The organism is Micromonospora sp. DT178, from assembly GCF_049841695.1.
In the GTDB taxonomy this organism is placed as follows: Bacteria; Actinomycetota; Actinomycetes; order Mycobacteriales; family Micromonosporaceae; genus Micromonospora.
This window is the reverse complement of the sequence record NZ_JBNCKV010000014.1, coordinates 122,259-179,929: the sequence shown is the minus strand read 5'-3', so window position 1 is coordinate 179,929 and position 57,671 is coordinate 122,259. Positions and strand designations below refer to the sequence as shown.

General features: G+C 73.3%; 46 protein-coding genes and 1 pseudogene (2 of these 47 cut by a window edge). 26 read left to right on the top strand and 21 right to left on the bottom strand.

Annotation, left to right across the window (positions count from 1 at the left end):
- The 6 genes and pseudogenes from ACLQ22_RS23815 to ACLQ22_RS23790 form a co-directional block, all read left to right on the top strand.
- On the top strand, positions 1-768 hold the 3' portion of the coding sequence (locus tag ACLQ22_RS23815; RefSeq protein ID WP_425694260.1) for an acetyl-CoA C-acetyltransferase. 432 nt of this gene lie to the left of the window's left edge; 768 of the gene's 1,200 nt are visible here — the last part of the coding sequence; its start codon lies off the left edge, out of view; the stop codon is at positions 766-768.
- A gap of 102 nt (positions 769-870) precedes the next feature.
- Entirely contained in the window at positions 871-1,806 is a 936-nt protein-coding gene (gene meaB, locus ACLQ22_RS23810) for a methylmalonyl Co-A mutase-associated GTPase MeaB (RefSeq protein ID WP_425694283.1), read from the top strand.
- A 74-nt stretch (positions 1,807-1,880) separates the two neighbouring features.
- Entirely contained in the window at positions 1,881-2,294 is a 414-nt protein-coding gene (locus ACLQ22_RS23805) for an Asp23/Gls24 family envelope stress response protein (protein WP_425694259.1), read from the top strand.
- Between the two features lie 108 nt (positions 2,295-2,402).
- Complete coding sequence (locus ACLQ22_RS23800) at positions 2,403-4,091, top strand: acyl-CoA mutase large subunit family protein (RefSeq protein WP_425694258.1); 1,689 nt, start codon at positions 2,403-2,405, stop codon at positions 4,089-4,091.
- Between the two features lie 223 nt (positions 4,092-4,314).
- Complete coding sequence (locus ACLQ22_RS23795) at positions 4,315-5,232, top strand: tetratricopeptide repeat protein (RefSeq protein WP_366644265.1); 918 nt, start codon at positions 4,315-4,317, stop codon at positions 5,230-5,232.
- An 87-nt stretch (positions 5,233-5,319) separates the two neighbouring features.
- A pseudogene (locus ACLQ22_RS23790) lies at positions 5,320-6,471 on the top strand (arginase family protein); the annotation flags it as partial.
- Between the two features lie 1,390 nt (positions 6,472-7,861).
- Here the strand turns inward: ACLQ22_RS23790 and ACLQ22_RS23785 are convergent.
- A complete protein-coding gene (locus ACLQ22_RS23785) occupies positions 7,862-9,823 on the bottom strand; it encodes a penicillin-binding transpeptidase domain-containing protein (protein ID WP_425694257.1) in 1,962 nt (653 codons plus the stop codon).
- 286 nt (positions 9,824-10,109) lie between these two features.
- On the opposite strand from ACLQ22_RS23785, the gene ACLQ22_RS23780 reads away from it, so the two are divergent.
- Positions 10,110-15,188, top strand: coding sequence for an NAD-glutamate dehydrogenase (locus ACLQ22_RS23780; protein WP_425694256.1), 5,079 nt, complete (start codon positions 10,110-10,112; stop codon positions 15,186-15,188).
- A gap of 92 nt (positions 15,189-15,280) precedes the next feature.
- Here ACLQ22_RS23780 and ACLQ22_RS23775 read toward each other — a convergent pair whose 3' ends face one another.
- Both ACLQ22_RS23775 and ACLQ22_RS23770 read right to left on the bottom strand, forming a co-directional pair.
- Complete coding sequence (locus tag ACLQ22_RS23775; protein WP_425694255.1) at positions 15,281-15,955, bottom strand: class F sortase; 675 nt, start codon at positions 15,953-15,955, stop codon at positions 15,281-15,283.
- Position 15,956: 1 nt separating this feature from the next.
- Positions 15,957-17,021 carry a hypothetical protein gene (locus ACLQ22_RS23770; protein WP_425694254.1) on the bottom strand — a complete coding sequence of 355 codons (1,065 nt, stop codon included), beginning with the start codon at positions 17,019-17,021 and terminating at the stop codon, positions 15,957-15,959.
- Between the two features lie 568 nt (positions 17,022-17,589).
- Between ACLQ22_RS23770 and ACLQ22_RS23765 the strand changes: the two genes are divergently transcribed.
- On the top strand, positions 17,590-19,380 hold the full coding sequence (locus ACLQ22_RS23765; protein WP_425694253.1) for a glycoside hydrolase family 6 protein: 1,791 nt from the start codon (positions 17,590-17,592) through the stop codon (positions 19,378-19,380).
- 111 nt (positions 19,381-19,491) lie between these two features.
- Here the strand turns inward: ACLQ22_RS23765 and ACLQ22_RS23760 are convergent, their stop codons facing one another.
- The 5 genes from ACLQ22_RS23760 to ACLQ22_RS23740 all read right to left on the bottom strand — a co-directional run bounded on the left by ACLQ22_RS23760 (position 19,492) and on the right by ACLQ22_RS23740 (position 23,784).
- On the bottom strand, positions 19,492-19,863 hold the full coding sequence (locus ACLQ22_RS23760) for a hypothetical protein (RefSeq protein WP_425694252.1): 372 nt from the start codon (positions 19,861-19,863) through the stop codon (positions 19,492-19,494).
- An 88-nt stretch (positions 19,864-19,951) separates the two neighbouring features.
- The gene (locus ACLQ22_RS23755; RefSeq protein WP_357578793.1) at positions 19,952-20,260 is read right to left on the bottom strand and encodes a hypothetical protein; all 309 of its coding nucleotides are present in this window, start codon (positions 20,258-20,260) and stop codon (positions 19,952-19,954) included.
- Positions 20,261-20,276: 16 nt separating this feature from the next.
- Positions 20,277-21,935: a sodium:solute symporter family protein gene (locus ACLQ22_RS23750; RefSeq protein WP_425694251.1), complete on the bottom strand. Its 1,659-nt coding sequence runs from the start codon at positions 21,933-21,935 to the stop codon at positions 20,277-20,279.
- 240 nt (positions 21,936-22,175) lie between these two features.
- Complete coding sequence (locus ACLQ22_RS23745; protein ID WP_425694250.1) at positions 22,176-23,180, bottom strand: hypothetical protein; 1,005 nt, start codon at positions 23,178-23,180, stop codon at positions 22,176-22,178.
- Positions 23,181-23,190: 10 nt separating this feature from the next.
- On the bottom strand, positions 23,191-23,784 hold the full coding sequence (locus tag ACLQ22_RS23740) for a hypothetical protein (RefSeq protein WP_425694249.1): 594 nt from the start codon (positions 23,782-23,784) through the stop codon (positions 23,191-23,193).
- A 196-nt stretch (positions 23,785-23,980) separates the two neighbouring features.
- Between ACLQ22_RS23740 and ACLQ22_RS23735 the strand changes: the two genes are divergently transcribed.
- The 9 genes from ACLQ22_RS23735 to ACLQ22_RS23695 all read left to right on the top strand — a co-directional run bounded on the left by ACLQ22_RS23735 (position 23,981) and on the right by ACLQ22_RS23695 (position 34,849).
- Positions 23,981-24,400 (top strand): Fur family transcriptional regulator, encoded by a 420-nt coding sequence (locus ACLQ22_RS23735; protein ID WP_425694248.1) that lies wholly within the window; start codon positions 23,981-23,983, stop codon positions 24,398-24,400.
- A 32-nt stretch (positions 24,401-24,432) separates the two neighbouring features.
- Positions 24,433-25,935, top strand: a complete 1,503-nt coding sequence (locus ACLQ22_RS23730) for a catalase (RefSeq protein WP_425694247.1) — start codon at positions 24,433-24,435, stop codon at positions 25,933-25,935.
- Between the two features lie 231 nt (positions 25,936-26,166).
- On the top strand, positions 26,167-28,707 hold the full coding sequence (locus tag ACLQ22_RS23725) for a nitrate- and nitrite sensing domain-containing protein (protein WP_425694246.1): 2,541 nt from the start codon (positions 26,167-26,169) through the stop codon (positions 28,705-28,707).
- Positions 28,707-29,126: a roadblock/LC7 domain-containing protein gene (locus ACLQ22_RS23720; RefSeq protein ID WP_425694245.1), complete on the top strand. Its 420-nt coding sequence runs from the start codon at positions 28,707-28,709 to the stop codon at positions 29,124-29,126. Before ACLQ22_RS23725 ends, ACLQ22_RS23720 begins: the two co-directional genes overlap by 1 nt.
- Complete coding sequence (locus ACLQ22_RS23715; RefSeq protein ID WP_366644250.1) at positions 29,116-29,505, top strand: DUF742 domain-containing protein; 390 nt, start codon at positions 29,116-29,118, stop codon at positions 29,503-29,505. Before ACLQ22_RS23720 ends, ACLQ22_RS23715 begins: the two co-directional genes overlap by 11 nt.
- Complete coding sequence (locus ACLQ22_RS23710; protein WP_425694244.1) at positions 29,486-30,088, top strand: GTP-binding protein; 603 nt, start codon at positions 29,486-29,488, stop codon at positions 30,086-30,088. The genes ACLQ22_RS23715 and ACLQ22_RS23710 overlap by 20 nt, the downstream gene beginning before the upstream one ends.
- A 124-nt stretch (positions 30,089-30,212) precedes the next feature.
- The gene (locus ACLQ22_RS23705) at positions 30,213-31,250 is read left to right on the top strand and encodes a lactonase family protein (RefSeq protein WP_425694243.1); all 1,038 of its coding nucleotides are present in this window, start codon (positions 30,213-30,215) and stop codon (positions 31,248-31,250) included.
- A gap of 143 nt (positions 31,251-31,393) precedes the next feature.
- Positions 31,394-33,154 carry a substrate-binding domain-containing protein gene (locus tag ACLQ22_RS23700; RefSeq protein ID WP_425694242.1) on the top strand — a complete coding sequence of 587 codons (1,761 nt, stop codon included), beginning with the start codon at positions 31,394-31,396 and terminating at the stop codon, positions 33,152-33,154.
- Positions 33,155-33,367: 213 nt separating this feature from the next.
- Entirely contained in the window at positions 33,368-34,849 is a 1,482-nt protein-coding gene (locus ACLQ22_RS23695) for a sugar transferase (RefSeq protein WP_425694241.1), read from the top strand.
- A 43-nt stretch (positions 34,850-34,892) separates the two neighbouring features.
- Here the strand turns inward: ACLQ22_RS23695 and ACLQ22_RS23690 are convergent, their stop codons facing one another.
- Positions 34,893-36,023 (bottom strand): PP2C family protein-serine/threonine phosphatase, encoded by a 1,131-nt coding sequence (locus tag ACLQ22_RS23690; RefSeq protein WP_425694240.1) that lies wholly within the window; start codon positions 36,021-36,023, stop codon positions 34,893-34,895.
- Positions 36,024-36,119: 96 nt separating this feature from the next.
- On the opposite strand from ACLQ22_RS23690, the gene ACLQ22_RS23685 reads away from it, so the two are divergent.
- Positions 36,120-36,653 carry a MarR family winged helix-turn-helix transcriptional regulator gene (locus ACLQ22_RS23685; RefSeq protein ID WP_425694239.1) on the top strand — a complete coding sequence of 178 codons (534 nt, stop codon included), beginning with the start codon at positions 36,120-36,122 and terminating at the stop codon, positions 36,651-36,653.
- Positions 36,654-36,745: 92 nt separating this feature from the next.
- On the opposite strand, the gene ACLQ22_RS23680 is transcribed toward ACLQ22_RS23685, so the two are convergent.
- A complete protein-coding gene (locus ACLQ22_RS23680; protein WP_425694238.1) occupies positions 36,746-38,416 on the bottom strand; it encodes a PP2C family protein-serine/threonine phosphatase in 1,671 nt (556 codons plus the stop codon).
- Between the two features lie 127 nt (positions 38,417-38,543).
- Entirely contained in the window at positions 38,544-39,782 is a 1,239-nt protein-coding gene (locus tag ACLQ22_RS23675; protein ID WP_425694237.1) for an ROK family protein, read from the bottom strand.
- Between the two features lie 75 nt (positions 39,783-39,857).
- Between ACLQ22_RS23675 and xylA the strand changes: the two genes are divergently transcribed.
- The 4 genes from xylA (at position 39,858) to ACLQ22_RS23655 (ending at position 45,139) form a co-directional block, all read left to right on the top strand.
- On the top strand, positions 39,858-41,045 hold the full coding sequence (gene xylA / locus ACLQ22_RS23670) for a xylose isomerase (protein ID WP_425694236.1): 1,188 nt from the start codon (positions 39,858-39,860) through the stop codon (positions 41,043-41,045).
- An 11-nt stretch (positions 41,046-41,056) separates the two neighbouring features.
- On the top strand, positions 41,057-42,508 hold the full coding sequence (gene xylB / locus ACLQ22_RS23665) for a xylulokinase (protein WP_425694235.1): 1,452 nt from the start codon (positions 41,057-41,059) through the stop codon (positions 42,506-42,508).
- A gap of 40 nt (positions 42,509-42,548) precedes the next feature.
- Entirely contained in the window at positions 42,549-43,652 is a 1,104-nt protein-coding gene (locus ACLQ22_RS23660) for a DUF5925 domain-containing protein (protein WP_425694234.1), read from the top strand.
- 62 nt (positions 43,653-43,714) lie between these two features.
- Entirely contained in the window at positions 43,715-45,139 is a 1,425-nt protein-coding gene (locus ACLQ22_RS23655) for an MFS transporter (RefSeq protein WP_425694233.1), read from the top strand.
- A gap of 79 nt (positions 45,140-45,218) precedes the next feature.
- On the opposite strand, the gene ACLQ22_RS23650 is transcribed toward ACLQ22_RS23655, so the two are convergent.
- From ACLQ22_RS23650 to ACLQ22_RS23630, 5 genes are all read right to left on the bottom strand, one after another.
- On the bottom strand, positions 45,219-46,895 hold the full coding sequence (locus tag ACLQ22_RS23650) for a glycoside hydrolase family 13 protein (RefSeq protein ID WP_425694282.1): 1,677 nt from the start codon (positions 46,893-46,895) through the stop codon (positions 45,219-45,221).
- A gap of 61 nt (positions 46,896-46,956) precedes the next feature.
- Complete coding sequence (locus ACLQ22_RS23645; protein WP_425694232.1) at positions 46,957-48,003, bottom strand: LacI family DNA-binding transcriptional regulator; 1,047 nt, start codon at positions 48,001-48,003, stop codon at positions 46,957-46,959.
- Positions 48,004-48,064: 61 nt separating this feature from the next.
- Positions 48,065-49,033, bottom strand: coding sequence for a carbohydrate ABC transporter permease (locus ACLQ22_RS23640; RefSeq protein ID WP_425694231.1), 969 nt, complete (start codon positions 49,031-49,033; stop codon positions 48,065-48,067).
- A gap of 1 nt (position 49,034) precedes the next feature.
- Positions 49,035-50,084, bottom strand: coding sequence for a sugar ABC transporter permease (locus tag ACLQ22_RS23635; RefSeq protein WP_334564860.1), 1,050 nt, complete (start codon positions 50,082-50,084; stop codon positions 49,035-49,037).
- Between the two features lie 70 nt (positions 50,085-50,154).
- Positions 50,155-51,498, bottom strand: coding sequence for an ABC transporter substrate-binding protein (locus ACLQ22_RS23630; protein WP_363899365.1), 1,344 nt, complete (start codon positions 51,496-51,498; stop codon positions 50,155-50,157).
- A 247-nt stretch (positions 51,499-51,745) separates the two neighbouring features.
- Here ACLQ22_RS23630 and ACLQ22_RS23625 point away from each other — a divergent pair, with 247 nt between their 5' ends.
- Positions 51,746-52,522 (top strand): peptidoglycan DD-metalloendopeptidase family protein, encoded by a 777-nt coding sequence (locus ACLQ22_RS23625; RefSeq protein WP_425694230.1) that lies wholly within the window; start codon positions 51,746-51,748, stop codon positions 52,520-52,522.
- Positions 52,523-52,588: 66 nt separating this feature from the next.
- Here the strand turns inward: ACLQ22_RS23625 and ACLQ22_RS23620 are convergent, their stop codons facing one another.
- The 5 genes from ACLQ22_RS23620 to ACLQ22_RS23600 all read right to left on the bottom strand — a co-directional run bounded on the left by ACLQ22_RS23620 (position 52,589) and on the right by ACLQ22_RS23600 (position 55,072).
- Positions 52,589-53,083 carry a TspO/MBR family protein gene (locus tag ACLQ22_RS23620; protein ID WP_425694229.1) on the bottom strand — a complete coding sequence of 165 codons (495 nt, stop codon included), beginning with the start codon at positions 53,081-53,083 and terminating at the stop codon, positions 52,589-52,591.
- 158 nt (positions 53,084-53,241) lie between these two features.
- Positions 53,242-53,385, bottom strand: coding sequence for a GPGG-motif small membrane protein (locus ACLQ22_RS23615; protein ID WP_165947907.1), 144 nt, complete (start codon positions 53,383-53,385; stop codon positions 53,242-53,244).
- Positions 53,376-54,152, bottom strand: coding sequence for a metallophosphoesterase family protein (locus tag ACLQ22_RS23610; protein WP_425694228.1), 777 nt, complete (start codon positions 54,150-54,152; stop codon positions 53,376-53,378). The genes ACLQ22_RS23615 and ACLQ22_RS23610 overlap by 10 nt, the downstream gene beginning before the upstream one ends.
- A gap of 9 nt (positions 54,153-54,161) precedes the next feature.
- On the bottom strand, positions 54,162-54,437 hold the full coding sequence (locus ACLQ22_RS23605; RefSeq protein WP_121399527.1) for a hypothetical protein: 276 nt from the start codon (positions 54,435-54,437) through the stop codon (positions 54,162-54,164).
- Positions 54,434-55,072, bottom strand: a complete 639-nt coding sequence (locus tag ACLQ22_RS23600; protein ID WP_425694227.1) for a nucleotidyltransferase — start codon at positions 55,070-55,072, stop codon at positions 54,434-54,436. The genes ACLQ22_RS23605 and ACLQ22_RS23600 overlap by 4 nt, the downstream gene beginning before the upstream one ends.
- 101 nt (positions 55,073-55,173) lie before the next feature.
- Here ACLQ22_RS23600 and ACLQ22_RS23595 point away from each other — a divergent pair, with 101 nt between their 5' ends.
- The 3 genes from ACLQ22_RS23595 to ACLQ22_RS23585 all read left to right on the top strand — a co-directional run.
- The gene (locus ACLQ22_RS23595) at positions 55,174-55,914 is read left to right on the top strand and encodes a dTMP kinase (RefSeq protein WP_425694226.1); all 741 of its coding nucleotides are present in this window, start codon (positions 55,174-55,176) and stop codon (positions 55,912-55,914) included.
- A gap of 327 nt (positions 55,915-56,241) precedes the next feature.
- The gene (locus ACLQ22_RS23590; RefSeq protein WP_425694225.1) at positions 56,242-57,156 is read left to right on the top strand and encodes a MurR/RpiR family transcriptional regulator; all 915 of its coding nucleotides are present in this window, start codon (positions 56,242-56,244) and stop codon (positions 57,154-57,156) included.
- Positions 57,153-57,671, top strand: the 5' portion of a protein-coding gene (locus tag ACLQ22_RS23585; RefSeq protein ID WP_425694224.1) for an N-acetylmuramic acid 6-phosphate etherase. It continues 438 nt past the right edge of the window; only the first 519 of its 957 coding nucleotides appear in the window; the start codon lies at positions 57,153-57,155; the stop codon falls past the right edge of the window. Before ACLQ22_RS23590 ends, ACLQ22_RS23585 begins: the two co-directional genes overlap by 4 nt.

The following is a 57,671-nucleotide window of genomic DNA, read 5'->3' as shown; positions in this document are numbered from 1 at the left end:
GACGGGCTCACCGACGCCTGGGACAGCTGCGCGATGGGCGAGTCCACCGAGCGGCACAACGGACGGCACGGCATCACCCGCGAGGAGCAGGACGCGTTCGCCGCGGCCAGCCACCAGCGGGCCGCCGCCGCGCAGAAGAACGGCCACTTCGCCGACGAGATCACCCCGGTGGTCATCCCGCAGCGCAAGGGCGACCCGCTGGTGATCAGCGAGGACGAGGGGATCCGCCCGGACACCACCGTCGAGTCGCTGGCGAAGCTGCGCCCGGCGTTCGCCAAGGACGGCACGATCACCGCCGGCACCTCCTCGCCGATCTCCGACGGCGCCGCCGCGGTGGTCGTCATGAGCAAGGCCAAGGCCAAGGAGCTGGGGCTGACCTGGCTGGCCGAGATCGGCGCGCACGGCAACGTCGCGGGCCCGGACAACTCCCTGCACTCGCAGCCGTCCAACGCGATCCAGCACGCGCTCAAGAAGGGCGGGCTCGGCATCGAGGACCTGGACCTCATCGAGATCAACGAGGCGTTCGCCCAGGTCGGCATCCAGTCCACCCGTGACCTCGGGGTCAGCCCGGACAAGGTCAACGTCAACGGCGGGGCGATCGCGCTGGGCCACCCCATCGGCATGTCCGGCGCCCGGCTGGTGCTCACCCTCGCGCTGGAGCTCAAGCGCCGGGGCGGCGGCACGGGCGCGGCGGCGCTCTGCGGCGGCGGCGGCCAGGGCGACGCTCTGATCATCCACGTCCCGGCCCCCGGCGAGAGCGGTCACTGACCGTCGGCCGGCCGATCCCGTAGAGGCAGCACAGTGAGCGAGATCGTCGACGACGTCCCGGCGGCGGGCGCACCCCCGGTGCGCCGCAGCCGGGACGTGCCGATGCTGGTCGAGCGGGCCCGCGCGGGTGATCCCCGCGCGGTGGCCCGGCTGATCACCCTGGTCGAGTCGGGCGACGAGACGCTGCCGCGCATCGCGGCGGCCCTCGCGCCGTACGCCGGCCAGGCCCAGGTGGTCGGGCTGACCGGCTCGCCCGGGGTGGGCAAGTCGACCACCACCAACGAGCTGGTCCGGGCGCTGCGCGCCCGTGGTCACCGGGTGGGCGTGCTGGCCATCGACCCGTCCAGCCCGTTCACGGGCGGGGCGATCCTCGGCGACCGGGTCCGGATGCAGGACCACGCCACCGACCCGGGCGTCTACATCCGGTCGATGTCGAGCCGGGGCCACCTGGGCGGGCTGTCGGCGGCCACGCCGCAGGCGGTGCGGGTGCTGGAGGGCGCCGGCTGCGACGTGGTGCTGGTGGAGACCGTGGGCGTCGGGCAGGCCGAGGTGGAGGTCGCCTCGCTGGCCGACACCACGCTGGTGCTGCTCGCCCCGGGCATGGGTGACGCGATCCAGGCGGTCAAGGCCGGCATCCTGGAGATCGCCGACGTCTTCGTGGTCAACAAGGCCGACCGGGACGGCGTCGACGCCACCTACCGCGACATCCAGGGCATGATCGCCCTGGGCGAGCGTGGCCCGGGCCAGTGGCGGCCGCAGGTGGTGCGCGCGATCGCCTCCCGGGGCGAGGGGATCGACGACATCGCCGCCGCCATCGACAAGCACCGTGGCTGGCTGGTCGAGCACGGCGAGCTGCGCCGCCGCCAGGAGACGCGGGCCGCCGCCGAGGTCGAGGCGATCGCGCTGGGCGTGCTCCGCGCCCGGATCGGCTCCCTGCGCGACGGTACGGAGCTGCCGGCGCTCGCCGCGAAGGTGGCCGAGGGCACCCTCGACCCGTACGCGGCGGCCGACGAGCTGCTCGCCCAACTCGGCTCCTGAGGGACACCCCGAGCTAGTACGCTCGCACCGCTCCACGGTCGGCGTGGGGCGGTGCGCGGCGGAGTGGGGAGACGATGGGCGACGAGGCGACGCAGGAGCTGTCGGTGACGCCGGACGCGGTGCCGGGCGGGACGACGCTCGTCTCCGACGAGGTGGTGGAGAAGATCGCGGTGGCCGCCGCGCGGTCCGTGCCCGGGGTGGTCGAGCTGGGCGGGGACGTGGCCCGGTTCTTCAACGCGGTGCTCGACAAGGTCGGCCTCGACCAGGTCGGCGACGCCCGGCGCGGCTGCTCGGCCCACGTCACGAACGGCGCGGCGGTGGTCAACCTGGTCATCGTGATCGAGGCCGGCCGCGCGGTGCCGCAGGTGACCGCCGAGGTCCGGGCGCAGGTCGCCGGGGCGGTCGAGGCGTACGGGCTGCGGGTCGACGAGGTCAACATCAGGGTCGACGACGTGGCCCTGGGCGGTTCCGCCGAGCCCGCCGCGTGACGCGCCCGGCGGCGCAGGTTACCTGCCGGTACGAACTTACTTAGCGATCGTTCAGGTCTGGGCTCTACACTCGCAGTGCAGTCGAGGACTCGAGGAGGAGCCCCGCCGATGAACGCCGACGAGATCGCCGCCGGACGGGCACGCTGGCAGGCCCGCTACGACGCCGCGCGCAAGCGGGACGCCGACTTCACCACGCTCTCCGGGATGCCCGTCGACCCGGTCTACGGGCCGCCGGAGGGTGTCGCCTACCCGGGCTTCGAGCGCATCGGCTGGCCGGGCGAGTACCCGTACACCCGGGGCCTCTACCCGACCGGCTACCGCGGGCGGACCTGGACGATCCGGCAGTTCGCCGGCTTCGGCAACGCGCAGCAGACCAACGAGCGCTACAAGATGATCCTGGGCGCCGGCGGCGGGGGCCTCTCCGTCGCCTTCGACATGCCCACGCTGATGGGCCGGGACTCCGACGACCCGCAGGCGCTCGGCGAGGTGGGGCACTGCGGCGTCGCCATCGACACCGCCGCCGACATGGAGGCCCTCTTCGACGGCATCGACCTGGCCGGGGTCACCACGTCGATGACCATCTCCGGGCCGGCCGTGCCGGTGTTCTGCATGTACCTGGTGGCCGCCGAGCGGCAGGGCGCCGACCTGTCCAAGCTGGACGGCACGCTGCAGACGGACATCTTCAAGGAGTACATCGCGCAGAAGGAGTGGCTCTTCGACCCGGAGCCGCACCTGCGCCTGATCGGCGACCTGATGGAGTACTGCGCCCGGGAGATCCCGCGCTACAAGCCGCTCTCGGTCTCCGGCTACCACATCCGCGAGGCCGGCTCGACCGCAGCGCAGGAGCTGGCGTACACCCTCGCCGACGGGTTCGGCTACGTCGAGCTGGGGCTCTCCCGGGGGCTGGACGTCAACGTCTTCGCGCCCGGCCTGAGCTTCTTCTTCGACTCGCACGTCGACTTCTTCGAGGAGATCGCCAAGTTCCGGGCCGCCCGCCGGATCTGGGCCCGCTGGCTGCGCGACGTCTACGGCGCGACCAGCGAGAAGGCGCTCTGGCTGCGGTTCCACACGCAGACCGCCGGGGTGTCGCTGACCGCCCAGCAGCCGGTCAACAACGTGGTGCGTACCGCCGTGGAGGCACTCGCGGCGGTGCTCGGCGGCACCAACTCGCTGCACACCAACGCCCTGGACGAGACCCTGGCGCTGCCCACCGACGAGTCCGCCGAGATCGCCCTGCGTACCCAGCAGGTGCTGATGGAGGAGACCGGGGTGACAAACGTGGCGGACCCGCTGGGCGGGTCCTGGTACGTCGAGGCGCTCACCGACAAGATCGAGGCCGAGGCGGAGGAGATCTTCGCCCGGATCCGGCAGCTCGGCGGCGAGGGCCCGCACCGGATCGGCCCGATGACCTCCGGCATCCTGCGCGGCATCGAGGACGGCTGGTTCACCGGCCACATCGCCGAGTCCGCCTTCGTCTACCAGCAGGCGCTGGAGAAGGGCGACAAGCGGATCGTCGGCGTCAACTGCCACACCGGCACGGTCGCCAAGGACCTGGAGATCCTGCGCATCTCCCACGAGGTGGAGCTGGAGCAGCGCCGGGTGCTCGCCGAGCGGAAGGCCGGCCGCGACGAGGCCGCCGTCAAGGCCGCGATCGAGCGGATGGTCGCCGTCGGCCGGACCGACGGCAACATGATCCCGGCCATGCTGGACGCCGTACGCGCGGAGGCCACCCTCGGCGAGATCTGCGACGCCCTGCGCGCCGAGTGGGGCGTCTACCGCGAACCCGCCCGCTTCTGACCCCCGTTCCCCGACCCGGATCCCGCATCCGCGATCCCGCACCTCGTGTCCCGGCGGACGCCGCGACAGGCCTCGTACCGAGGACCGAGGTGCGGGATCGCGGCGTGCCGGGCGGGATGGTCGGGCAGGGGCGCGGGGAAGGGCGGGAGCAGCCGTGACAGTCGCAACTGTCGCCGTCGCGGTTGATCTGAGTTCGGCGGGTCGCGTGCGAGACTAGGTAACCATGAGCGACCCACGGATCACCTCGTCGATCTTCACCCGCGGCGCGGTCGACCTCAGCGCGCTGCGCACCCCCGCACCGGCCCCCGCCCGCCCCGCCACCCCGGCACAGTCCGCCCCCTCCGCCGAGTTTCCCGGCAGCGCCGGTGGCGGCGTCGCCGTCATCGACGTGAGCGAGGCGACATTCCAGTCCGAGGTTCTCGAGCGCTCGCTCACCACACCGGTGATCGTGGACTTCTGGGCCGAGTGGTGCGAGCCGTGCAAGCAGCTGAGCCCCGTGCTGGAGCGGCTGGCCGCCGAGGGCGGCGGCGCCTGGGTGCTCGCCAAGGTCGACGTGGACGCCAACCCGCGGATCGCCCAGATGTTCCGCGTACAGGGCATCCCGATGGTCTACGCGGTGGTCGGCGGCCAGCCGATCGACGCCTTCTCCGGAGTGGTGCCCGAGGCGCAGCTTCGGCAGTGGATCCAGGCGGTACTCAAGGCCGGTGGCGTGAGCGTCGCCGAGCCGGAGGACCCGCGCCTCGACGAGGCCGACGACGCCCTGATGAGCGGCGACCTCGACGCGGCCGAGCGGGCGTACCGCAAGATCCTCGCCGAGTCGCCCGCGGACGCCGCGGCGGAGGCGGGCCTCGCCCAGGTCGGGCTCGCCCGCCGGGTGGCCGGGGCCGACCCGGGCGCGGCGATCGCCGCCGCCCAGGCGAACCCCGACGACGTCGAGGCCCAGCTCCTGGCCGCCGACATCGAGGTGCTCAGCGGTCAGGCCGAGGCGGCGTACGCCCGCCTGGTGGGCCTGGTCCGCCGCACCGCCGGTGACGAGCGGGAGAAGGTACGCCAGCACCTGGTCAGCCTCTTCACGGTCGCCGGCCCGGAGGACCCTGCGGTCGCCTCGGCGCGCCGGGCCCTCGCCAGCGCCCTGTTCTGAGCACCACGCCCTGTTTGTGAGCACGTAGCACGCCAGCGCGGGCCGGCGTTCCGGCCGGCCCGCCCGACACCTCGAGGACGGGAGCCCATGATGCGCCGGATCGCCGTCCTCGACGCGCCCAGCAACCTCGGCCTGCGCCCACCCACGTCCACCTCGGTCCCCGGTTGCGGCAAGGCCCCGGGCGCGCTGCGCGACCAGGGGCTGCTCGCCCGGCTGCGGGCCCGCGACGCCGGCTGCCTCACCGCGCCCCGCTACGACCCCGGCGACTGGCGACCGGGTGACGGGGTCTGCCACGCCCGGGAGATCGCCGACTACTCGGTGGCGCTCGCGGAGCGGATCGGCGCCATCATCGACCGCAGCGAGTTCCCGCTGGTGCTCGGCGGCGACTGCTCCATCCTGCTCGGCTCGGCGCTGGCCATGCACCGGCTCGGCGAGGCGGTCGGCGGGCGCATCGGGCTGGTCTTCGTCGACGGCCACTCCGACTTCCGGCACCCCGGCAACGCCTCCTACGTGGGCGCGGCGGCCGGCGAGGACCTCGCGCTGGTCACCGGGCGGGGGCAGGCCGACCTGGCCGCCATCGAGGGGCGCCGGCCGTACTTCCGGGACATCGACGTGGTGGTGCTCGGCATCCGGGCGCAGGACGAGTACCGCCTGGACCTCCAGGCCGCCGGGATCACCACCCGGCCGGTGCCGGCGCTGCGCGCCGAGGGCGCCGCGCGTACGGCCCAGTGGGCGCACGAGCAACTCGCCGACTGCGCCGGCTACTGGGTGCACATCGACGTGGACGTGCTGGACCCGGCCGTGATGCCGGCCGTCGACGCCCCCGACCCGGGCGGCATCGCCTTCGCCGAGTTGGAGATCCTGCTCGCCGGCCTCGTCGACACCCCGCACTGCCTCGGCGTCGAGCTGACCGTCTTCGACCCCGACTACGACCCGGACGGCGCGTACGCGGCCGAGATCGTCAACACCGTGGTGGCCGGGTTGCGCCCGGTCTCCGCGCCGACGGCGTTGCCGCCCCGACTGCTGCCGGGCCCGTCGGCGTCGGCCGCCTCGTCCGGGCCGTCCCGGTCGGCCGCCCCCACCAGGCCCTCCGCGTCCGCTGCCCCGACCGTGCCGTCGCCGTCTGCCGCCCCCGGCGTGCCCTCGGCGTCCGCCGCCCCCGGCGTGCCCTCGGCGTCTGCCGCCCCGACCGTGCCGTCTGCCGCCCCCGGCGTACCGTCGACGTCTGCCGCTTCGGCCGCGCCCTCGGCGTCTGCCGCCCCCGGCGGGTTCTCGGCGTCTGCCGAGTCGGCTGTGCCCTCGGTCTCGGCCGTGCCCTCGGTCTCGGCTGTGCCCCCGGTCTCGGCCGTGCCCTCGGCGCGGCGGAGCAACGGCCGTCCCGAGGTCCCGGTCATGCACTCGTCGGCCTCCGCCCCGGCGCTCGTTCCCGCCCTCGTTCCAGGAAGCGACGGCGACGACCGGCACCCCGGCGGCGGCGAGGAACGTGCCGAGGGTGCTCCGCCAGCCCCGCTCCGGCCGCTCGGGCCGGTGGCCCCGGTCGCAGTCGCCTCCGACGGTCCCGCCGTGCCGGAACCCGTCGGCCCGCCCGCCTCCGCCGGCCCGGGCCTGCTACGCCGGGCGCCGCTCGCGGGCCTGAACCCGGGCGACCCGCTGCCCGCGCCCGAGGACGGCCCCTCGTCGTCCGCCGCCGGCATCGCCTGACTCCCTGTCGAGCTGCCCCATCTGTGCGCCCACCTGCCGAGTCCGTCGTGGCGGGCGGGGCTGGCGGCATGTGCCTGGGCCGGGACGAGGGAGGGACGGTCGAGGCCGGGTCGGTGCGCCGTCGAGGCCGGCGGGCCTGTCGAGGCCGGCGGGCCGGGGCGGGCGGCTAGTGGGACGTGCCGGGGCGGGGCGGGGCGAGGCAGAGGCGGTTGAGGTAGGGCCGATGCGCCTGCCGAGTCCGATGATGCGCCTGCCCACCGCCATCGTGACCCCGACCAGGACCGTCGAGTCCGATCGGAGCGGGGCGGCTGGTGGAATGTGCCCGGATTGGTCGGGGCAGAGGCGGTTGAGCTAGGGCCGGTGCGCCTGTCGGGTCCGATTCGGGCGGTCGGTGGCACCCAGGCCCACCGGTGGAACGTCATGGTTGTCACCGGCGGGGTTTGACAGCCGTGACGTTCCACCGGTGGATGGCTGGACGTGCGCCGGACCGCGTCGGCGCCTGCCCCGTCTGTAGGGGCAGCTCGACAGCGTCGGACTGGTTGGGTGGGACCGCGCGCCCGCCGGGGCCGCCGCAACGGCACAGGCGCTCGCCCTCGCCGTCGCCGTCGCCGTCGCCGTCGCCGTCGAGTATCGGACGACGGCGGTGCTGCCGGCGGACCTCGATCCGCAGCTGTCCCCCCTGGCGGTGCTGGACCTGTGCCGACCAGGACGTGGCCGGGTGAACCGCGAAGCGACGGTGCCGACGGTGCCCGATGCGGACCGCGCCGGATGCCGACCACACGGGGGGCGCGGACGGTGTCTGGTGCCGACGCCGCTGGGTGCGGACGCCGCCGGGTTGTGGACGGTGTCGGCTGCCGATCCCGCCGGGCGCGGAGGGCGCCGCGGCTGCTGACGGGGGTCGTACGTCTAGGTGCCGATGCGGGACTGGTCAGCGGGAGAGGGCGCGGAGGAAGCGTTCGGCGGCCGGGACGGCGGTGGCGGTGCTGGCTCCGCCCTTCTCGACGAAGACCGCGAACGCGACGTCGCCCTGCCAGCCGACGAACCAGGCGTGCGTGTGCGCCGGGTTGTCGTCGTACTCGGCGGTGCCCGTCTTGCCGTGCACCGGCGCGCCCGGCACGTCCCGCAGCGCGCTGCCGGAGCCGGCCGTGACCACCTCCCGCATCATCGCCCGGACCCCCTCGACCGACTCCGGCTTGAGCTGCGGGCCGGGGGTGGCGGGCTGGGCCGGGGCGGGGTCGAGCACCAGCTTCGGCTGCTCGAAGCGACCCCGGGCGACCGCCGCGGTGGCCGACGCCATGGCCAGCGGGCTGACCAGCGTGGTGCCCTGCCCGATGGCGGCGGCGGCCTGCTCGGTCGCCCCGCCGTTCGCCGAGACCTTGCCGGTGAAGGCGTCGAGGCCGACGTCCCACTGCCCCTCCAGCCCGAGGGAACGGCCGGTCGCGGCCAGCCCGTCGGGGCCGAGCTTCGGCGCCAACGCGGCGAACGCGGTGTTGCAGGACTTGGCGAAGTCCGTGCGGAAGGGCACCGGACCCAGCGCGAAGTTGTCGGAGTTCTTGAACGGCCTGCCGTCGACGGTGAACGTCTTCGGGCAGTCCACCGTCGCGTCCGGCGTGACCGCACCCCGGTCGAGCAGGCCGAGCGCGCTGACCATCTTGAAGGTGGAGCCCGGCGGGACCTGGGCGGTGAAGGCCAGGTTCTCCCCGGCCCCGCCGGGACCGTTGGCCGCGGCGAGCACCGTGCCGTCGCTGATCCGCACCGCCACCAGCGCCGCCCGGCGCTTCTCGCCGCGCAGGGCGGTGTCGGCCGCGTTCTGGGTGGCCACGTCGAGCGTGGTCTTCACCGGCTGCCCCGGCTTCGGCTCGCTGCGGAACACCTCGGTGCCGGTGGGCACCAGCGTGCCGTCCGGCCCGGGGCGCTCGGTGATCACGGTCAGCCCCGGCACGCCGCGTAGCCGCTCGTCGTGGCGGCCCTGGAGTCCGCCGTGGCCGACCAGGTCGCCGGCCTCGTAGCGGTCGGGGTGCTGGGCGAGGTCGTCGGCCTGGGCCGGGTCGACGGAGCCGAGCACCGCCCGGGCGAACTCCCGGGTGGGTGCCAGGTCGAGCTTGTCGCTGCGGAACTTGGTGCCCGGCAGGTCGTAGATGCGCGGTTTGATCTGCCGGTACGCCTCCTCCCGCAGCGTCACCACCTCGACGAACGCGCCCGGATCCGCGTCGGCGAGCCGCTTGGGCAGCCCGGAGAGGTCCACCGGAGGGGTGATCGCCGGCCGGATCGCCCGGAAGGCCGAAGCCAGCTTCCGGGTCAGGCCCGGGAGGTCGGTGACCTCGCTCGGTTGAAGCCCGACCCGCACCACCGGCCGGGGCGCCACGATCGGCCGGCCGGCGGCGTCGAGCACCGCGGCCCGGGTGGCGGTGTCGCGGCGCAGCCCCAGCCGGTCGCCCCGGGTGAGCTGCTCCTGCACCACCTGCGGCTCCCAGATCACCCGCCACTCCTCGCCGCCCCGGCTGAGCCGCACCGGACGCTCGTACGCCCAGCGGGTCTGGCCCGGGAGGGCCCAGTCGACCTTGACCACCGCGGTCGCGACGTCCTTGGTCACCTTCGCCTCGCCCCGGCGGGTCAGCGTCGGCGGCGTGGCCGCCAGCTCGCCGGAGAGCTCCTTGAGCTCGCGGGCGACGTCGGCCGCCGGCACCTTGGCGCCGGTCGGGTCGACGAAGCCGACGGCCTGGAGGTTGCCCGAGCGCCAACCGGCCAGGAACGCGTCGACGCTGCGCTCCGGCCCGTCACCGCCCGAGCACGCGGTGAGGGCGCCGGCCGCGAGCGTGGTCGCGGCGAGCAGCGCCAGCGACGGGCGGAGCCGGTTGCGGCGGGGGCGGCGGGGGTAGGACAGGCGCATGGAGCAGCTCTCCGATCTCGGAACTGCCCTGCACGCTAGTACGGCGGCGCCGTCCGCACCGTCCCCCCGCACCGGGACGTGCGGAAAGAGAGCCGTCGCCCGGGTGATGAACGACTGGTGGCGGGGTACTCCCGAACCGGCCAACCTCGTACCCGCAACGGGTGAAAGGACGAAGTCCGGAACCGGACGTCCGCACTGTGGTCCGCCGAGCAAGGGGCGGAACGGCAGGGCCTAGGCTGGGCGGCAGAGTGACCCACAATGCGGTGGGTCGAGGGGAGTGGCACCGATGGACCGGCGTCCGGCGATCAAACCGGGACCCGACCTCCGGCAGGATGACACCGGCCGGGACGACAGCTTCGATTCGGCGACCGACGGGGACGGCTTCGGCCGACTCGACACAGGAGTGACCGGGATGACCGGTTCGAGTATCGACACCCTCTACGATCTGGGTCTGCCCGCCGACGCGCTGGCCGACGACGTGGAGGACAACGAACTCGACGAGCCGGTTCCCAACGTGGAGCGCCTGGTCGCCCAGGCGGTCGCGCTCGCCGGCGACGACCACGACGCGGCGACCCTGGTCAGCCGCTTCTGGCGGTTCGCGCCGGACGAGGAGCTGATCGGCTTCACCGCCGAGGAGATGCTGGAGGCGGCCCGCGCGCACCGCGACCTCGCCCAGCAGCGGGTACCGGGCGAGTTGAAGCTGCGCATCCACGAGCCCGACGCCGATCAGCACCACTCCGTCATCGAGATCGTCACCGACGACATGCCGTTCCTGGTCGACTCGGTGACCGCCCTGCTCAATTCGCACCACCTGGACGTGCACCTGCTGGTCCACCCGCTGGTGGTGGTCCGGCGCGAGCCGCTGGGCCGGCTGGTCGAGGTCTCCGCCGACGTCGAGCCCGACGACGCCATCGCCGGCGACCTGGTCGAGAGCTGGATGCACATCGAGATCGACCCGGTGCGCGACGCCGCCGAGCGGGACAGGCTGCGTCGGGAGCTCCAGCGGGTGCTCACCGACGTGCGGGAGGCGGTGGAGGACTGGCCGAAGATGCGCCAGCGGGCCCTCGCCCTCGCCGACGAGCTGGCCGCCGCGCGGACGTCGGACAACCGGCCGCCGGTGCCGGAGAAGGACATCACGGACTCGGTGGAGCTGCTCCGCTGGCTCGCCCACGACCACTTCACGTTCCTGGGCTACCGGGAGTACCGGCTGGTCGACACCGGCGAGTCGGCTGCCGGGGACGGGGAACGGGGCAGCGGGCAGGCCCTGGAGGCGGTGCTCGGCACCGGGCTGGGCATCCTGCGCCAGGACTCCCCGGAGGCCCGGCCGCTGTCGTCGATGACGCCCGAGGCGCACGACAAGGTCACCGAGAAGCGGCTGCTGATCATCACCAAGGCGAACTCGCGGGCTACCGTGCACCGCTCCGCCTACCTCGACTACATCGGCTTCAAGATCTTCAACGAGGCCGGCGAGGTGATCGGCGAGCGGCGCTTCCTGGGGCTGTTCTCCACGGCCGCGTACCGGACCAGCGTGCAGGAGCTGCCGGTGGTCCGCCGCAAGGTGGCCGAGGTGCTGGACCGCTCCGGCCTGAGCCAGCGCAGCCACTCCGGCAAGGACCTGCTCCAGATCCTGGAGACCTACCCGCGCGACGAGCTGTTCCAGATCAAGACCGAGGACCTCTACCACGCGGTCATCGGGGTGCTGCGGATGGCCGGTCGCCGGCAGCTGCGGGTGTTCCTGCGCCGGGACGCGTACGGGCGGTTCATCTCCTGCCTGATCTACCTGCCCCGGGACCGGTTCACCACCCAGAACCGCCTGCGGATGCAGGACATCCTGCTGCGCGAGCTGAACGGCCTCGGGGTCGACTACACGACCCGGGTCACCGAGTCGATGCTCGCCCGGGTGCACTTCACCGTCCGGACCGACCCGACGAAGGTCCCGGGCGACATCGACGCCGACCTGCTCGCCGAGGAGCTGGCCGACGCCACCCGGCTCTGGGACGACGACTACCGGCTGGTGCTGGAGCGCAAGCTCGGCGACGAGCAGGCCAAGCACCTGTTCACCCGGTACGCCGACGCCTTCCCCGAGGGTTACAAGGACGGCCACACGCCGTACGAGGCGATGAAGGACCTGGCGAAGCTGGAGCTGCTGGAGGAGCCCGGCCAGCTGGAGATGCACCTGTTCCGCAAGCAGCTCGCGCCGCGGGCCGGCGGGCGGGGGCCGGACGTCGACGAGGCGATGGACGTCCGCTTCAAGGTCTACCGCTACGGCGAGCCGATGATGCTCTCCGCCGTGCTGCCGGTGCTGCACTCGCTCGGCGTCAAGGTGGTCGACGAGCACCCGCACGAGGTGGACCGGATCGACGGTCGGGTCTACCTCTACGACTTCGGGCTGCGGCTGCCCGAGGGCCACCAGGAGCTGGCCGAGGTGCGCCCGCACGTGGAGAACGCCTTCGCGGCGGCGTGGCGGGGCGAGGCCGAGGTGGACGGCTTCAACGAGCTGGTGCTGCGCGCCGGTCTCACCTGGCGGCAGGTGGTGGTGCTGCGCGCGTACGCGAAGTACCTGCGCCAGGCCGGCACGGTCTTCTCCCAGGAGTACATGGAGCAGACCTTCATCGCGTACCCGAGGATCGCCGCCCTGCTGGTGGAGCTGTTCGAGGTGCGGTTCGCGCCCGGCGCGGACGGCCACGAGCAGCGGCAGCAGCGCAGCGCCGAGCTGGTGGGCGACATCCGGGCCGCGCTGGACGACGTCGCCAGCCTCGACCAGGACCGGATCCTGCGCGCCTACCTGACGATGATCCAGGCCACCCTGCGCACCAGCTTCTACCAGAAGCGCTCCGACGGGCGGCCGAAGTCGTACGTGGCGCTCAAGCTGGACCCGCAGGCGATCCCCGACCTGCCGGCGCCGCGGCCGAAGTTCGAGATCTTCGTGTACTCGCCGCGCTTCGAGGGCGTGCACCTGCGGTTCGGGCCGGTGGCCCGGGGCGGGCTGCGCTGGTCCGACCGCCGCGAGGACTTCCGCACCGAGGTGCTCGGCCTGGTCAAGGCGCAGATGGTGAAGAACGCCGTCATCGTGCCGGTCGGCGCCAAGGGCGGCTTCGTGCTCAAGCAGAAGCCGGGGGACCGGGACGAGGCGGTCGTCTGCTACAAGGAGTTCATCTCGGCGCTGCTGGACGTCACGGACAACATCGTCAGCGGCGAGATCGTGCCGCCGGAGGACGTGGTCCGGCACGACGGCGACGACCCGTACATGGTGGTCGCGGCGGACAAGGGCACGGCGACGTTCTCGGACATCGCCAACGAGATCTCCACGGCGCACCAGTTCTGGCTCGGCGACGCGTTCGCCTCCGGCGGCTCCGCCGGGTACGACCACAAGAAGATGGGCATCACCGCCCGGGGCGCCTGGGAGTCGGTGAAGCGGCACTTCCGCGAGATGGGCCACGACACCCAGACCCAGGACTTCACCGTGGTCGGTGTCGGCGACATGTCCGGCGACGTGTTCGGCAACGGGATGCTGTTGTCGGAGCACATCCGGCTGGTGGCCGCGTTCGACCACCGGCACATCTTCCTCGACCCGGACCCGGACGCCGCCACCTCGTACGCCGAGCGGAGGCGGCTGTTCGACCTGCCCCGTTCGTCGTGGGAGGACTACGACCGGGCGCTGATCTCCGCCGGCGGCGGCGTGTACCCGCGTACCGCCAAGTCGGTGCCGATCTCGCCGCAGGTCCGCGAGGTGCTGGGCCTTGACGGCGACGTGACGCAGCTCTCGCCGCAGGAGCTGATGAAGGCCATCCTGACCGCGCCCGTCGACCTGTTCTGGAACGGCGGCATCGGCACGTACGTGAAGGCCTCCAGCCAGACCAACGCGGAGGTGGGCGACAAGTCCAACGACGCGATCCGGGTGGACGGCAGGAACGTGCGCTGCCGGGTGGTCGGTGAGGGCGGCAACCTGGGCTGGACCCAGCTCGGGCGGATCGAGTACGCCCAGACCGGCGGGCGGATCTACACGGACTTCATCGACAACGCGGCCGGGGTGGACTGCTCCGACCACGAGGTGAACATCAAGATCCTGCTGAACACGGCGGTCGGCGACGGCGCGTTGACCCTGCCCGAGCGGGACGAGCTGCTCGCGGGGATGACCGACGAGGTCGCCGAGCTGGTGCTGCGGGACAACTACGACCAGGCCCGGGCGATCAACAACGCGCAGGCGCAGGCCGCCTCGCTGCTGCCGGTGCACCGGCGGATGATCACCGATCTGGAGCGCTCGGGGGCGCTGGACCGGTCCCTGGAGGCGCTGCCGCCGGACGACGAGATGGCGGTGCGCACCGAGTCCGGGCTGACCGCGCCGGAGTTCGCCGTGCTGCTCGCGTACGTCAAGATCGTCCTTGAGACGGAGATCCTGGCGGAGGGGCTCGCGGACGAGGAGTGGACGACCGAGGTCCTGGTCAACTACTTCCCGACGCCGATGCGCGAGCGGTTCGCCGACCGGATGGGCCAGCACCGGCTGCGCCGGGACATCGTGACGACGGTGCTGGTCAACGAGGCGATCAACCGGGGCGGCATCTCGTTCGTCTTCCGGGTGGTCGAGGAGACGGCCGCCTCGGCGGCGGACGTGATCCGGGCGTACGTGGTGGTCCGCGAGGTGTTCGGGCTGCGCGCGCTGTGGGACGCGGTGGAGGCCCTGGACAACCGGATCGACCCCGAGTTGCAGACCAGCGTCTACCTGGACACCCGGCGCCTGCTCGACCGGGCGGTGCGGTGGCTGGTGACCAACCGCCGTTCGCCGATCGACGTGCCGGCGGAGATCGCCCGGCTGCGCGACGGGGTGGCCCGGCTCCTGCCCGACCTGGAGGAGCGCTTCTACGGCAGCGAGCGGGAGTCCCTCGCGGCGCACATCGACTCGCTGACCGAGCGGGGGCTGCCGCGCGACCTGGCCGAGCAGGCGACCCGGCTGATGTACAGCTTCGGCCTGCTCGACGTGGTGGAGACCGCGGCGAGCAGCGGGCGGGACGTGGGCGAGGTGGCCTCGGTCTACTTCGTGCTCTCCGACCGGTTCCGGGTCGACTCGCTGCTGTCGAAGATCTCCCTGCTGCCGCGTGAGGACCGCTGGCAGACACTGGCCCGGATGGCGCTGCGCTACGACCTGTACGCCGCGCTGGCCGCGCTGACCGCGGAGGTTCTCGACTCCACCTCCGGCAACCTGTCGCCGCAGGAGCGGGTGCTCCAGTGGGAGCAGTCGAACGCCACCTCGATCCACCGCGCCGAGCGGGCGATGGGGGAGTTCGACGAGTCCCGGGCGGACCTCGCCGCACTGTCGGTGCTGCTGCGCCAGATCCGCACCCTGGTGCGGACCTCCGCCGCCGCCTGACGCGCACGGCACGCGGTCCGGCCGGTCGGTGTTCCGACCGGCCGGACCGCGTCGTGTCTTGCGGGTTGGGAGGGTGCCGCGCGGTTGCCGGCTCAGGCCGGCATGGAGGCGAAGACGACCACGTTGTCGGGGTAGCTGCCGGCGGCCTGGTCGAAGGTCCCGCCGCAGGTGACCACGCGCAGGCCGGGCCGGTCGCTGGGACCGTAGACCTGCTCGGTCGGGAACTCCGTCTTCGGGTACGCCTTGACCGACTCGACCGTGAAGGTGGCCTGCTGCCCGTCCTCCCGGGTGACGGTGATGGTGTCGCCCGGTTGCAGCGCACCGAGGGAGAAGAAGACCGCCGGCCCGATCGCCGCCGAGTCGACGTGCCCGACGATGACCGCGTTGCCGATCTCACCCGGGCTCGGCCCCGGCTCGTACCAGCCGGCCAGCTGCGCCCGCTCCAGCGGGGGCACCTGGACGGTGCCGTCCGGGTTGGTGCCGAGCGGCATGATCGCGGCGTCGACCCCGATCCGGGGGATGGCGATCGTGGTGGGGGCGGAGCGGGCGAGGCCCGTGCCGGCGGCGACGTCCGGGTCCGGCGCGTCGGCGACCGCCGGCCCGGTGCTGGCGGACGCGGCCAGGGGCTGCGGGGGGCGGGGAGCGGATCCGGTCTTGGCCGAGGCGCCGATCAGGCCGGCGCCGACCATGGCGACCACGACGACGACGGCCGCGCCGGCGGCGCGCCACGGTCTCCCGTGACGGCCGCCGGCCGGTGTCGCCGTCATGTCAGACGAAGGACTCATCGGTCCGACGCCGGCGCATCAGCACGAGGCCGCCCAGGGCGGCCGCGCCGATCAGGCTCGCCCCACCGGCGGCCAGGCCCCGGTCGGTGCCGGCGCCGACGCCACCGTCACCACCGTCGACCCCACCGCGCGGCAGCACGACCAGCTCGCCCTCGCCGCACGAGCCCTTGAGCTCGTAGCGGCCCGGCTGGGCGTCCTCGGAGACCTTGGCCTCGCCGTAGTAGACGAAGTCCCGCTTGTGCTCCCAGCGGTCCTTGTCCTTGTCCTTGCCGTTGCCGTTGCCCTCGGACTCCTCGTCCGACCAGCCGTTGTCGTGGCCCTTCCGGTCGTACTCGTCCGAGCCGTTGCTGTCCGAGCCGTACCCGGCGTGGTCCTTGCGGTCCGCGCGGTCGTACTCGTCGGAGCCGTTGCTGCCCGAGCCGTACTTGTCGTCGTGGCCCTCACGGCCCTCACGGCCCTCACGGTCGCCCTTGTCGCCGCGGTTGCCCTCGGCGTCCTGGCCGTGCTCGTAGCCCTTCCAGTCGCGGTCGCCCTCGGCGCCGGCTTCGGCGTCGGCGGCGCCGCCACCCTGGCCGTCGGCGGTCGGCTGGCCACCGTTGGCCGGCGGCTGCGGCTTGCTGGTGTCGCTGGCCGACGGCTGCGGCTTGGGGCTCTGGTCCTTGCCGTTGTCGTCCTTGCCGTGGTCGCGGCCCTTGTCCTCGTGGTCCTTGCCCTTGTCGTGGTCGCGGCCCTTGTCCTCGTGGTCCCGGCCCTTGTCGTGGTCGCGGGAGTCCTCCTCCCCGCCACGCCAGTCGGTACGGCCCTCGGCCGGCTTGAGCGCGACCTTGCCGGTGACCTTCGACCACACGAAGGCGTGCTCCTGCCGGTCCGGGCAGACCTCGAGCAGCTTGACCGTGTCGCCCGCCTTGACGACGTGGGGCTTGGCGTAGACCTTGCCCTCGTCGTCGTGGTGGCCGTCCGCGAACGCGATCCCCGGCGTGAACATGAGCAAGGAGGCGCCACCGAGGGCCGCGCCAGCAACGACCTTCCCGAGCATCTTGTTTGCCATGACCTGCGTCACTCCATCCCTGTTGTCCTGAGCCCGGCGACAACCGAGCTACGGACGACGTTAGACCGTTTCACGAGCTATGAAGGGAAAGATTCGTGTTTTGGTATTTCGGCAGGCTAAGCGCGCTAGGGGCGCTACGCCGCTTTGGCGGCATGTCGGGCTCGCTCGGGTGGTTCCCGCCCTTGTGGCGCCCGGAGGGCCGGTCGCGCGGCCCGTGCCCGCCCGGCCGTCCCGTCCCGTCGCCTCCGCCCCGCCGGCACCGGCGTCCCCTTCGGGCCCTCCTGTCACATCGAGGCATTGCCATGGAAGCGCTCCCATGCAAGAATCGCTGCACGCGGTTCGGGGAGCCACACCGCGAAAGGCAGGAGTCGAGGGCACCGGTCCGCCGGACGACGTCCCGCCTCCCGACCGGCCCAATCGTCGCCGGTCGGACCACCACCAAACGCCCGACCGGGTCGGGCACACCCCCGAAGAACCCGTGGTACCGGCGGACGTCCGCGCAGGACGCCCATCGGGCCGTAACGCCGGGCCGTTCGCGGATCCGGTCTCGCCCAAGGAGATCAGTGGCATGAATGTGTGGAGAAGGCTGTCCGGCCCCCGCCGGGCCCTCGCGCTCGGTGGCGCGGGCGCTCTGGTCGCGGGCGGACTGGTGACCCTGCCGGTCACCGTGGCGCACGCCGCCACCCAGTGCGACGTGTCGTACACGACCAGCGACTGGCAGGGCGGGTTCACCGCCACCGTCAACATCAAGAACATCGGCGACGCCCTCAACGGCTGGACGCTGGGCTTCACCTTCCCCGACGGCAACCAGCGGGTGCAGCAGGGCTGGTCGGCCCGCTGGTCGCAGAGCGGCCAGAACGTCACCGCGCAGAACGAGTCCTACAACGGCGCGGTGGCCAGCGGCGCCACGGTGAGCCTCGGCTTCAACGGGGCCTGGAGCGGCAGCAACCCCAAGCCCACCTCGTTCACGCTCAACGGCGTGACCTGCAACGGGGGCGGCACCAACCCCACCACCCCGCCGCCCAGTACCCCGCCGCCGACGACGCCGCCCCCCACGACGCCGCCGCCGACCACCCCGCCGCCCACCACCCCGCCGCCCGGGCAGAAGGTGGACAACCCCTACCTGAACGCCCAGGGGTACGTGAACCCGGAGTGGAAGGCCAAGGCCGAGTCGGTCGCGGGCGGCAACCGGGTGTCGAACAACCCGACCGCCGTGTGGATCGACCGGATCGCCGCCATCAACGGCACCCCGGACAGCAGCTCCAACGGCGCGATGGGCGTCCGCGACCACCTGAACAAGGCCCTCGAGCAGGGCGCGGACTACATCCAGTTCGTCATCTACAACCTGCCCGGCCGGGACTGTGCCGCGCTGGCCTCCAACGGTGAGCTGCGCGCGGACGAGCTGCCCCGGTACAAGGCCGAGTACATCGACCCGATCGCCGCGATCCAGGCCGACCCGAAGTACGCCGGCCTGCGGATCGTGAACATCATCGAGATCGACTCGCTGCCGAACCTGGTGACCAACACCTCCGGCAACCCCGGCGGCACCGCGATGTGCGACACGGTGAAGGCCAACGGCGCCTACGTCAACGGTGTCGGGTACGCCCTGTCGAAGCTGGGCGCGATCGGCAACGTCTACAACTACATCGACGCCGCCCACCACGGCTGGATCGGCTGGGACAGCAACTTCAGCCCGACCGCACAGATCCTGAAGGACGCCTCCGTGGCCTCCGGCAGCAACGTGAACAACGTCCACGGCTTCATCGTCAACACCGCCAACTACTCGGCGCTGCGCGAGCCCTACGTCAAGATCACGGACAACGTGAACGGGACCAGCGTGCGGCAGTCGAAGTGGATCGACTGGAACTTCTACGTGGACGAGCTCTCGTTCGCCCAGGCGTTCCGCAACGAGCTCGTCGCCAAGGGCTTCGACTCGAAGATCGGCATGCTGATCGACACGTCCCGCAACGGCTGGGGCGGCTCCGCCCGGCCCACCGGCCCGGGCGCGACGACCAGCGTGGACACGTACGTCAACGGCGGCCGGGTGGACCGGCGGATCCACGCCGGTAACTGGTGCAACCAGGCCGGGGCCGGCCTGGGCGAGCGCCCGAAGGCCGCGCCGGAGCCGGGCATCGACGCGTACGTCTGGGTGAAGCCCCCGGGCGAGTCGGACGGCTCCAGCAAGGAGATCCCGAACAACGAGGGCAAGGGCTTCGACCGGATGTGCGACCCGACCTACACCGGCAACGCCCGCAACGGCAACAGCATGAGCGGCGCCCTGCCGGACGCCCCGATCTCGGGCGCCTGGTTCCCGGCGCAGTTCGCGCAGCTCATGCAGAACGCGTACCCGGCGCTCTGAGAGCGGTGCCCACCCGCCGCTGGCAGTAGGTGAGGCGCTCCAGCGGCAGGTTCCCCGGGCCCCCGGTCCGACCGTCCGACGGTCGGGCCGGGGGCCCCTCGCGTACGCCGGTCAGGGCACCGTCTTCTCGATCGCCGCGCGGCCCAGCTCGGCCAGGTCCCGGCGGGCCCGCTCGACGTTCTCCGGCGTCAGGTCCTGCCCCCGGGCCGCGACCAGGTCCTCCGGCTCCCAGGGCTGCTCCGCCCCGGTACGGATGTTGTCCGGGGCCGCGCCCGTGCCGGTGCCGGTCGCGCCGGTGCCGGCGGCGTACGGGTCGCCGATCAGCTCGTCGCCACCCGCCTCGTCCCCGGGCCCGGTGAACGACGGAGTGTCGCGGTCGGCGCCGCCGCCGGTCATCAGCTGCGGGATGCCGGTGTCGTCCTCGACCGCCGCGGCCACCTCCGGGCTCTCCTCCAGCGGTCGGTCACGGTCACGGTCCGTCATGTCGCTGCCCTCCTGTCGCCAGGTGGTCTCCTGATCCTGCTCGCGTACCCGGCGTGGCGGTGCCCATGCCGGGGGTCGGCGGGGCGGCTCAGCGCTCCTCGTCGGAGGTCTCCGGCGGTTCGACCGGATTGCGCCACTGCCAGAGCAGCATCAGCACGCCGAAGGCGAGCATGCCGAGGCCCGCCCAGAGGTTGATCCGGACCCCCTGCGCCTTCTGGACGGCGGAATCGCCGTCGAAGACGCCGATCAGGGTGACGATCGCCCCGTACGCGGTGAAGAGGCCACCGATCACCCGGCGGATGTCGAACAGCCGGGCGGCGGCCGAGCGGCGGCGGGCCTCCTCGGTGGCCTCGACCGACCGGTCGTGCCCGTGCGGGTTGAGGTTTTCCATGCTCATGGCCGAGCACCCCTTCCTAGAAGAACGGCACGTAGAGGAGGAGGGACAGCGCCACCGCGATCAGGCCGAGGAGCACCGGGGAGCGCCACCAGACGGCGTCCCCGGTCAGCAGGTCGCCCTTCATGTCGACGGCGCCCATGCCGTAGACCAGCCCGCGCAGGTCCTCGTCCTGTTTCTTCGCGGTGAACGGGGTCACCACGGCGGCGACGACGGCCGCCGTGGCGAAGGCGATGCCGGCGCCCCAGAAGCTCTCCTCCAGGTCGGAGTTGAAGTGCACCACCCCGGCCTTGTAGAGCAGGTAGGTCGCCAGCGCCGCCAGGGTGCCCATCAGCAGGGAGAGGAAGCCGGCCGCCGCGCTCATCCGCCGCCAGAACATGCCGATGATGAAGGTGGCGAACAGCGGCGCGTTGAACAGCGAGAACAGTGCCTGGATGTAGTTCATGATGTTGCTGAACCCGGCGGCGATGAACGCCGTGCCGATGCCGACCAGCACGCCGCCGACCGTCGCCCACCGGCCGATGCGGATGTAGTAGTCGTCCGGGCGGTCCCGGCGCACGTACTGCTGCCAGATGTCGTAGGTGAACACGGTGTTGAAGCCGCTCACGTTCGCCGCCATGCCGGCCATGAACGAGGCGACCAGGCCGGTCACCGCGATCCCCAGCACGCCGTTGGGGAGCAGGTCGCGCATCAGCAGCGGGATCGCGTTGTTGTAGACCAGGTCGCCGCTCTCCGCGCCGAGCCCCTGCACCGTCACGAGGGCGACCAGGCCGGGGATCACCGTGACCACCGGGATGAGCAGCTTCGGGTACGCGGCGATGATCGGCGTACGCCGGGCGGCGCTCATGTTCTTGGCCGACAGCGCGCGCTGCACCTCGGCGAAGTTGGTCGTCCAGTAGCCGAAGGAGAGCACGAAGCCGAGGCCGAAGACGATGCCGATCCAGTGCGCGCCGAGCGGGTTGTCGGTGCCGCCGGTGTCCTGCCAGGTGTGCAACCCCGCCTCGCCCAGCTTGGACTCGCGCACCGCGTCCATCAGGCCGGAGACGCCGCCCACCTTGACCAGTCCCAGGATCGTGATCGGCAGCAGGCCCGCGATGATCACGAAGAACTGGAGCACCTCGTTGTAGATCGCCCCGGAGAGCCCGCCCACGGTGATGTACGCCAGCACGATCAGCGCGCCGATCACGATGGCGACCCAGAGCGGCCAGCCGAGCAGCGCCTGCATGATCAGCGCCAGGGCGTAGAGGTTCACCCCGGCGATGAGCACCTGGGCGACCGCGAAGCTGAGCGCGTTCAGCAGGTGGGTGGGGCGGTTGAAGCGCAGCCGCAGGTACTCGGGCACGCTGCGGACCCTGGAGCCGTAGTAGAACGGCATCATCACGATGCCGAGGAAGACCATCGCCGGCACGGCGCCGATCCAGTAGTAGTGCAGCGTCATCGCGCCGTACTGGGCGCCGTTGGCGGCCATGCCGATGATCTCCAACGCTCCGAGGTTGGCCGAGACGAAGGCCAGGCCGGTCACCCAGGCGGGCAGGGAGCGGCCGGAGAGGAAGAAGTCGACGCTGGTCTTGATGGCCCGCCGGGCGGCGAAGCCGACACCGAGCACCGTGACGAAGTAGAGCGCCAGGATGCCGTAGTCCAGGACGTTCATGTTCAGCCGCAGGCCATCGCCGTCCATCCCGGTAACCCTTCGTCGACCGCGCGTGCCGGATGAGTGCGCGCGCGCCCAATTACCCCGAACGCGCAGTTTCACGCCTGCGGCGGCGAAAACCCGCCCGCACCCCGTTGCCGACCCGGGAGGGCACGAAAAGGACGCCCCTGCCCGGAGGCGTCCCGTCAGGGCGCCGTCCCCGCGAGTGGAACCCGGACGCCGAGACGCCCCCGGCCGATCGGCCGGGGGCGCCTGCGGGGAACCGGGTCAGCGTCCGAGCACCCGGTCCAGGAAGTCGCGGTAGTGGCGGACGGCCATCCGGAGCTGTTCGGTGTCGGCGGAGCCGGCGTCCTGCCAGCCGCCCAGCTTGTTCTTCTGCGCGGACAGCGCCGAGGAGAGCGCCTGGATGGCCTCGTCGACCAGCGACTGGGCCTCACCGGCCGCCGCGCGGGGATCGTCCACGAACCGCAGCTGGACGTTGCGCCAGCGGTCCCGGAAGCCCTGCGCCGTCGTCGGGTCGAAGAGGCTGGCCGGTTCGGCGGCCACCGTCGCGCCCGCCGGCCGGTCGGTCCCGGCGGACCCCAGTTCCCCGGTGGCCGCGCGTCCGGCCGGCGCGTGCTCGGCGTCCGGGTCGACCATGGCGGGCGTGGCGCTGCCGTATCCGGCCGCACCGGCCGCGCCGCCCTCCGGGTCGCCGGCCCACCCGGTCACGTCGGCCCGGCGCTCGGGACGGCCGTCGGCGGCGTCCGGCGGCAGCACCGCGGCGCCGTCGCGGCGGGCCTGCCGGTCGTCGGAGCGGTCGTCGCCGAGCCCGACCGAACGGTGGAACTCAGCGGTCGGGTCCGCCCGGCGGCCCTCCCGGGGGCCGTCCACGGCGCCGTCGCCCGGCCGCGCGGTCGACTCCGTACGCGGGTCGGGCTCGTCCTCGGGAAGGGGACTGGCCAGGGCGGACGCGGCGACCGCGCCGCCGACGCTGGTGGCCCCGAAGGCGGTCGGCACCGGCCCCGGCTCGTGGAACCCGGCCCGGTCGCGGTCCGCGTCCCGGTCGTCCGGCCGGCCCCTGCCGGAGTCCCGGCCGCGCGACGGCTCGTCGTCGCGGTCGGTCCGGTCGCGGTCGGCGACCGCCGGATCGTCGAAGGTGCCCCGGTCGTCGAGGACGTCCTCGGGTACGTCGGCCCGGCCGGCCCGGTCGCCCGGAGGCGGCACCGGCACCGGCTCGGAGCGGACGGCCTCGGGGTGCTCGTTGCCCACCCGCTGCTCTTCCTGGCGCATGGTCATCCTCCTAGCGGCTCGTGACGTCGTGCTGGCTGTCCGGGTCGTGCTGCGCGGACGGTCGGGCGCCGACCGGCTCCTCGCCGAGCAGGTCTGCGAAGAGGGCGCGGTAGTGGACGACGGCCTGGCGGAGTTCCTCGGTGCTCGCCTCGCCCCGGGAGTTGCGCAGGTGGATCTCGTGGGCGTCGCGGTAGTGGCCCAGCGTGCGGGCGTGCTCGACGGAGAGGTGGGCGATCTGGTCGGAGAACTCACCGGTGGGGTAGCCACGTTCCGCGATGAGCCGGGTGACCAGTTCGTCCGCCTCACCCACGGTCTCGGCGGGGAAGTCGACGAAGCGGACCTGGAGCTCCTCCCACGCGGCGGAGTACCGGGCCCGGGACTCGGGGGCGAGAGGGGTCAGCGTGAGCTCCGCGTGGCGGCGCTCCCGCTCCCGCAGTTCCCGTTCGGCGGCGCTCCGGTTGTCCTGCTCGGCGACGGCACGGTCGTACTCGGGACCGAACCGCGACCGCAGCGCGCGGCGGCGGGCGTACGACCGGGCGGCCACGGCTACGGCCGCGATCACCAGCACGACGAGAACGATGACGACTATCTGCGTGGGCGACATGGCTCCTCCTTCATCAGGTGGTATTCCCTCCGCTCACTGATCGCCAATCCCGTTCCGGCGCACTTTCCTGACGAACCCGACCCCGCGACCCGACGGATCCGACCCCTGCTGATTCCCCGCCACAGCATGACGAGTCACACAGCGTGATCGGCCGCCAAAACTTGACTCATTCCAGAAAACGCGCTTGGGTGGGGTGATGCCGGTCGGATCCGACGTCGAACGCCTGCGGGCGGCGGGGCTGCGCGTCACGCGGCCCCGGCTCGCGGTGCTCGCCACGGTGCGCGACCGGCCGCACCTGGACGCCGACACGATCACCCGACTCGCCCGGGCCCGCCTCGGGCGGATCTCGGGCCAGGCGGTCTACGACGTCCTGCACGCGCTCACCGGCGCGGGCCTGCTGCGCCGGTTCGCCCCGGCCGGCGGACCGGCCCGGTACGAGCTGGGCGGGGACGACCACGACCACCTGGTCTGCCGGGACTGCGGCGCGATCGTCGACACCCGGCGCGGCAGGGCCCCCGGGCCCTGCCTCGACCCCGGGGCCGCCGCCTTCGCGGTGGAGTTCGCCGAGGTCACCTACTGGGGCCGGTGCCCCGGGTGCCGGCCCCAGCACGACTGACGCCAGCCGCCACACCGATCAGGAGGAGAGCCATGAGCGACCCGCAGGCCAACAGGCCGATCCTCACGACCCGCCAGGGTCACCCCGTGCACAACAACCAGCAGCAGCGGACGGTCGGTTCGCGCGGCCCGGCGACGCTGGAGAACTACCACTTCCTGGAGAAGATCAGCCACTTCGACCGGGAGCGCATCCCGGAGCGGGTGGTGCACGCCCGCGGCTTCGTCGCGCACGGCGAGTTCGAGGCGTACGGGACGATCGGAACCGGTGATCAGGCCGTGCCGGCGTCAACCTACACGAGGGCCAAGCTGTTCCAGACCAGGGGCAAGAAGACCCCGGTCACGATCCGCTTCTCCACCGTCATCGGCGGCCGGGACTCCTCCGAGGCGGCGCGCGACCCGCGCGGCTTCGCCGTGAAGTTCCGCACCGAGGACGGCAACTGGGACATGGTGGGCAACAACCTCCAGGTCTTCTTCATCCGCGACGCGATCAAGTTCCCGGACGTGATCCACTCGCTGAAGCCGGACCCGGTCACCTTCCGTCAGGAGCCGAACCGCATCTTCGACTTCATGTCGAACACGCCCGAGTCGATGCACATGCTGACCTGGCTCTTCTCCCCGTACGGCATCCCGAAGAACTACCGGACGATGCGCGGCTCCGGGGTGAACACCTACCGCCTCGTCAACGCTGAGGGCGAGGGCGTGCTGGTCAAGTTCCACTGGATGTCCCAGCAGGGGGAGCACAACCTCACCCAGGCCGAGGCGGACGCCATCCAGGCCACCGACCTGGGCCACGCCTCGAAGGACCTCTACGAGGCGATCGAGCGCGGCGACCACCCGAAGTGGGAGCTCAACGTCCAGATCATGAGCGACGACGAGCACCCGGAGCTGGACTTCGACCCGCTCGACGACACCAAGATCTGGCCGGAGGAGGACTTCCCCTACCTGCCGGTCGGCATGATGACGCTCAACCGCAACATCACCGACCACCACAACGAGAACGAGCAGATCGCCTTCGGCACCGGCGTGCTGGTCGACGGCATCGACTTCTCCGACGACAAGATGCTGGTCGGCCGGACGTTCTCCTACTCGGACACCCAGCGTTACCGGGTCGGCCCGAACTACCTCCAGCTGCCGGTCAACCGGCCGCGCGAGGACGTGCGGGTCAGCACCAACCAGACCGGCGGCCAGATGTCGTACGGGGTGGACAACCGCGGTGCCAACCCGCACATCAACTTCGAGCCGTCCTCGGTGGCCGGTCTCCGGGAGGCCGACGAGTCCTACCGGGAGTACCGCCCGTTCGTCTCGGGCCAGGTCATGAAGGCCCCGATCGAGCGGCAGAACAACTACTCCCAGGCCGGCCGGCGCTACCGCGAGATGGCCGACTGGGAGCGCGACGACCTGATCCTCAACCTGACCACCCTGCTGGCCCAGTGCGACAAGCACATCCAGGAGAAGATGGTCTGGCACTTCAGCCAGTGCGACTCCGACTACGGCCGCCGGGTCGCCGAGGGCCTCGGCATCTCCGTCGACGCCTGATCCGCACCGCCCACGAACGCCCCGCCGGCCCGCCGGCGGGGCGTTCGTCGACGATGGACGTTCGTCCGGTGGGCCGGGCGCGACGGACGGTAGTGCATCGGGCGAGGATTACGTATCCTGCCCAAGGCGTCAGCCGGACCTGCCCGGCACCGCGGGCCGGAACAGTCCGACCGCGACGCTGCCCGGCCGGCGCCGGCGCCCCCGCAGCCACACCTTCCGGGCGAGGTCTGATTGAACACCCGCGACTGGCCGATCCGCTCGAAGCTGACCGCATTGGTCGTCGTGCCGGTGACCGCGCTGCTGGCGCTCTGGATCTTCGCCACCACGCTCACCTTCGGGCCCGCCCTCGATCTGCTCGCCGCCCGGACGCTCCTCTACGACCTCGGCCGTCCCGGCGAGACGGTGGTGGCCGAGCTGCAACGGGAGCGCCGGCTCTCGGTGGTCCACCTGGCAAGCGAGGACGCCGCTCCCGGGCTCGCCGAGCAGCGGCAGCGGACCGACCGGGCGATCGCGGAGCTGCGCCGGCGGGTCGCCGGGGAGGAGCTGCGCGACGCCGCCGACGACATCCTCGACGCCCGGCTCGACCAGCTGGTCACCGCGCTGGAGGCGCTGCCCGCCGGGCGGGGGTTCATCGACCGGCGGACGGTGGACCGGGCCGGCGCGGTCGGGCTCTACAGCGGGATGATCAACTCGGCCTTCCAGGCGTTCTCCGCGATGGCCAACCTGCCCGACCGGGACCTCAACCGGCAGGCGCTCGCCGTCACCGGCCTGGGCCGTTCCAGGGAGCTGCTCGGGCAGACCGACGCCCTGCTCGCCGGGGCGTTCACCGCCGGCCGGTTCGCCGACGGCGAGCACCTCCAGCTGGTGCAGACCGTCGCCAACCAGCGGTTCCTCGCCGAGACGGCGATCGCCGACCTGCCGGACGCCGAGCGCGCCGCGTTCCAGCGGATGACCGAGGGGCCGGCCTTCGGCCGGTTGCGGGCGATGCAGGACACGCTGGTGGGTCCCGGCTCCGCCACCCGGCCGGCCGTGGACCCGGCGGCCTGGCAGGAGAGCTATCAGGCGGTGCACGAGGCGCTGCGGGAGTTCGAGCTGGCGCAGGCCGACGGGCTCGCCGAGCGGTCGGTGCCGTCGGCCGTGCGCATCCTGGTCCGGCTCGCCGCCGCCGGAGTGCTGGGCCTGGCCGCCGTCGTGGTCTCGGTCCTCGTGGCGCTGCGGGTCGGCCGCAACCTCGCCCACCGGCTCAGCGGCGTACGCACGGCCGCCCTGGAGACCGCCGAGCGCCGGCTGCCGGACGTGGTGGCCCGGCTGCGCCGGGGCGAGCAGGTCGACGTCGCCCGGGAGGCGCCCCCGCTGGAGTACGGCGGCGACGAGATCGGCCAGGTGGCGGGGGCGTTCACCGAGGTGCAGCGCACCGCCGTGCAGTCGGCCGTCGACGAGGTCACCCTGCGCCGGGGGCTCAACGAGGTGTTCCTCAACATCGCCCGGCGCAGCCAGGGGCTGGTGCACCGGCAGCTCGCGCTGCTCGACCGGATGGAGCGGCACACCGAGGACCCGGACGAGCTGGCGGAGCTGTTCCGCGTCGACCACCTCGCGACCCGGCTGCGGCGGCACGCCGAGGACCTGGTCATCCTGGCCGGCGCGGCCCCCGGGCGGGGCTGGCGCAACCCGGTCGCGACGGTCGACCTGGTCCGGGGCGCGATCTCCGAGGTCGAGTCGTACGACCGGGTCGACATCACCGCCGTGGCACCCGCCGGCGTGCTGGGGCGGGCCGTCGGCGACGTGATCCACCTGCTCGCCGAGCTGATCGAGAACGCCACCGCGTTCTCGCCGCCGAAGACCCGGGTGGAGGTCTCCGGGCAGCACGTGGCGAACGGCTACGCGGTGGAGATCACCGACCGGGGCCTGGGCATGTCCGCCGCCGCGCTGGAGGACACGAACCGGCGGCTGGCCCGCTCGCCCGACTTCGAGCCGTCCGAGACCGCCCGCCTCGGACACTTCGTGGTGGCCCGCCTCGCCGCCCGGCACGGGGTCCGGGTACGCCTGCGCCCGTCCGACGGCGGCGGGCTGACGGCCGTGGTGCTCATCCCCGCCGACCTGGTCACCGACGAGCCCGCCCTGCCCGCGACCGGCGGCCCGCCGGTGGCGCCCCGGTCCGCCGCGACGCCGGAGGAGCGGCGGCTCGCCCGGGCGAGCCGGCTGGGCACGCTGCCCCGCCCGGCCCGCTCCGCCGGGCCCACCACGGCATCCTCCACCGGGGCCGCGGCCTCCTCCCGCGCCGCGCACGCCGGCACGGGCCCCGCGCGGCCGGCCCCGGCCGCGGGCCGCCGGGACGGCGCGACCACGGGCGGTCCGGCACCGGACGGCGCGGCCCCGGGCGGTCCCGTCCCGGTCGAGGCGGCCGGGCAGATCGACGGGCTGCCCCGTCGGGTGCGCCGGCGGCCCCCGGCGGTCCGGCCCCGGCACCCGGACACCGGCGGGGAGCAGCCGTCCGTCGGGGACGGCACGGGGCGATCCGCGCTGGACGGCCCGACACTGCGGCAACCGGTGATCGAGAGTCCCGCCCCGCGCAGCCCGGAGGAGGCGCGGCGGATCATGTCCGCCCTCCAGGCCGGCACCGCCCGTGGCCGCGCGGCGGCCACCGGGACGACACCGCGAGCTGCCGCCCCCGCCGCCGGGCGGCCGGACCCGCCGCGCGAAGACCAGAGCACGACGCCGGCCGAGCGGCCGGTGGACACCGAACCCATGACCGCGACTGAGAGGGACGCCTGATGCATCCGACGAGGCAGAGCGCCGATCTCGACTGGTTGCTCGACGATCTGGTGGAACGGGTGCCGGCCGCCCGACAGGCGGTGGTGCTCTCGGCGGACGGGCTGCTGATCGGCTCCTCCGCCGGGATGGACCGTGCCGACGCCGAGCACCTGTCCGCGCTGGCGTCCGGCTTCTCCAGCCTGGCCCGGGGCGCGAGCCGGCAGGTGGCCGGCGGGGCGGTCCGGCAGACCGTGGTGGAGATGGAGTCCGCGTACCTCTTCGTCACCGCGGCCGGGCAGGGCGCCTGCCTGGCCGTGGTCGCCGAGGCGGACGCGGACATCGGCCTCGTGGCGTACGAGATGGCGATGCTCGTCACGCGGGTCGGCGAGAACCTCAGCGCCCCGGCCCGGACGACGGCGGGGGCCGCCGATGCGGGCTGAGTCGCCCGGGCCGCAGCACGAGTGGCTGGACGACGACGCCGGCCCGGTCGTGCGGCCCTACACCCTCACCGGCGGCCGGGTCCGGTCGGGCGCGGTCGGCTTCGACCTGGTCGCGTACGTGCTGGCCGAGGCGGCCGCCGACCCGACCGTCCACCCGGAGCTGCACCCCGAGCACCGGCGCCTGGTGGAGCTGGCCGCCCGACCGGTCCCCGTCGCGGAGCTCGCGGCCGACCTCGACCTCGCGGTGGGCGTGGTCCGCGTGCTCCTCGGCGACCTGCTGGCGCGGGGGCTGGTCGCGGTGCACCAGCCGACGGCCGCCGCGTACCTGCCCGACGACGACATCCTCAAGGCGGTGGTCAGTGGACTCCGTGCGCTATGACCGAACCGGATCCGGCTCCCGGATCCCGCTCGCGCTGAAGATCCTGATCGCCGGGGGGTTCGGCGCCGGCAAGACGACGCTGGTGAGCGCGCTCAGCGAGGTCCGGCCGCTGCAGACCGAGGAGGTGCTGACCGGTGCCGGCATCGGCACCGACGACCTCTCCGGCGTCGAGGCGAAGTCGACCACCACGGTGGCGATGGACTTCGGCCGGATCACGATCAACGACGACCTCCAGGTCTACCTCTTCGGCACCCCGGGCCAGGACCGGTTCTGGTTCCTCTGGGACGAGCTGGCGTTCGGCGCGCTCGGGGCGGTGGTGCTCGCCGACACCCGCCGGCTGGCCGACTGCTTTCCGTCGATCGACTACTTCGAGCAGCGGGGCGTCCCGTTCGTGGTGGGGGTGAACTGCTTCGACGACGCCCGCCGGTTCAGCCTGGAGTCCGTACGCCAGGCGCTGGACCTCGACCCCGACGTGCCGCTGGTGCTCTGCGACGCGCGGGACCGGCAGTCCGGCAAGGAGGTGCTGATCGCGCTGGTCGAGCACGTGGCCCGGCAGCGCGGCGAGCCTGTGCCGGCGGCCTGAGCCGGCGTCCCGGCGGGCGTCCCACGGCGGGCCGCCGCGATTGGGCGGGGTTTTCGGGGCTAAGCGGGCGGCCGGGTGGGAAGGCTGGTGGGATCGACGGAGGAACCGGCGGAAGGCGGATACGGTGACAGGTCAGGACGAGATCGTCCACATCGGCGGCTACACGGCGCACAGCGGGGGCCGGGCCGCCGGCATCGTCGCGGCGCGGCGGGACCCCGTCTCCGGTGAGCTGACCCCGCTCGGCACCGTCGCGGTCACCCCCTCGCCCTCCTTCCTCGCCCGGCACCCGCGGCTGCCCGTGCTCTACGCGGTGAACGAGCTGCCCGACGGGCAGGTCAGCGCCTTCCGCGTCGGCGCCGGCGGTGACCTCACCCCGCTCGGCACCCGACCCACCGGGGGCGCGGAGCCCTGCCACCTGGCGGTCGTCCCGGACGGCGGCCACCTCGTGGTGGCCAACTACGGCGGCGGCAGCGTGGCGGTGTTCCCCCTCGACCCCGACGGGGTGCCCGGCGAGCGCAGCGACCTGGTGGAGCACGAGGGGCACGGGCCGGACCGGGAGCGCCAGGAGCGTGCGCACGCCCACATGGTGAACCCCGACCCGGGCCGGGGCCCGCTGCTCGCGGTCGACCTGGGCACCGACTCGATCTACCGCTACGACCTCGACGCCGCCTCCGGCCGGCTGGTGCCCCGGGCGCCCCGGGTGCGCACGGCCGCCGGCGTCGGTCCCCGGCACCTGGCCCGGCATCCGGACGGGCGGCGCTGCTGGGTGGCGGGGGAGCTGGACGGTTCGGTCACCGCCTACGAGCTGACCGGCGACGGTGCGCTGCACCAAAGGGGCCGCGTCGAGGCCAGCGACCGGCCCGGGCCCGTCCAGCCGTCGGAGATCGCGGTCGGGCGGGACGGACGCTTCCTCTACGTCGCCAACCGGGGGGTGGGCACCGTCGCGGTCTTCGCCGTCGCCGGCGAGCTGCCGGAGCTGGTCGCCGAGGTGGACACGGGCGGGGAGTGGCCGCGGCACTTCGCCCTGGCCGGGGAGCACCTCTACGTCGCCGACGAGCGGGCCGACATGATCCGGGTCCTCCGGGTGGACCCGGGCACCGGCGTCCCGGCTCCGGTCGGGGAGCCGGTGGCTGTGACGAGCCCCACCTGTGTGGTGCCCTGACCAGCCATCATGTCCACGAGATCGACGCGACGGGGCGGTGTCGTCACTCATCGTAGCAATTTGGCGATCAACTATTTCTCCTGCGTAACTTTCGTCCGAACGGCCCGTGGCAGTCGTCCCGGCGGGTCCGCAAGATGGTCACCGTGTCAGCAGGCCGCCATCGCATGCGTACGAATCTTCACGCAGCCACCGCCGCCGCTGCCGTGGGCGTCCTCGCCGTCACGGCCGGCGGCTGGTTCGGCTACCAGCAGCTGGCGCAACCGAACTGCTCGGGGCGGATCGAGCTGTCCGTCGCGGTCGCGGCCGAGCTGGCCCCGGCGGTCGACGCCGCCGCTGCGCGGTGGGTGAAGGACGGCGCCGCGGTCGGCGGCACCTGCATCGCGGTCAACGTCGCGGCGTCCGATCCGGTCGACGTGGCCGCGACGGTCGCCGCCAAGCACGGCGTCACCCTGGCCGGCGTGGGGCAGGCCAGCGGCACGTCGGTCAGCCCGGACGTCTGGGTGCCCGACTCCTCCACCTGGCTGCTGCGGCTCAAGACCGGTGGCGCCACCGCCTTCGAGCCGGGCAACGGGGCGTCCATCGCGCGCAGCCCGGTGGTCGTGGCGATGCCGGAGCCGATCGCCACGCGGCTGGGCTGGCCGCAGAAGAAGTTCAGCTGGACCCAGCTCCTGCAGCAGGTGCAGAGCGACAAGCCGTTGCGCACCGGGATCGTCGAACCGACCCGCGACGCCGCCGGCCTGTCCGGTCTGCTCTCGCTGACGGCTGCCGCCAGCGCCTCCGGCGGCCCCGACGCGGAGAAGGAGAAGGTCGCCGCGCTGCGGGCGCTGGCCACCGACCGCTCGGCGCTGCGGCCGGACCTGCTCGCCCGGTTCCCCACCGCCTCGGATCCCACGACGATCGCGAGCAGCCTGGGTGCGGCGGCGCTCTCGGAAGAGGACGTGATCCAGTACAACAGCAAGAAGCCGCCGGTACGGCTGGCCGCGCTCTACCTGGAGCCGGCGCCCGCGCCGCTGGACTACCCGTACGCGGTGCTGCCCGGCATCGAACCGGCCAAGGCGGCGGCGGCGAGGGTGCTCTACGAGGTGCTCGTCACCGACGACTTCCGTGACCAGTTGGCGAGCCGGTCGCTGCGCGCGCCGGACGGCAACTGGGGCGCGGGCTTCGACGCGCCGCAGGGGGCGCCCAGCCCGGCCGGCGGCGCGCCGGCCCCGCCGGCCAACGGCGGCGGATCGGCTCCGGGTGGGCTCGACCCGCAGGCCATGGAGCGCGCGGTCTCCAGTTGGTCGATCGCCACCCAGTCCGGCCGGATGCTCGCCGTCATCGACGTCTCCGGGTCGATGAAGGAGAAGGTGGCCAACGCCGGCAACGCGACCCGGCAGCAGGTGACCGTCGAGGCGGCCCGGCGGGGGCTGAACCTCTTCGACGACTCCTGGTCGATCGGTCTCTGGACGTTCTCCACCCAACTGGTGGGCCCCCGCGACCACCGGGAACTGCTCGCCATCGGGCCGCTGTCCCGTCAGCGCGGCAAGCTGGAGCAGTCCCTGGGCTCGATCCGGTCGTCGGACGGCGACACCGGCCTCTACGACACCGTGCTGGCGGCGTACCAGAAGGTGCAGGACAACTGGGAGCCCGGCCGGGTCAACTCGATCGTGCTGTTCACCGACGGCAAGAACGAGGACTCCGACGGCATCTCGCAGCAGAAGCTGCTGGGCGAGCTGAACAAGATCAAGGACCCGGAGCGGCCGGTGCAGGTCGTGATCATCGGTATCGGCAGCGACGTGAGCAAGGCCGAGCTGAAGTCGATCACCGACGTCACCGGCGGAGGCGCCTTCGTCACCGAGGACCCGACCAAGATCGGCGACATTTTCCTCAAGGCGATCGCGCTGCGCAAGGCCCCGGCCTGAGCCGCAACGCAGCGCGGGGCGGACCCGCCGCACGGGATCCGGTGCCGTGGGCCCTTTCCCCGCAAGGGGTTCCTCGGGGAAAGTAGTGACGGTAATGCGTCCGAAGCAATCGGCGAGCGTGGTCGCCGGGGCACGATGTCCTGGTGCCCCTACGGCCGACCCGCGACCCGGGCCCGTCGTACGGGCCGTCGGCGACCGAAGTGGGGAGGGCCGGTGACCTCAGCGACGCTGTTGACCCCCGCCAGCACGTCGTCGAGACCGGACGAGCCACGGCCGGGGCCGGCCCGCACCCGTGAGCGCGCCTACGTCCGCTCGCTGGTGGTGCTGGACACGACCGTCCTGACCGTCGCCGTGCTCGTCGGATACGTGGCCCGGTTCGGCGACGACGCCCCCGGCGGCTCGAAGATCCCGTACGTCCTGGTCGCCCCCGGGCTGGTCCTCGCCTGGCTGGTCTCGCTGCGGGTGCTGCGCTGCTACGACGACCGCGTCCTCGGCTACGGCGCCGACGAGTACCGGCGGGTCGGCACCGCCAGCCTGCGCCTCGCCGGCGGCATCGCGATCGCCGGCTACATCGCCGACGTGGGCGTATCCCGGGGGTTCCTCGGCATCTCGTTCGCCGTCGGCATGCTCGGCCTGGAGCTGGCCCGGTTCGCCGCTCGCAAGCGGCTGCACCGGGCGCGCTCCGAGGGCGCCGGCTGGTCGCGCAAGGTGCTGGTGGTCGGCGACACCGCGCACGTGCTGGAGCTGGTGCACACCCTGCGGCGCGAGCCGTACGCGGGCTACCAGGTGGTCGGCGCCTGCATCCCGGACGCGCTGCTCGCCCCGGTCGCGCAGCGGCTGGGCGACGTGCCGGTGGTCGGGTCGTTCCGGGGCATCCCCGAGGCGGCCACCGCCATCGGCGCGGACACCGTCGCGGTGACCGCCTCCGGCGAGCTGACCGCCACCCGGCTGCGGCGGCTGGGCTGGCAGCTGGAGGGCACCGGCATCGACCTGGTGGTGGCCCCGGCGCTGACCGACGTCGCCGGCCCGCGCATCCACACCCGGCCGGTCGCCGGCCTGCCGCTGATCCACGTCGAGGCGCCCGAGTTCCGGGGGGCCCGCAAGCTGGTCAAGGGCTTCGTTGACCGGGCCGTCTCGTCGGTGGCCCTGACGCTGCTGCTGCCGCTGCTGGCCGCCATCGCGCTGGCCATCAAGATCGACAGCCGGGGGCCGGTGCTGTTCCGGCAGACCCGGGTGGGGCAGGGCGGGCGGGAGTTCGGCGTCTACAAGTTCCGCACCATGGTGGTCAACGCCGACGCCCTGCTGGCCGCGCTGGCCGCCCGCAACGAGACCGACGGCCTGATGTTCAAGATGCGCGACGACCCGCGGGTGACCCGCATCGGGCGGCTGCTGCGCAAGTGGTCGCTGGACGAGCTGCCGCAGCTGGTCAACGTCCTGCTCGGGCACATGAGCCTGGTCGGCCCCCGCCCGCCGCTGCCCTCGGAGGTGGCCCGCTACGACGGCGACGTGGCCCGCCGGCTGCTGGTCAAGCCGGGCATGACCGGGCTCTGGCAGGTCAGCGGCCGCTCCGACCTGAGCTGGGAGGACGGCATCCGCCTCGACCTCTACTACGTGGAGAACTGGTCGCTCGCGGCCGACCTGACGATCCTCTGGAAGACCTTCGGCGCGGTGGTCAACAGCCGCGGGGCGTACTGAGCGCCGCGCGTCGCCTTCAGCCCCGTCGTCGCCGGCCGGACGCTCAGTCCTTCGGGCCCGTCCAGTCCAGGCACACCACCACCGCGTCGTCGGTCAGGTCGCCGGCGACGAACGCGCGCAGGTCGCCGATCAGCGAGCGGACGGCGTCCAGCGGCTCCATCGGTCCGGTCCGGCGCAGGAACCGGTCGAGCGCGGTCTCGCCGTAGCGGATGTCCTGCCCGGTGGCGTCGATGACGCCGTCGCTGACCACGAAGAGCCGGTCGTTGCGGCACAGCTCGAAGCGCTGCTCCCGGTAGTCGGTGGCCTCGAACATGCCGAGCGGGAACTGCGCCTCCAGCGGCAGCTCCCGGACCTGCCCGTCGCGCAGCAGCACGAGGCGGGGCGACCCGGCGTCGACCACGGTGAGCAGCCCCGAGCGCAGGTCCAGCTCCATCAGCAGCGCCGCGAGGTGCTGGTCTCCCCGGTGCAGGTCGTAGACCGCCTGGTCGGCGAGGGCCGCCTGGTCGGCGAGGCCGAGCCCGGACCGGCGGGCGTTGCGCAGCGCGTGGGTGGCGAGCGAGGTGAGCATCGCGGCGGCCACCCCCTCGCCCGTGCCGTTGATGGTCGCCAACCAGACCCGGCTGCCGTCGTCGGACCAGTCGAAGCTGTCGCCGCGCACCGCGTACGCCGGTTCCAGCTGCCCGGCCAGGCTGAACGACGGGCGGGTCCGGCTGCGGCCCGGGAGCATCTCCCACTGCATCTCGGCGGCGAGGGTGAGCCGCCTGCTACGCCGCGCGGACCGGTACACATCGGTGCCCGGGGTGACCGCGGCGATCTCGTGGGCGAACGCGGTGGCGATCTCCGTCAGCTCGTCGAGCGCGGCCGGCCGGGTCGGCGCGGGGGTCACCACCAGCACGCCGCGGCGTTCCCCGCGCATGGACACCGGGAGGTAGCCGGTGTCGTCGGCGACGATCGGGGCCTGGTGGTCGAAGCAGCGCCAGGCGGGGTGCCCCGGCGCGGTGACGGGCTCGTCCCCGACGAGCGGCAGCAGCGCCGCCAGCCGGTAGTCGACCTGGAGCAGTTCCACCCGGTCGATCCCGTAGGCCGCGGCCAGGACGCCGGCGATCCGGTCCAGCAGCAGGTCGGCGGGCGCCTCGTTGAGGACCTGCCGTGCCCGGTTGACCGGTTCGCTCATCATCACTCCCTCGTCACGAGCCCAGACCTGGGGATACGGAGTAGTCTCGGGCCCACCATGGCGGATGTGCACGGTCCCTCCGGACCCGAGACGAGTATGGCCGTCGAGCTCGACGCGGTGGCCGACGCCCTGCTGACGGTCTGGGAGGCCGCGCGGGAGCGGACGACCAGTCGTGTCTCCGGCGCGCAGTTGCGCGCGATCATGCTGGTCGAGCAGCACGAGGGGATCAACCTCCGCGGCCTGGCCACCGGGCTCGACATGCTGCTCTCCTCCGCCAGCCGGCTCTGCGACCGCCTGGTGGCGGCGGGCATGCTGGAACGGGAGCCCGGCCGGTTCGACCGGCGGGAGATCTCGCTGCACCTCACCCCGGAGTCCCGCCGGCTCCTCGCCGAGCTGCGGGACGACCGGCGCCAGCAGCTCGCGGCGATCCTCGCCGACATGACCGACGAGGGGCGGCAGGCCCTGCTGCGGGGCATGCGGGAGTTCGACGAGGCGGCGCGGCACCGGAACGCCTCCGTACAGTCCGTCGAGGCCGCCGACCCATGGCCGGCGGTGTCGCGCGAGCGCCCGGTCGGTCTACCGACGCAGGAGCGGCCGGGGGACGGCCCGCAGGTGGCCAGGTCGGCCTGACCCGGGCGGAGGGGCACGCGTTCCCGCGTCGCCCGGGTCCACCGAAGGGCCGGGCGCGGCCGGTGGTCGCCCGGCCGCGACGGTCCGGCCGGTCAGGGCGCTGCCGCCGCGACGGCCAGCATCGCGATGTCGTCCTGGCTCTGCCCGTCGAGCCACTCGTCGACGGACTCGAGGAGCCGGTCGACCAGCGCGGCCGGGGCCAGCCCGGCGGCCGAGGCCAGCGCCGCGCGCAGCCGTTCCTCGCCGAACATCTCCTGGCCGCCGGGGCCGCCGCGCGCCTCCACCACCCCGTCGGTGTACGCGAGCAGCAACTCGCCCGGGACGAGGCGGAGTTCGGCCTCGGCGAACCGGGCGGCGGCGAGCGCGCCCACGGGCATCCCGCCGACCGTGACCGGGGCGACCCCACCGTCGGCCCGGAGCAGCAGCGGGGACGGGTGGCCGCCGCCGGCGATCCGGACGGTGCACCCGCCGTCGGGCGCGGCGTCGAGGGTGCCGAGCAGCAGGGTGGTGAACTGGCTGCGGCGGGCCGCGTCCGGGGCGTCGAAGAGCGCCTGGTTGAGCAGCCGCATCAACTCCAGCGGCCGTTGCTCGACCAGGCGCAGGGTCCGCAGGGACTGGCGGACCCGCCCGGTGAGGACGGCCGCGCCGACGCCCTTGCCGGCCACGTCCCCGAGGGCGAAGATCGCGCCCCCGGGGATGGGGAAGACATCGTAGAAGTCACCGCCGATGCGCAGCCGGTCCCCGGCCGCCCGGTACCCGCCGGCGAGCGTGGCGCCCGGCACGGCCGGCAGGTCGGGCGGGAGCAGGCTGTTCTGCAGGACGCGGGCGAGGTGGACCTGTTCGCCGTAGAGTTCGGCGGCGCCGAGGGCCGCGCCCGCGCGGGCGGCGAACTCCCGGGCCAGTTCGACGTCGCGCCGGGCGAAGCCGGCCCGCCCGGCGCGGCGGACCAGCACCAGGGCGCCGGTGGTGCGTCCGGCGCCCCGCATGGGACTGACCAGCACGGTGCCCGGCCGGCCGAAGCCGGGCGGAAGCACGGTGGACAGGGCGGCCGTCTCCGCGTCCGGCCACGGGGCCGGGCCGACCGGGTGCCCGGCCAGCGCCTCGGCCAGGCCGGGCAGCGAGCCGGTCAGCGACCAGGTCGCCAGCCCGGTCACCGGGGCGGGATCGATCCCGTCGTACCGGGTCCAGTGCGGCTGGCCCTGCGCGGGCAGGGGCGGCAGGTGGACCACCATGGCCAGGTCGGCCAGGTAGGGCACGGGCAGGGTCGTGGTGGTCCGCAGCGTCTGCTCGCGCTGGAGGGACAGCCCGAGGCGGCTGCCGGCCTGGGCGAGGAACGTCGTCCGGGACCGCTCGGCGCTCAGCGCCTCGGCGCGCGCGTGTTCCTCGGTGACGTCCCGCACGTACCAGGCGTGCCGCCCGTCGGCCAGGTCGCGTCGTACGCCGCGCAGCCGGCGACCGCCGTGTTCGGCGTCGAAGCTGTCCGCCCCGGCGCCCACCGACCGGGCCATGGCCGGTATCGGGCAGGTGTGCAGGTCCGTGCCGGGCACGACCTCGGGGAGGAGCGCGGTCGCCATCGCGTTGACCAGGGTCACCAGCCCCGCCCGGTCGGCGGTCACGACCGCCTCGGTCAGCCCGTCGAGCACCTCCCGGGTGAGCCGGGAGTCGGCCGGGCGCGCGGGGCCGGGGGAGAGGCCGGAGCGGGAGCGGGCGGGCTGCCCGCCGTCGGCCGGGCCCGTGTCACCGCCCCCGGGGGCGGTGGTCACCGCCGCTCGCCGGGCGCCCCGGTCTGTCGACCTGTGCGCATGCTGGTCGTGCACTCCTCGGATGGGGGTCGTTGCCTCGGGGCAAGCGTACCGAGGCGCGGTCGCGCCGCCATCGGAGGAATCCGGCTCAGGCCGGTCGGGCCAGCCAGCCGGCAGGGCGCGCCAGGATCCGGCGTGCCACCGACCCGGCCCCGCCGACGGCCGCGGCGGCGGCGCCGAGGGCCGCCGGGCGGATGGTGACCGGTGACCACGCGGCGGTGAGCACCCGCCGGGAGATCTCGGTGAGCACCGGCGGGCGCAGCCACGGCGCCAGCGGGGCGTACCCGCCACCGAGCACCACGGTGTCCAGGTCCAGCAGGTTCACCACGCCGGCGACGGCGACCCCCAGGGCGGTTCCCGCCTCGGCCAGGGCCCGCAGCGCGCCGGGGTCGCCGGCCCCGGCCAGCTCGGCCAGCCGGGTCGTCGCGGTGTCCGCCGGAAGGTCCGCGCCGGCGAGGCCGGCGGCGGCGAGGATCGCCTCCTGACCGGTGTACGTCTCCAGGCAGCCGCGCCCGCCGCACCGGCAGGGCGGGCCGTCGGGCCGGATCGGGAGGTGACCGATCTCCCCGCTCCAGCCGCGCGCGCCCCGGTACAGGGCCCCGTCGAGCACGATCCCGGCGCCGATGCCCACCTCGCCGGAGATGTGCAGGAAGCTGGCCCGGCCGGTCGGCCCGGCGTGCAACTCACCCAGCGCGGCGAGGTTGGCCTCGTTGTCGACCACCAGCGGCGGTACGCCGTCGACGTGCGCGGTCAGCGGCGTACCCCCGCCGAGCAGCGCGGGGACGGGCACGTCGCGCCAGCCGAGGTTCGGCGCGAGCCGGACCAGGCCGGCGTCGTCGACCAGGCCGGGCACCGCGAGGGCCGCGCCGACCAGGGTGAGCCCCTCGCGGGTGGCGTCGGCGCGGGCGTGGGCGGCCAGGTCGGCCAGCCGGGCCAGCGCCTCGGCGGGGGAGACGGGCCGCAGGTCGGCGCGGTGCACGGTGTGGTGGCGGACCCGGCCGGCGAGGTCGACCACGCAGGCGGCCAGGTAGTCGACGTTGACCTCCAGGCCGAGCCCGGCCGGGCCGTCCGTGGCGAGCACCAGGCCCCGCGAGGGCCGTCCCGCGCCGGTCCGGGGCGTCGGCTCCGACTCGGCGACCAACCGGCCGGCGAGCAGGTCCTCCACCACGGCCGAGACGGTGGCCCGGGTGAGGCCGGTGCCGGCGGCCAGCTCGGCCCGGGAGGGCGGGCGGTCGGCGGCGGCGATCCGGCCGAGCACCACGGCGAGGTTCCACTCGCGCAGGCTGCCCTGCCGCACCGGTCCGGGCGGGGCGTCGGGTCGGGTCACCCCTTGACACTGCCACAGGCCGACCAAATAATTCAACCACTGAACAAATAGCGGACGACACCTCGGAGGTCTGCCATGGCACCCCGTCCCACCCCCGCCGACAAGTTCTCCTTCGGCCTCTGGACGGTGGGCTGGCAGGCCCGCGACCCGTTCGGCGACGCCACCCGCCCCGAGCTGGACCCGGTCGAGGCGGTGCACCGGCTCGCCGAGCTGGGGGCGTACGGGATCACGTTCCACGACGACGACCTGGTGCCCTTCGGCGCGGACGCCGCCGCCCGCGACCGGCACGTGGCCCGCTTCCGCAAGGCGCTCGACGAGACCGGCCTGGTGGTCCCGATGGTGACCACCAACCTCTTCACCCACCCGGTCTTCAAGGACGGCGGCTTCACCAGCAACGACCGCGACGTCCGGCGGTACGCGCTGCGCAAGGTGCTGCGCAACGTCGACCTCGCCGCGGAGCTCGGTGCCCGCACCTTCGTGATGTGGGGCGGCCGGGAGGGCGCCGAGTACGACCTCGCCAAGGACGTCCGGGCCGCGCTGGACCGCTACCGGGAGGCCGTCGACCTGCTCTGCCAGTACGTCGTCGACTCCGGCTACGACCTGCGCTTCGCCATCGAGCCCAAGCCGAACGAGCCGCGCGGCGACATCCTGCTGCCCACCGTCGGGCACGCCCTGGCCTTCATCTCCACCCTGGCCCGCCCCGAGCTGGTCGGGCTCAACCCGGAGGTGGGGCACGAGCAGATGGCCGGCCTGAACTTCGCCCACGGCATCGCCCAGGCGCTCTGGCAGGGCAAGCTGTTCCACATCGACCTCAACGGCCAGCGCGGCGTCAAGTACGACCAGGACCTCGTCTTCGGCCACGGCGACCTGCTGAACGCGTTCGCCCTGGTCGACCTGCTGGAGCACGGCGGTCCCGGCGGGGTGCCCGCCTACGACGGCCCCCGGCACTTCGACTACAAGCCCTCGCGCACCGAGGACATGACCGGCGTCTGGGCGTCGGCGGAGGCGAACATGCGCACCTACCTCCTGCTCAGGGAGCGGGCGGCGGCGTTCCGGGCGGACCCGGAGGTCGCCGAGGCGCTGGCCGCGAGCCGGGTCGCCGACCTGGGCACGCCGACGCTGGCGCCGGGGGAGGGCTACGCCGACCTGCTCGCCGACCGTTCCGCGTTCGAGGAGTTCGACGTCGACACCGCCGCCGCGAAGGGCTTCGGCTTCGTCCGGCTCAACCAGCTCGCCGTCGAGCACCTGCTCGGCGCCCGCTGAGGCCGCCGGCGATGCCGATCGTCGCGGGGATCGACTCCTCGACCCAGTCCTGCAAGGTCGTCGTCCGGGACGCGGAGACCGGCGCCCTGCTCCGGCAGGGCCGGGCGCCGCACCCGGACGGCACCGAGGTCGACCCGGCGGCGTGGTGGGCCGCGCTGGGCGCGGCGGTCGACGCCGCCGGCGGGCTGGCCGACGTGGCGGCGGTCTCCGTCGCCGGCCAGCAGCACGGCATGGTCTGCCTCGACGAGGCGGGCGACGTGGTCCGGCCCGCGCTGCTGTGGAACGACACCCGCTCCGCCGGGGCCGCCGCCGAGCTGGTCGAGGAGGCCGGCGGCGGGGAGACCGGCCGTCGCTTCTGGGCGGAGGCGGTGGGCAGCGTGCCGGTCGCCAGCTTCACCGCCACGAAGCTGCGCTGGCTGGCCCGGCACGAGCCGGAGCGTGCGGCCCGGGTGGCGGCGGTCTGCCTGCCGCACGACTGGCTGACCTGGCGGCTGGCCGGCGCGCCGGGCCTGGCGGCGCTGCGCACCGACCGGGGCGACGCCAGCGGCACCGGCTACTGGTCCCCGGCCACCGGCGACTACCGCCTCGACCTGCTGGAGCGGGCGTTCGGCCGGCGGCCGCACGTGCCGACCGTGCTCGGCCCGGCGGAGCCGGCCGGCGCCGTACGCCCCGACGCCCTGCGGGGCCTGCCCGCCGGCGGGGCGGTGCTCGGCCCGGGCACCGGGGACAACGCCGCCGCCGCGCTCGGCGTCGGCGCGGGCCCGGGCGACGTGGTCGTCTCGATCGGCACCTCCGGCACCGTGTTCAGCGTCGCCGACGCCCCGGCCGCCGACCCGAGCGGCACGGTCGCCGGCTTCGCCGACGCCACCGGCCGCTTCCTGCCCCTGGTCTGCACGCTCAACGCGGCCCGGGTGCTCGACGCCGCCGCGTCGATGCTCCGGGTCGACCTGGACGAGCTGGCCGCGCTGGCGCTCTCCGCCCCCGCCGGCGCGGACGGGCTGGTCATGGTGCCCTACCTGGAGGGCGAGCGGACGCCCGACCGGCCGCTGGCGTCCGGGGCCGTGCACGGGCTGACCCTGCGCACCTCGACGGCGGCCCACCTGGCGCGCGCCGCCGTCGAGGGGCTGCTCTGCGCCCTCGCCGACGGCCTCGACGCGCTCACCGCCCAGGGCGCCACGGTGCGCCGGGTGATCCTGGTCGGCGGCGGCGCCCGCTCGGCGGCCGTACGCCGGATCGCGCCGCAGGTCCTCGGGGTGCCGGTGGTCGTCCCGCCGCCCGGCGAGTACGTCGCCGACGGCGCCGCGCGGCAGGCCGCCTGGGTCGCCGTGGGCGGCGCGGCGCCCCCCACGTGGTCCGTCCACGGCACCGAGGAGTACGCCGCCGCCCCCGTCCCCGCCATCCGGGAGCGGTACGCCGCCGCCCGCGAGCACTTCCTCGACCGGGTCGACGCCGTGGCGGGGTAAAGGACTGTACGGGCGCGCTCCGGCTCGCGATCATCGACGGATGCGAACCACCCCCGAAGCGGACGAGGCGCCCGGCACCGGCATTCCCTCGATGCTCCAGTACGACGACGCGGACACCCCCTGCGACGTCATCGACGCGCTCGTCCTGGCGGACTTCGTCACCGGCCGGCACCCGTGGTCGCACACCGTCCGGCTCTCCCGGGTGCGCCCCGACGCGCCGCTGACCGCCCCGGACGGGCGGCTGCTGCGCACGGCGGTCGAGAACCGGCAGAAGTCCCGCCTGCTGGCCGGCGACGGCTGGACGGCCCGGGTGGTCACCTGGAAGGGGCGCGGCGCGGAGGTGACGGTCACGGCGGTCTCCGAGGAGGTGGGTCGCTCGACCCTCGACCGGATCGTCGACGGCGCCGCCGAACCGGAGGATCCGGGCGCCGGCCGGATCGGCTTCTGGCACCAGAACCCCCGGCGGGGCAGCCAGCGCGACGTACGCGCCATCGCCGCGCCGGAGTGGGCGGCGATCCGACCGAACTACGCCGCGGCGGCCCGCAACGCGCTCGACGAGCTGATGGCGACCACCCCGGAGCGCCTGTCCGGCCGGCTGGTGCTGCTGCACGGGGCGCCCGGGACGGGAAAGACCACCGCGCTGCGCGCCCTCGCCCGCCAGTGGCACCACTGGTGCCAGGTCGACGCCGTGCTCGACCCGGACGTGCTCTTCGCGGACACGGCGTACCTGTCCGAGGTGGCGGTCGGGGACGAGGACGGCGAGCAGGGGACGGGCCGCCGGTGGCGGCTGCTCATCCTGGAGGACTGCGACGAGCTGATCCGGGGCGAGGCGAAGCAGGCCGCCGGGCAGGCCCTGTCCCGGCTGCTCAACCTGACCGACGGGCTGCTCGGGCAGGGGCGCGAGGTACTCGTCGCGATCACCACGAACGAGGACCTGTCCCGGCTGCACCCGGCGGTGGTCCGCCCGGGGCGCTGCCTGGCCCGGATCGAGGTGGGCCCGCTGTCGTACGAGGAGGCGACCGGGTGGCTGGGCACGGCGGCGGGGGTGCCGCCGCAGGGCGCCACCCTCGCCGAGCTGTACGCGCTGCGGGCGGGCACGCCGGCCGCGCCCGCCGCCCCGCCCGCGATCGGCGGCTACCTCTGAGCGCCCCGGCGCGCCCGCGCGTCGTCACCCGCTCGTGACCTGATCCTGGTTGGCTGCCGCTCATGACCTTGACCAGGGGCGGGCCGGCGCGGGCCCGGGGCGGGACGCCCGCGCACCGGTTCTACAGCGTCGTGGTCTTCGTGCTGCTCGCCTCGCTGGACAACGTGGCGATCGGTCTGGTGCCCCCGCTGTACGGCCCCATCTCCGCCGCCTTCGACGTGCCGCAGCGCCTGCTCGGCCTGGTCACCGCCGTGAGCTTCCTGGCCAGCGCGGTGGCCGCGGTGGGTTGGGCGTACGTGGGCGACCGCGCGAACCGCAAGCCGCTGCTGATGCTCGGCACCCTGATCTGGGCGCTCGGCACGGGCGGCAGCGCCGTCGCGGTGAACTATCCCGCCTTCCTGGCCGCGCAGATCGTGGCGGCGGTCGGGCTGGGCGCGGTCGGTTCCGTCGGCTTCTCGGTCGTCACCGACCTGATCTCGCCCCGCCGCCGAGGGCTGGTGATGAGCTTCTGGGGGCTGTCCCAGGGCGTCGGCACGCTGGCCGGCACGCTGGTCGGCGGGCTGCTCGGGGCGGCCGACTGGCGACGGCCGTTCCTGCTGCTGACCGTGGTCGGCCTCGCGGCGACCCTCGCCTACCTGTTCACCTACGACATCCGGCGCGGGCAGAGCGAGCCGGAGCTGGCCGACGCGCTCGCCACCGGCGCCGAGTACGACTACCGGATCAGCCGGGCAGACCTGCCGAGGATCCTGGGCCGGCGGACGAACCGCTGGCTGATCCTCCAGGGCCTCACCGCCCAGGCGGCCTTCGGGTCGCTGGTCTGGCTGCCGGTGCTCTTCGCCGAGCGGGCCGAGGACCAGGGCTACTCCGCCGCCACCGCCGTGGTCGTGGGCAGCGTCTTCGCCACGCTGTTCCAGCTCGGCGGGGTGCTCTCCATCGTGGGCGGGCTGGTGGGCGACGCGCTGCAACGGCGTACGCCCCGGGGCCGGGCGTTGGTCGCGGCGGTCGGCATCCTCGCGGCGCTGCCGTTCTACCTGGTGCTCTTCTTCGTGCCGATCCGCATCGACGTCCCGGACGGCGCGGGCGCCGGTTCGGTGGTGCGGGCGGTGCTGGCCAGCGTGTTCACCGAGCCGACGGTCGGGCTGAGCCTGCTCACCGCCGTGGTGGCGCTGGCGCTCACCTCGGCCAATTCGCCGAACTGGTTCGCCCTGATCGCCGACGTCAACCCGCCGGAGCACCGGGGCACCGTCTACAGCCTCGGCAACCTGGTCAACGGCGTCGGCCGGGCGGCCGGCAACGGGCTGGTCGGGGTGGCCTTCCACGGCCTGCGGGCGGCCTTCCCGCCGCCGCTGAACTACGCCGTCGGGCTGGCGGCCTTCCAGCTCTTCTTCATCCCGACGGGCGTCATGTACTGGCTGGCCTCGCGGACCTCGCCGGGCGACATCGCCGACGTCCGGGACCTGTTGCACGACCGCGCCGAGCGCCTGTAGGCGTGCGGGCCGGGCCGACCGGGACACGAGGAGGGTCCCCCGGGCAGCGGGTGGCGCTGCCCGGGGGACCCCTGCCGCGTCAGGCCGGGCGGACCCAGACCGTCACGTCGGTGGGCACGGCACCGTCGGCGTCCAGCGGGGCGCTGGCGTGCACCAGCTCGGACCCGGCGGGCAGCGGCACGGCGGCGTCGCCGAAGTTGGTCAGCACGGTCAGCGCGCCGTTGCGGAACGAGAGCACCTCGTCGCCGGAGGCGAGCCACTCCAGTGGGCCCTCGCCGAGCCGGTGCTCGCGGCGCAGTCGCAGGGCCGTCCGGTACAGCTCGTACGTCGAGCCGGGCGTGTCCCGCTGCCGGTCCAGGGCGTACTCCGCCCAGAGCGACGGCTGCGGCAGCCAGCTCGCGTCGGTCGGCCCGAAGCCGTACGACGGGGCGTCGGCCTCCCACGGGATCGGCACCCGACAGCCGTCCCGACCCCGCTCGGTGTGCCCGCTGCGCGCCCAGGTCGGGTCCTGCCGGGCCTCGTCGGGCATCGTGGTGTGCTCCGGCAGGCCCAGCTCCTCGCCCTGGTAGAGGTAGGCCGAGCCGGGCAGGGCGAGCATCAGCAGCGTGGCCGCCCGGGCCCGGCGCAGGCCGAGCGCGGTGTCCGGCTGCGGGTCGCCGATGCCGATGCCGTTGGGCCGCTTGCCGGTCATCGGCAGCCCCAACCGGGAGGCGTGCCGGACCACGTCGTGGTTGGACAGCACCCAGGTGGTCGGGGCGCCGACGGAGTCGGTGGCCTCCAGCGAGCGGGTGATCACCGCGTACTGGGCCGGGGCGGTCCACGCGGCCAGCAGGTACTCGAAGTTGAACGCCTGGTGCATCTCGTCGGGGCGGACGTAGCGGGCCAGCCGCTCGGCCGGCTCGACCCACGCCTCGGCGACCAGGATCCGCTCGTCCGGGTAGCCGTCCAGCACGCGCCGCCAGTCCCGGTAGATCTGGTGCACGCCCTCCTGGTCCCACATCGGCGGGCGCGGCTTGTCGATCTCCTGACCGGAGAGGATCTCCTGCGGCTCCTGCCAGTCGGCCAGGTCGGCCTGCTTGATCAGGCCGTGCGCCACGTCGACGCGGAAGCCGTCGACGCCGCGGTCCAGCCAGAACCGGAGCACCTCCAGGAACTCCTCCCGCACCTCGGGGTTGTCCCAGTTGAGGTCGGGCTGACCGGAGTCGAACAGGTGCAGGTACCACTGACCGGGGCGGCCGTCGGCCTCGGTGACGCGGGTCCAGGCCGGCCCGCCGAAGACGCTTTGCCAGTCGTTCGGGGGCTGCGCGCCGTCCGGCCCCCGGCCGTCGCGGAAGATGTAGCGGTCGCGCTCCGGGCTGCCGGGGGCGGCGGCGAGCGCCGCGGCGAACCACCGGTGTGCCGACGACGTGTGGTTGGGCACCAGGTCGACGATGACCCGCAGCCCGCGCGAGTGCGCATCGGCGATCAACCGGTCGGCGTCGGCGAGGGTGCCGAAGAGGGGGTCCACGTCGCGGTAGTCGGCCACGTCGTACCCGGCGTCGGCCTGCGGGGACGGGTAGAACGGCGACAGCCAGAGCGCGTCCACGCCCAGTTCCACGAGGTGGTCCAGGCGGGCGGTGATGCCGGGCAGGTCGCCGATCCCGTCGCCGTCGGAGTCGGCGAAGGAGCGCGGATAGACCTGGTAGATGGTGGCCCTGGTCCACCAACCGGTGGCCGGGCCGGCGGGCGTGTCCTGGTGCGTCGGGTTGCTGTTCAGGGCCTTCTCCCGTGTGTCGAGCCGGACGGTCGGATGCTGCCGGGCGTCGGCGGTTTTCCCGTTAGTGTGCCCGGGGTGGTGCGGTCGATTCACGCACGATCAGCCGAGTGGGCAGGATCACCGGTGACCCCGGCGTGTCGAGATAGGGGTTGCTCCCCGGCGGCAGGGCCCGGCCGTGCAGCGGGTCGAGCAGGATCCGCGTGGCGAGCCGGCCCTGCTCCGCCGCCGGCTGGGCGATCGTGCTCAGCCCGAGGACGCTGGCCAGGTCGTGGTCGTCGACGCCGATCACGCTGACGTCCTGCGGCACCCGCAGGCCGGCGTCGCGCAGCGCGGTCATCGCCCCCATCGCCATCTCGTCGCAGGCCGCGAAGATCGCCGTCGGCGGGTCGCCGCGCCGGAGCAGTTCCTCGGTGGCCCGCGTGCCGCCGCTGATGGTGAACTGCGACTCCACGTCGAGGCCGGGATCGGGGACCATCCCGGCGTCGCGCAGCGCCTGCCGGTAGCCGCGCCGCCGGTCGAGGTGGGTGGTGTAGGCCAGTTCGTCGTCCGGGTCGCCGGAGATGTGGGCGATCCGTCGGTGCCCCAGGTCGAGCAGGTGCCGGGTGGCGGTCCGCGCGACGCCCACGTCGTCGATGCGTACGCAGGGCCAGCCGGGCACCACCGTGCCGGAGCTGATGGTCACCCCGGGCAGCTTCAGCTTCGTCAGGGCGGTCAGGTCGGCGGGCCCCAGCGGCGTGGCGACCAGCATGATCGCGTCGACGCGCTTGTGCAGGTTGGCGGTGCGCAGCACCCGCTGCCGGACCTGCTCCCGTCCGCCGAGGTTGTAGAGCAGCAGGTCGTAGCCGGCCTGCTGAAGGATGTCCTCGACCGCCTCGACGACGGTGCCGAAGAACCACCGGGTGATGCGGGGGACCACGACGGCGACCGTGCCGGTGCGCCCGCCGGCCAGCCGCGAGGCGCTCGGCGAGACGGCGTACTCCAGTTGCTCGGCCGCCGCGAGCACCCGGCGCCGCGTCGCGGCCGAGACCGTCGGCAGCCCGCGCAACGCCCGGGACACGGTGGCGGTGGAGACCCCGGCCAGGCGTGCGACATCGTCGATCTTCGTCACGCTATCCCCCGCTCCGCCCGGCTCCGCCGCCGCCGGTGGGCCCGGCGGCGGCGGAGACGCCTCAGCCCTTGACGCTGCCGGCGAGCAGGCCGCGCACGAAGAAGCGCTGGAGGGACAGGAAGACGATCATCGGTACGACGATCGAGACGAACGCGCCGGCGGTGAGCCGCTGCCACTCGTTGCCCCGGGTGCCGGCCATCTCGGCCAGCCGGACGGTGAGCGGAGCGGTCTCGTTGCCGCCACCGGCGAAGATCAGCGCGACCAGCAGGTCGTTCCAGACCCAGAGGAACTGGAAGATGCCGAACGCGGCCAGCGCCGGGGTGATCAGCGGCAGCACGATCGAGCGGAAGATCTTCGGGTGGGTGGCCCCGTCGACCCGGGCCGACTCCATCAGCTCTCCGGGCAGCTGCGAGATGAAGTTGTGCAGCAGGAAGACGGCGAACGGCAGCGCGAAGCAGGTGTGCGCGAACCACACCTGCGCGAACTTCTGTTCGTCGACCAGGTCCCAGGCCGGCATGACGGTGACGCCGCCGATGGTGACGCCGGTGGAGAAGAACTTCAGCAGCGGCACGAGGGCCATCTGCAGCGGCACGATCTGCAGCGCGAAGATCGCGATGTACATCCAGTCCCGGCCCCGGAAGTTGATCCAGGCCAGCGCGTACGCGGCGAGGGCCGCGAAGGCGAGCGGGAAGAGCACCGACGGGATGGTGATCGCCAGCGAGTTGATGAAGTAGCTGGCGAGCTGCCCCGACGACGAGGAGCGCCCGAACAGCACCTCCTGGTAGTTCTCCAGGGTGAACGACGGGTTGGTGAAGAAGTTCCACCACCCGCTGCTCTTGATCTCGTCCTCCGGCCGGACCGAGGAGATGAACAGGCCGAAGGTGGGGATGGTCCAGAGCATCGCGATGACGATCGAGACGAGGGTCGCGGTGCGGCTGTTCAGCCGTTTGCGAACCCGTCCGGCGGTGCTGGTGCCACGGCCGTCGGTCTTCTGGGTGCCGGCGGCGACGGTGGGCGTTGCGGTGGTCATCTCAGCCCTCCCGCTGCTGACGGAGGTTGCGGATCTGGTAGATCACGATCGGGATCACCAGGATGAACAGGAAGACCGCCAGCGCCGAGCCCTGCCCGTTCTGGCCGTACCGGAACGCCTGGTTGTACATCTCGTTGGCGATCACGCTGGTGTCGTAGTTGCCGTTGGTGGACGTCCGGACGATGTCGAATACCTTGAGCGTGGCGATCGACAGCGTCACCACGACCACGATCAGCGCCGGCCGGATGCTCGGCATGGTGATCTGCCAGAACATCTGCCACGGGGTGACCCCGTCGAGGCGGGCCGCCTCCACGATGTCGGCGGGGATCGCCTTGATCGCGGCGGAGAGCACCACCATCGCGAAGCCGGCCTGGATCCAGACCATGATCACGATCAGCAGCAGCGTGTTCAGCGGCGAGTCCAGCAGCCACTGCCTCGGTTCGCCACCGAGGCTCACCACGATCTGGTTGAGCAGGCCGATCTGCTCCTGCCCTTCGCCCCGGTAGGCGTAGACGAACTTCCAGATGATGCTCGCGCCCACGAAGGAGATCGCCATCGGCAGGAAGATCAGCGACTTGGCCACCGCCTCGAACCGGGCCTTGTCCACCATCACGGCGTAGAGCAGGCCGAACGACGTGGCCACGAGCGGGACGAGAAGCACCCAGACCAGGGTGTTGACGAGCACCCGGACGATCGAGTCCTCGGAGAACATCCAGCCGTAGTTGCGCAGCCCGACCCAGTCGTTGCCGCTCGCGTCCATCAACGAGAGCAGCGTGGTGCGGATGGCCGGAACCACCAGCCCGATGGTGAGCAGCAGCAGCGTCGGCAGCAGGAAGAAGAGCGCGAACAGGCCCTCCCGGGGCTTGCGCCGGCGGGGGAGCGGGGCGCCGCTCGCGGCGGCGGCGATGATCTGCCCCTCCCGGCGGCGGGCGAACCAGGCCGGCACCACGTCGAGGAGCAGGAGCAGACCGCCCACCACCGCGACGAAGGCGACCAGCCCGTACATCAGCATGAGGAACTTCGGCTGTTCCGCAGCGAAGTCGAACTCCATCGACCCTCCCAGGTCTCTGATCAGCCGGGTGGGCCGGCCCGCGTGCGCGGACCGGCCCACCCGGTTCAGATCACTTCCAGCTGCTCTCGATGCCGTCGAGGACCGTCTTGGTGTCCTTGCCGTTGATCCAGGCGACCATGCCCTTCCAGAACGTCCCCGCGCCGACGGCAGCCGGCATCAGGTCCGAGCCGTCGAAGCGGAAGACGGTGGACTTGTCCTGGAGGATCTGGACGGAGAGCTTGTCGACGGGGTTGGCGACATTGGCCAGGTCGAGCTTGTTGTTCGCCGACACCCAGTCACCGATCTTGGCCCGGCTGTTGGCGTACTCACCCGAGGCGAGGTAGGTCTGCACGGCCTGGACCTCGGGACGGTCGGCGAAGGCCGCGACGAACTCGCCGCCGCCCAGCACCGGCTTGCCCTTGCTGGCGTCGATGGCCGGGAAGTAGAACGCGAAGACGTCGCCGTCCTCGGCCACCTTGGTGCCCTTCGGCCACTGGTTGGCGTAGAAGGACGCCTGGCGGTGCAGCGCGCACTTGCCGGTGGTGATCGGCACGCCGGCCTCCTGGAAGGAGGTGGTGGCGATGCTCTTTACGCCGCCGAAGCCGCCGTTGACGTACTTCTCGTTCTTGAGGATGGTGCCGGCCCGGTCGAGGGCCTCGGCGACCTTCGGGTCGTTGAACGGGATGCCGTGGGTGGTCCACTGGTCGTAGACCTCGGGGGTCTGCGTCCGCAGCATGAGGTCCTCGACCCAGTCGGTGGCCGGCCAGCCGGTGCCCTCACCGGACTCGATGCCGGCGCACCACGGCTTGGTGCCGCTCGCCGCGATCTGGTCGCTGAGCTTGATCAGCTCGTCCCAGCTGGTCGGGACCGTCCAGCCCTTCTCCTTGAAGGTCTTCGGCGAGTACCACACGAAGGACTTCACGTTGGAGCCGAGCGGGGCGCCGTAGAACTGGCCGTTGACGGTGCTGTACTTCAGCCAGTCGGCCGGGTAGTTCTCCTCGGCCATCTTCTTGGTGTCGGCGCTGGTGGCCTTCAGCTTGCCCGAGTCGACGAAGCGCTTGAGCAGACCCGGCTGCGGGATGAACGCGAGGTCGGGGGCGTTGCCACCGTCGACCCGGACCGGGAGCTGGGCCTCGAACTCGCCGCTGCCCTCGTGGTCGATCTCGATGCCGGTGCAGTCCTCGAACTGCTTCCAGGACTCCGCGAGGCGGTCGGCCTCGATGTCCCGGATCGACGAGTAGATCGTGACCTTCTTGCCGTCGTTGTCACCGTACTTCTCGTATGCGGCGCACTCCGCGGAGCCCCCCGCGGAGTCGCTCTTCTTGTCGTTGCCGGTGCCGCAGGCCGTGGCGCTCAGCGCCAGCCCCAGTACGCCGGCGATCGCGAAAGCCTGGCGTGATCTGGCAAACGCCATGCCGTTCTCCTTCCTTGCCGGCGCGTCAGGGATCGAACCCGCGCCGGTCCGATGGGCGTCACCACATGTAAGCGCTTGCATCTAGCCTGGTCCACCCCTATCGGGACACGAGCAAGTAACAATCCGGAAACCCGTAAGCCCCCTGTTGGGCGCGCTCCCACACGGGAACCAGACCCCTTTCCATCGATGTCATTTTCTGTCACGCTGATCGCAGGTGATCGAAGGATTTCGACATAGGAGGTGCTGAATGGGCAAGCGGTGGTTGGGCCTGCTGGCGGCCGGTCTGCTGGCCGTTGGCGCGCTGGTGGTCCCGGCGGCCCCGGCAATGGCCGCCCCCACGTTCAAGGTCCCGTTCCCGTGCGGGCAGTCCTGGTCCGGGCAGACCCGGACCAACCACAGCCCGGCGTATTCGGTCGACTTCAACCGCACGGACGACCTCGGTGACCCGGTGGTGGCGAGCGCCCCCGGCACGGTCGACCGGGTGACCGACCTCGGCGGAACCAGTTACGGAAAGTACGTCCGGATCAGCCACGCGGGCGGCTACCACACCTACTACGCCCACCTCAACGGCTTCAACGTCTCGGTGGGCCAGAGCGTCGGCTACGGCAAGGTGATCGGCTGGGTCGGCAGCACCGGCGGCTCGACCGGCCCGCACCTGCACTACGAGCAGCGGCTCAACGGCGCCGACATCCAGGTGCGGTTCAACGGCGCGCTCGCCCTCTACTGGGGCACCAAGAACTACACCAGCGACAACGGCTGCGGCAGCAGCACCGGTTCCGGCACGGTCAACACCAGCGGCACGGCGCTGACCGTCCGCTCCGGCCCGGGCACCGGCTACGCCGCGGTGGGCACCGTCGCCGACGGCACCCGGGTGACCATCCAGTGCCAGACCAGCGGCACCAGCGTCACCGGCACCTACGGCACCAGCACGATCTGGGACCGGATCGGCGCCGGCCGCTTCATCGCCGACGCGTACGTCTACACGGGCTCCGACGGCTACATCCCCGGCGTGCCCCGCTGCTGAGCGGGCGACGGGGCCCCGGCTGCGCGCCGGGGCCCCGTTCCGTCGTCGTGTCCTGCGCCGCCCGGCTCAGTTGTTCAGGCGCCAGATGGCGAAGTTCAGGGCGGCCGCGAAGGTGACCCACGCCCAGTAGGGCAGCATCAGCAGTGTCGCCGGGCGGGACACCTTGCGGAAGAGCGCGACCGTCACGCCGATCGCCACCCACATCAGCAGGATCTCGACGAACGCCAGCCCGTAGCGGCCGGCGCCGAAGAAGAGCGGCGTCCAGACGGCGTTGAGCACCAGCTGGGCGGTCCACGCCCAGAGGGCCGGGCCGAATCCGACCCGCCGCCAGACCAGCCAGCCGGCCACCGCGATCATCGCGTAGAGGAGGCTCCAGACCGGTCCGAAGAGCCAGGACGGGGGAGCCCAGGCGGGCTGTTCGAGGCTCGCGTACTCGGCCGAGGTGCCCTGCACGCCGAGCCCGCCGATCGCCGCGGCGACGAACACCGCCGCCCCGAACCCGAGCAGTGCCCACCACTGCCGGGCGCCGCCGGCCCGTTCAGCGCTCCCAGAAATCTCCATGGTCGAGATATTTCCGCCGGAGACGGGCGGTAAACCCGCCGTCACCCTCCGGACGGCACGACACCGGGGTCGTCATGGCCGGAGGCTCCTGTCGGGAGGACGGAGTTCCGGTCACGACGACCCCGGTGGGTCCTGAACGGCGGCCTGTAGCCGCCTCGTCAATTGAAGATGCTCACACCACCCGGCCCGACGAGCAGGCCGACCACGATGAGGACGACGCCCCACAGGATCTGCCGCCGGAACAGCGCGAGGATGCCGGCGACCACGAGTACGACTGCGAGAATCCAGAGAATCAGCTCCATGTTTGCTGAATACCCGAGCTGCCGACACCGGAAACCTGTGCCTGGTCGAGGTGCTCGCCCAGGTGGAAGACGCTGTACGCCTGCTTGATCACGGGGTGGGCGACGTTGCGGACGCGTACCCCGCCGGGCGTGGTGCCCCGCTCGGAGCCGGCGTGCGCGTGCCCGTGCAGGGCCAGCGCGGTCGGCGCCGAGTCGATCGCCTGACCGAGCTGGTACGAGCCCAGGAACGGGTAGATCTCCAGCGGCTCACCGGCGAGCGTGTCCGGCACCGGCGAGTAGTGGGTGAGCGCCACCAGCACGTCGCACTCCAGCCCCCGCAGCGCGGCGGACAGGGCGTCGGCGCTCTCCGTGGTGGTCCGGACGAACGCCTTCATCTCCGGCTCGCCGAAGTCGCTGGCGCAGCGGCCGGCGAACCCCCCGCCGAACCCCTTCACCCCGGCCACGCCCAGTCGGCCGCCGGCGCAGTCCAGCACGACGCCGTCGCCCTCCAGCACGGTGATCCCGGCGTCCTCGAGCACCTTGACCACCTGCGGCACCTGGTCGCACTGGTGGTCGTGGTTGCCCAGCACGGTCACCACCGGCACGCCCAGCCCGCCGAACTCGGTGGCCACGCACCGGGCCTCCGACTCGGTCCCGTGCCGGGTCAGGTCGCCGGCGAGCAGCAGCACGTCGGCGTGCTCGGGCAGCTCGTCCAGTGCCGGCCGGAACCGGCCGACCACGTCCTCGTCCAGATGCACGTCGCCCACGGCGGCGATCCGGATCACCATGGAACCTCCTCAGGGCAGTTGCTCGATCTCCGTGGGCGCCTGCGCGCGGATCACCCCGATGTCGCTGGTGACCGGCACGTCGGGGAAGCGTTCGGCCACCCGGCGCAGGATCTCCTCCCGCCGGTGCGGGCTCTCGACCTCGCCGTAGAGCACGAGGCCGCGCTCCCGGCGGACCACGGTGATCCCCTGCTCGGCCACGTCCGGGTCCTCGGTCAGCAGCCGGTGGATCTCCGCCTCGACGTACTCGTCGGGCGGTCCGGTGGCGACGTCGCGGTGCTCGGTCACGGTGTCCCCTCTCCCTCGCCGGTGCCGGCGTGCGGCACCACCTCCAGCCGGTCCAGCAGCACCAGGAACGCCTCCGCGTACGGGGAGTGCTGCGTCTCCTTGCGTACCCGTTCCCAGTCGATCTGCTCCCGCAGGGAACGGGCCAGCGGCAGACCCCGGGCGAAGTCGCAGTAGTGCTGCGAGAAGCTCAGCAGTTTGTGCACCATGAGCTGGGTGGCCGAGAGCACCGGCATGTGGATCGCGTCGACCGGCCGGACGACCGTGTCGGCGAACGTCTCCTCGGTGACCGGCGTCTCGATCGGCCGGTGGATCAGGTCCACCATGCGGCCGTCGTCGAAGACCTTGACCAGCCAGTCCTCGGGCGGCCGCTCGGCGGTGAAGCCCGCCGCGACCAGCGCCTCCAGGGAGCGTTCCACGTCGACCTCACGGATCAGGAAGTCGACGTCGTGCTCGCTGGAGTGACCGCCGTGGGCGTACACCGCGAAGCTGCCTCCGAGCGCGAAGGGAATCTCTTCCTGCTTGAGCACGGCGGCGACCTTCTTCAACGTGTGCACCAGGCTCTCGTCCCCGCGCTCTGCCATTGGCGTCTCCCGTCGATGGTGGTGGGCGGCTGATCCAACTCCGGTACCCGGCATCCCGGCGGGCCACACCTGGCAGGTGGCACGGTCGGGGTCAACCGGGAGGACACGGCACAAATCTCCGGGTACGCGAGCGCGGGTCGGATAGCCTGTGCAGAGTGTCCAGATCACCGGGGGCGCGGCGCGGCAGGGCCCGATTGCGCGCCGTCGCCCTGATCGGCATCGACGGCTCGGGCAAGACCACCCAGGCGCACCGGCTCGCCGACGCGCTCACCGCGGCGGGCCGCCCCGCCACCTACCACCGCAACGCCGGCGGGCGCCGCTGGCTGGGCCGCCTCGCGCACCGCCTCGGCCGCCCGGACGCCCAGCGGCTCGTCGGGCGCAGCGGCATGCTGGCGGTGGAGTCCGTGCTCCGCTGGCTGGCGATCGCCGTCGCCCTGCTGAGCTGCCTGGCCACCGGCCGGGTCGCGGTGATGGACCGCTACTCCGCCTGCCAGTACGCGAGCATCCGGGCGCACGGGGGCCAGCGCTGGGAGCGGCTGGCCCGGGCCGGCTACCGGATGTTCCCGCGACCGCAGGTGACCTTCCTGCTGACCGTCGATCCCGCCGAGGCGTACCGGCGGATCGAGCAGCGCGGCACCGACCACGAGAGCATGCGCTACCTGACCGCCGCGGACACCGCGTACCGGACCCTGCCGGAGTACCCGACCTTCGTCGTGGTGGACGCCGGGCGCCCGCCGGAGGAGGTCTCCCGGCAGATCCAGGCCCACATGGCGGCCTGGCTGGCGCCCGCCGACGGTCGCGACGGCCGGTCGGCCGGCGGGCGCGACGTCCGGCCCGCCGTCGTCCCCGCGCCGCCGGGCGCGGAGCCGGTCGCGATCGGCCGGCTGACCGCCTGATCCGGCTGACCGCCTGATCCGGCTGACCGCCTGAGCCGGCTGAGCCGCCGGCCCACGGGCCGGCTGCCCGGGTCGCGGCCGGGTGGCCGGGGCCCCGCGGGAGGCGGCGGGATGGCATCGTCTGCACGACGGTCGGGTGCGGGCTGGTGGCGACCGTACGGCCTTTCCGCGCAGGTCCGGCGGGGGAGGCGCCCGCCTCGGCGGGAATGGCGCGCTGGGCGGTACGGATGGCACGCTGAGCGAAACGGCACGTCCGGGCAGGCGGTACTTTCCCCAATACGCGGAGTCATGGTTGACGCTCACGCCTCGTGAAAGTAAGTTTCATCCGTGGCGAAGAGTCCGAAGATTTCTGCGAGTCACGAGCCGGGTGGGCTGATCGTCCACATCAGCGGCCTGCTCCCGTCGTTGTCGCCGGCTGAGCAGCGGGTCGCCCGGCTGGTGGTCGCCGACCCGGCCGACGCCGCGCGTCGGACCATCACCGACCTCGCCACCTCCGCCGAGACATCCGAGGCGACCGTCATCCGCTTCTGCCGCTCCGTCGGCATGGACGGCTACCCGCAGCTGCGGATCCGGCTCGCCGCCGAGGCCGCCCGCCGGATCGAGCCGCCGGACGCGCGGGTCGTCGGCGGCGACATCCCGCCCGGGGCCGACCTCGCCCAGATCATCGCGACCATCGCCTTCAACGACGCGCGGGCCGTCGAGGAGACGGCCGAGCAGCTCGACCCGGCGATCTGCGAGCAGGTCGTCGAAGCCATCGCGGGCGCCGGAAGGATCGACGTCTACGGGGCGGGCGCCAGCGGCTTCGTCGCCTCGGACTTCCAGCAGAAGCTGCACCGCATCGGTCGCATCGCCTTCTACTTCCCGGACGTGCACACCGCGCTGACGTCGGCCGCGCTGCTCGGGCGGGGCGACGTCGCGGTCGGCATCTCGCACACCGGCACCACCTCCGACGTGATCGAGGTGCTGGAACAGGCGAAGGCCCGGGGAGCGTCCACGGTGGCGCTCACCAACTTCCCCCGGTCGCCGATCACCGAGGTGGCCGACTTCGTACTCACCACGGCCGCCCGCGAGACCACCTACCGCTCGGGCGCGATGGCGAGCCGGCTGGCCCAGCTCACCGTCGTCGACTGCCTCTTCGTCGGGGTGGCGGCGCGCAACCGGTCCCGGGCCAGGAAGGCCCTCGAAGCGACAGCCGAGGCGGTCCGGTCACACCGGGTCGGCCCGGGACGGAGGCGGGCATGACGGCGGGCGCGGTGGAACCCCACGAGGTGACGGCCCCGGTGGCGGCCCGGCCGGTGATCCGGGTCGGCGCGCCGACAGAGCGGCGCAACCCGCTCAGCGCGGACCTCGACCTCATGTCGACCCGGGACGTGCTCACGGTGATCAACGAGGCGGACCGGCGGGTGCCCGGCGCCGTCGCGGCCGTCCTCGACGAGATCGCCGCGACGGTGGACCTGGCGGTGACCGCCCTGCGCGGCGGGCACCGGGTGCACTACTTCGGCGCCGGCACCTCCGGCCGGCTGGGCGTGCTCGACGCCGCCGAGCTGGCGCCCACCTTCAACTCGCCCCGGCACTGGTTCTGCGCCCACATCGCGGGCGGGCCCGAGGCCATGTGGCGGGCGGTCGAGGACGCCGAGGACGACGACCGGGGCGGCGCGGCGGAGGCCGCCGACTGCGTACGGGCCGGGGACCTGGTGGTCGGACTCGCCGCCAGCGGGCGCACACCGTACGTCCTGGGGGCGCTCGCCGCGTCGAGT

What these genes read in the sequence shown, in the direction of transcription:
- ACLQ22_RS23640 (WP_425694231.1), bottom strand. Translation starts at nt 49,033, where the DNA reads ATGACCACCGCAACGCCCACCGTCGCCGCCGGCACCCAGAAGACCGAC.
- ACLQ22_RS23785 (WP_425694257.1), bottom strand. Translation starts at nt 9,823, where the DNA reads ATGCGCCTGTCCTACCCCCGCCGCCCCCGCCGCAACCGGCTCCGCCCG.
- ACLQ22_RS23715 (WP_366644250.1), top strand. Translation starts at nt 29,116, where the DNA reads ATGCGGGCTGAGTCGCCCGGGCCGCAGCACGAGTGGCTGGACGACGAC.
- ACLQ22_RS23630 (WP_363899365.1), bottom strand. Translation starts at nt 51,498, where the DNA reads ATGGCGTTTGCCAGATCACGCCAGGCTTTCGCGATCGCCGGCGTACTG.
- ACLQ22_RS23765 (WP_425694253.1), top strand. Translation starts at nt 17,590, where the DNA reads ATGAATGTGTGGAGAAGGCTGTCCGGCCCCCGCCGGGCCCTCGCGCTC.
- ACLQ22_RS23795 (WP_366644265.1), top strand. Translation starts at nt 4,315, where the DNA reads ATGAGCGACCCACGGATCACCTCGTCGATCTTCACCCGCGGCGCGGTC.
- ACLQ22_RS23615 (WP_165947907.1), bottom strand. Translation starts at nt 53,385, where the DNA reads ATGGAGCTGATTCTCTGGATTCTCGCAGTCGTACTCGTGGTCGCCGGC.
- ACLQ22_RS23600 (WP_425694227.1), bottom strand. Translation starts at nt 55,072, where the DNA reads ATGCCGGGTACCGGAGTTGGATCAGCCGCCCACCACCATCGACGGGAG.
- ACLQ22_RS23660 (WP_425694234.1), top strand. Translation starts at nt 42,549, where the DNA reads ATGCGAACCACCCCCGAAGCGGACGAGGCGCCCGGCACCGGCATTCCC.
- ACLQ22_RS23775 (WP_425694255.1), bottom strand. Translation starts at nt 15,955, where the DNA reads ATGACGGCGACACCGGCCGGCGGCCGTCACGGGAGACCGTGGCGCGCC.
- ACLQ22_RS23655 (WP_425694233.1), top strand. Translation starts at nt 43,715, where the DNA reads ATGACCTTGACCAGGGGCGGGCCGGCGCGGGCCCGGGGCGGGACGCCC.
- ACLQ22_RS23750 (WP_425694251.1), bottom strand. Translation starts at nt 21,935, where the DNA reads ATGGACGGCGATGGCCTGCGGCTGAACATGAACGTCCTGGACTACGGC.
- meaB (WP_425694283.1), top strand. Translation starts at nt 871, where the DNA reads ATGCTGGTCGAGCGGGCCCGCGCGGGTGATCCCCGCGCGGTGGCCCGG.
- xylA (WP_425694236.1), top strand. Translation starts at nt 39,858, where the DNA reads ATGGCACCCCGTCCCACCCCCGCCGACAAGTTCTCCTTCGGCCTCTGG.
- ACLQ22_RS23760 (WP_425694252.1), bottom strand. Translation starts at nt 19,863, where the DNA reads ATGACGGACCGTGACCGTGACCGACCGCTGGAGGAGAGCCCGGAGGTG.
- ACLQ22_RS23685 (WP_425694239.1), top strand. Translation starts at nt 36,120, where the DNA reads ATGGCCGTCGAGCTCGACGCGGTGGCCGACGCCCTGCTGACGGTCTGG.
- ACLQ22_RS23720 (WP_425694245.1), top strand. Translation starts at nt 28,707, where the DNA reads ATGCATCCGACGAGGCAGAGCGCCGATCTCGACTGGTTGCTCGACGAT.
- ACLQ22_RS23610 (WP_425694228.1), bottom strand. Translation starts at nt 54,152, where the DNA reads ATGGTGATCCGGATCGCCGCCGTGGGCGACGTGCATCTGGACGAGGAC.
- ACLQ22_RS23755 (WP_357578793.1), bottom strand. Translation starts at nt 20,260, where the DNA reads ATGAGCATGGAAAACCTCAACCCGCACGGGCACGACCGGTCGGTCGAG.
- ACLQ22_RS23805 (WP_425694259.1), top strand. Translation starts at nt 1,881, where the DNA reads ATGGGCGACGAGGCGACGCAGGAGCTGTCGGTGACGCCGGACGCGGTG.
- ACLQ22_RS23745 (WP_425694250.1), bottom strand. Translation starts at nt 23,180, where the DNA reads ATGCGCCAGGAAGAGCAGCGGGTGGGCAACGAGCACCCCGAGGCCGTC.
- ACLQ22_RS23800 (WP_425694258.1), top strand. Translation starts at nt 2,403, where the DNA reads ATGAACGCCGACGAGATCGCCGCCGGACGGGCACGCTGGCAGGCCCGC.
- ACLQ22_RS23780 (WP_425694256.1), top strand. Translation starts at nt 10,110, where the DNA reads ATGGACCGGCGTCCGGCGATCAAACCGGGACCCGACCTCCGGCAGGAT.
- ACLQ22_RS23635 (WP_334564860.1), bottom strand. Translation starts at nt 50,084, where the DNA reads ATGGAGTTCGACTTCGCTGCGGAACAGCCGAAGTTCCTCATGCTGATG.
- xylB (WP_425694235.1), top strand. Translation starts at nt 41,057, where the DNA reads ATGCCGATCGTCGCGGGGATCGACTCCTCGACCCAGTCCTGCAAGGTC.
- ACLQ22_RS23770 (WP_425694254.1), bottom strand. Translation starts at nt 17,021, where the DNA reads ATGGCAAACAAGATGCTCGGGAAGGTCGTTGCTGGCGCGGCCCTCGGT.
- ACLQ22_RS23740 (WP_425694249.1), bottom strand. Translation starts at nt 23,784, where the DNA reads ATGTCGCCCACGCAGATAGTCGTCATCGTTCTCGTCGTGCTGGTGATC.
- ACLQ22_RS23690 (WP_425694240.1), bottom strand. Translation starts at nt 36,023, where the DNA reads ATGAGCGAACCGGTCAACCGGGCACGGCAGGTCCTCAACGAGGCGCCC.
- ACLQ22_RS23625 (WP_425694230.1), top strand. Translation starts at nt 51,746, where the DNA reads ATGGGCAAGCGGTGGTTGGGCCTGCTGGCGGCCGGTCTGCTGGCCGTT.
- ACLQ22_RS23620 (WP_425694229.1), bottom strand. Translation starts at nt 53,083, where the DNA reads ATGGAGATTTCTGGGAGCGCTGAACGGGCCGGCGGCGCCCGGCAGTGG.
- ACLQ22_RS23730 (WP_425694247.1), top strand. Translation starts at nt 24,433, where the DNA reads ATGAGCGACCCGCAGGCCAACAGGCCGATCCTCACGACCCGCCAGGGT.
- ACLQ22_RS23735 (WP_425694248.1), top strand. Translation starts at nt 23,981, where the DNA reads ATGCCGGTCGGATCCGACGTCGAACGCCTGCGGGCGGCGGGGCTGCGC.